This is a genomic window from Streptomyces sp. NPDC059851 (assembly GCF_042732005.1).
In the GTDB taxonomy this organism is placed as follows: Bacteria; Actinomycetota; Actinomycetes; order Streptomycetales; family Streptomycetaceae; genus Streptomyces.
In genome coordinates this window covers 1-55,871 of record NZ_JBHWJJ010000036.1, presented here as the reverse complement: position 1 = coordinate 55,871, position 55,871 = coordinate 1, and the positions used below count along the sequence as shown (strand labels likewise).

Below are 55,871 nucleotides of genomic sequence, written 5' to 3'. Positions count from 1 at the left end.
CTGCTCGCGAAAGGTCGCAACATCACCGACGGGCCTTCGCAACACCGCTTCATCGAGGATGACCCACAGCACGGGAGGATCGTGCCTGGTCAGCACATCCTGCCGCCTCATTCGCGCTTCGAGCATGCGCCCCAGTTGCAACCCCACACTGGGCCTGGCAACGCTCAGGAGTGCTCGCGCGTAAGCTTCCGTCTGGAGCAAGCCGGGCACCGTGTGTGCCATGTACTTCTCCACCTTGCGCGCCTGCTGCTCCAGCGCCATGTACGTCCGGGCCCAGTCTGGATACGGCGTGCGCTTGATATGGCCCCACAGGTCGGCCAAGTCGCCTTCCGCACCGAGTAGAACGTCCAGCTTGGCGTTGACGTCCTCGGGCGGGACCTCCTTGCCCAGCTCGAACTGGGCGATGCGGCTGTGTGCGATGGGGATCTTGTCGCCCAACTGGCGCTGGGTGAGCCCGGCCCGCATCCGCAGCTTGCGCAGTTTGACGCCGTATAGAGCAGGAAGCGAAGCCGACGCGTCGAGTTCCTTCGGTGCGGGCACTGGGCGACTCCGTTTACGTTTCGGCACTCCGAAAACCGTTACCCCTGGTGAGCGTAGCGCTACGCATCCATGCTCGTCGGTGAACGCAGCGAACGACGAGGAGGAGCGCGGACATGGCAACGGGCAAGCACGGGAGCGTGGTCGAGAAGACCAGGGCGGCGGAGGCGGCACGCGACGAGTTGCGCGGGGCGCTGGCGGCAGTGGACGTCGTCCTGCCGTCACTCGGGATCGATCCGGTGTCGATGACGAGCGACTACCTCGCGCCGCTGGTGGAGTTGGGCTGCTGCCGGGCGGACGTGGCGCGGAAGTTGGCGGCTGCGCTGCGGAACGGCGTCCGGTGACCGGGGGTTCGCCGGATCCGGAGCAGCGGGCCGCCGCCCGGCGCGAGGTGTTGCTGGCCAGGCTCCGCGAGCACAACCAGCGGAGCGCTGCCGGGCCGGCCGCGACTTGGCGGTCCGCGCAACGCCTGGAGGTCACGGCCGATGGTGTTCGACGCGGTGACCTGATCGCGGTCGGCGGCACCCCGCACCGGGTGGCGGACGTGCGGGAGCCGCGAAGGGGCCGGATGCGGCTGGAGTTCGAGAACGGCAGTGTCTACGTCCTCCAGCCGTGGGCGTACCTCACGGTCGTCCGGGAGCAGGGCGGCGGCGAACCCGTGCGTCGTGGCCGAACCTGAACGGCTCGACCGGCCCCCGCCTCAGACCGGGAGCGGCACCTCAGGACCGCATGCTGCGCACGACGTACGTCATGTGCTGGGCGTTTCCGACCCACAGCCAGGTCGTGGAGTTGCCGGTACCTCCCGAGCCGTGTGCGCAGTCACGGAGCCAGGCTTCGGCACTGCCGGCACCCGGCCCGCGAAAGGCGTCGTGCTGGACGAGTTGACGTGCGGAGGCCCGGTTGCGGGCTACGTGATCGTCTCCACGGGACAGGACCCGCGCGAGTACGAAGGACTGTTCCGCGGTGTAGCGCAGCACACCCCACGCCGGTCCCCCGGGACCGTTGTGCGGGGGCCGGGCGAGGGACGACGGGGGCGTGGTCCCGTAGTCGCCGTAGGCGAGGAGCTTCAGGTAGGAGCGGCCCGTGGCGCACGCGGCCTGCCACAGGCGCCAGTCCGTGCGCGGTACTTCCCGTAGGTCATGTTCCACCATGTCGGCGGTTACTTCGGGGAAGCCGCCGCTCAGCAGGGCGACTGTCCGCCACGCCGCCAGGGGTATGAGGGCGTCGAGGGCACGGACGGCCTCCTTCCCCGCCTCGGGGCGGTCCGCGGGGACCGCCTCCAGGTCGACGAGCAGGTCGACCGGGGCCGTCGGGTCGGCTCGTCGGAGCAGCTCACGGACCCGGTCTGCGGTGAGGTCATCCCACTCCCCCGGGACCGGAACCCGTATCCCGAACCCGTCCTGCGCCCGCCGTGCGACATCGAGCACCAGGTGCTGGAGTGCCGCGGGCCGACCGGGGCCGGTCACCGGCCGGAACGGCCCCCACACGGTGGCGGCCTCCAGGAGCTCGGCCAGCACGGAGCCCTCCGCCCCGCGCACACCCGGTGCGTCCAGCCAGGCCGTCCGGTACCGCTGGGCCTTCACCACACCGGCCAGATCCCTGCGGAACTCGGTCGCCAGAGTCTCGGGCGGCAGTCCCGGCCGGGTCGGTAGGTTCCAGACGGGTGCCACGGCGCTCTGCACGTCGGGACGCAGCCGGCGGTACGCCTCCGCCGCGTGCGGCCGGGCCGGAAGTACGGGAACGTAAAGCGGTCCGGACATCGGCGGCTCCCCCTGGCACTGCCTGCGGCCCTTCGCTTCCTGCCAGGGTCGGCAACATCAGGCACGGCGGAAAGAGCGCCGTTTCGGCCAGACCGGCCAGACCGGCCAGCCGGCGAGCTGCGGCAGTACGTCGGCGTTGCCGTGATCCGGCCGCCCTGGCCGTCAGGCACCGAGCGCGGTGAAGCCTCCCACGATGGCTCCGTAGCCGACGTGCGCGAGGACGGTGACCACGGGAGTGCTCGGTCCGTAGTTGAGCATCAGGAAGCCGGGTGGTTCCAGAAGGGCCACCTCGGGGGCGCTGGTGAGCGGGCTGCCCATCCGGGGGTGGACGAGTGGCAGGAGAACGCTGACCAGCGCGGTGCCGGCGAACAGGCCGTGCAGGAGACCGAAGAGGGCGCCCAGCCACCAGCCGGCCGTGCCGATCGCGAGGAATACGGCGTAGTACATGAAGGCGAAGACCTCGCCGTTGAGGAAGTGCATCAGGTAGCCGACCGCCTTCGCACGCGTGCGGTTGACGGTCACCGCCGTGCCGAGCAGGAAGGGCAAGTCCATGCGTGTCAGGCGCATCTCGCTGGCGGCACGCAATGCGGTGGTCAGCGCCAGTGTGCCGACGAACGCCCCGGCAGCCGTCCCCCACGCGCTCACTCGATCGCCTCCTCGTGTGCGGCATCGATGGCACGGGCGGCGCTGATCAGCGCCAGGTGGCTCAGCCCCTGGGGCAGGTTTCCCAGGAAGTCACCGGTGGCCGGGTCGATCTCCTCGCTGTAGAGGCCCACGTCGTTGGCCAGACCGACCAGCTCGTCCATCAGAGCGACGGCCCGGGCGAGCTGTCCGGTGTGGGCGAGGGATTCGGCGAGCCAGAAGGAGCAGGCGAGGAAGGCGCCCTCGGGTCCGCTCAGGCCGTCTTCGCCGGAGTAGCGGTCGACGAACGGCCCGTGCCGAAGTTCCTGCCCCACGGCCTTGATCGTCGCGTCCATGCGCTGGGCGTCGCCGTCGTAGCCGTGCAGGTGGCCGAGGAGGACGGCGGCGTCCAGGTCCTCGCTGCCCGCGGAACGCACGTAGCAGTTGCGGCGCGGCGAGACGCAGCGGGTCTCGATGAACGTGGCGATCTCTTGGCGGGCGGACTGCCAGCGGGCCAGGTGCCGGTCCGGAATCGAGCGGCGCCCGGCGAGGTGTACTGCGCGGTCGAGCGCCACCCAGCACATCATCTTCGACTGGGTGAAGTGGCGGGGCGCGCTGCGTACTTCCCAGATGCCCGAGTCGGGATCTCGCCACGTGCCACAGACCAGGTCGGCGAGTTCCGACAGGCGGCGGGCCACGTCCGCGTCCAGCCGTCCCGCGGCCTGCGCGTACAGCCAGGCGGTCTGCATCAGCTCGCCGTAGGTGTCGAGCTGGATCTGATCGGCGGCCGCGTTGCCGATGCGCACCGGCGACGAGCCGCGGTAGCCCTCCCACGGGAGGGTGTCTTCCGTGGTGTGTGCGCCGCCGTCCAGCCGGTAGAGGACCTGCAGGCGGGGGTGGGTGAGCTGGGAGGCGTGCATCAGCCACCAGAAATAGGCGTGTGCTTCCGCGGGGCAGCCGAGCTGGAGGAAGGCGGCCAGGGTGAAGGCGGAGTCGCGGACCCACGAGAAGCGGTAGTCCCAGTTGCGCTCACCGCCGACGTGTTCCGGCAGCGAGGTCGTCACCGCGGCCGCGACCGCGCCCGACGGAGCGAAGACCAGCAGTTTCAAGGCCAGCAGGCTGCGCATCACCGCCTGGTGCCACCTGCCGGTGTAGATCCGGTCGTCCGCCCAACGGCGCCAGGCCGCGCACGTACGCTCCAGGCGGGCGTCGCATTCGGCGCGGGCCGGCAGGACCAGCGGTTCCTGATGGGCGAACGGCATGGCGATCAGGGCACTCCCGCCCGGCGCCGTGAGGAAGCTGCCGCTGATCGAATCCCCCTCGCACCGGGGTTCGCCGGCCTCCCAGGCACATATGGCGAGCGCGTCCGCACCGGCTGTCGCCATGGGGACTCCCGCGCGTCGGACCAGGCGTGTGGTGCGGGTGCCGTAGCCGAATCGGGGCTGCACCCTCCACCGCATCGGCACGGCCCCGGTTACGCCCTCTACACGCCGCTGGAGCTCGCGCATCGGGTCGAGCGCGACCTCGTCGCGCAGGGTCAGCGCGTCGGTGACCCGGGCAGTGCCCTGCGGGGTGACGAAAGTCGTCTCCAGGACGTTCGTGTCGGGCAGATAGCGGCGTTCACTGCGGTAGGGCACCGCCGGTTCCAGGAGGAACCGGCCGCCGCGGTCGCCGTCGAGCACGGCTCCGAACACCGCAGGCGAGTCCAGGTCCGGCAGTCCGAGCCAGTCCACCGATCCGTCGCGGGCGACCAGTGCCGCAGCCCGGCCGTCGCCGATCACTGCGTAGTCGCGCAGCGGAACGTATCCACCGGTCCGCGGGACCACCGGGCTGTGACGACCGGTGTCGGGAGAAGTTCCCACGACTTCACCATCTCACCGCGCCCGCGCCGTCGCTCCGGCACGACGGGGCTGATCGCTGATCACTGTGCGAGGCGGTCCGAGGGGGCGCGGCACGGGCGGGTGGCGCCGTGAGGCTCCACCCGCCGGACGGATCCGGGGCCCGCCCGTCCACCGCTACCGGTCGGCGTGGTAACGCTGGGCGAGGCGTGCGAGCGCGACGGCGCCGAGGAGCAGTCCGAAGTCGCGCAGCGCGACGTCGTAGTGGCCCGGGATGGTCAGCAGGTTGACGATGATGCCAGCCAGCCAGCCGGCCACCAGCCAGCCCCCGAAGCGGGGAGCCAGCGCCACGGTGACACCAGCCACGATCTCGATCACACCCACCGCGTACATGGCCGCCTGGGCGCTGCCGGGAACGATGCCGTCGATCCACGGCGCGAGGTAGGTGGGCCAGTCCACGAGCAGGTTGGCGAACTTGTCCAGCCCGAAGAGGATCGGCGCCACCGTGAATCCGGTACGCAGGATCACGAACGCCTGGTAGCCGGGGTCAGTGAGCACCGCCCGCCGCGAGGCGGCGGAGGTGGTGGTGGTTTCGGAGGTCATGACCCCTCCTTCTATCGGCAAGTCTCATAGACAATAGAAACGCGATGTCGCTCTAAAGTCAATGGCCGTGGGTTTTACACTGGTGCTCGTGGACACCCCGAAGGAAGTGCACGACGCCGCCGTCTCCGCCGTCTCCGCCATCGCCGCTCTCGACGAGCCGACCCGCAGGCGGCTGTACGACCACGTGGTGCGCCAGCCGGGCCCGGTCAGCAGGGACGAGGCGGCGGCCGCCCTCGGGCTGCCACGGAAGACCGCCGCGTTCCACCTGGACCGGCTGGCCGACGAATCCCTGCTCGACGTCGTCTACGAGCGCCGCAGCGGGCGCTCCGGACCGGGCGCGGGCAGGCCGGCCAAGCTCTACCGCCGCTCGGCGAAGGAGATCGCCGTCAGCCTGCCGGACCGCCGCTACGAGCTGGCCGGACGGCTCCTGGCCCAAGCCGTGGAGGAATCCGACGCGACCGGCGAGCCGGTGCGGACCGTGCTGCACCGCAAGGCCGAGGAACTCGGCACGCACCTCGGCGAGCAGAACAGGACGGGCGTCTTCGACCTGCTGGAGCGGTACGGCTTCGAGCCGCACCGTGAGGGCGAGGACATCGTGCTGGCCAATTGCCCCTTCGACGCGCTGGCCCGGGAGCACACCCGGACGGTGTGCGGCATGAACCTCCACCTGCTGCGCGGTGTCCTCAGCGGACTGGGCGAGGCCGGAATCGAGGCACGCCTGGCCCCCAGCCCCGGACGATGCTGCGTCCGACTACAGCCGGCCACCTGATCGGACCGCGAGATCGGACGGACCACCGCACCGGGGCGCCCCTGCGCCGCACCCAGCCGAGCCAGCGCCCGAGACGCACACCCCGCACGATCGCCAAAATCGCAGGTCAGCAGCCCTTGTCGAGCGACTCAAGGTCCGCCAACAGCGTGTCGAGCACCGCCTCCTCCTCCAAGCGCATCCCGTGTTCGGCGAGGGCGAGCGCCAGATCCGGGTCCCACGGCGATGGGGCCGGCTTGCCGGAGAGTGGCTGAGCATCGATCCCCGTCGCTGCCACCCCCTCCCGGTAGTCGTCTGCCGTGTAGCGCCAGGGCCGCCATGGCACGTGCTGCATCAGCGTCGCGGCGATGCGCAGACCACCCCAGTCGAAGTCGCCGTGGTAGCGGAACGCAGCCCCCATCGTGTGCAGGTGGCGCAGCAGTGTGAGAGCGGCGGCCGAGGGCTGCCCCTGGAGGCAGACCAGCGGTCGGGCGTCCGGGCCGTGAGTGTCCGCCGCAGCCGAAAGGACAACGGGGTTCTCGCAGATGTGGACCACGGGGGGCGCCGTCCGCGGCGGACGGTGGGCGAGCTGCCGGAGGGTCAGTACGCACGGTTCGCCCACGTCCGCCATCCAGTCCAGGGCCGGAGTCCCGCCGACATTGAGTGCGAGGACCGTTGAGGAGACGTCGTCGCGTAGGAGGCCTGCGGAGGACCACGCCGCCCTTCGCCAGGCGGCCCCCTGCCCCTCGGGATGGCCGGTCAGAGCTCGTACGCCGGACAGGACAAGGGTGGCGACCGGCGTGCCGTGGTCAAGTGCGTGCGCACTTCCGAGAGTGTCCGCTGCGAACACCGACAGTGAACGCGCCGGTGTGGCAGGCAGTTCCCTCAGTACGCGGACGACCTGGTCGAGCAGCAGGCGACCGGAGGCGGGCGTGCCGGCGAGTCGCCGGGCGATGCCGCCGTCCCGGACGCGAGCGGCCCACTCGGCGAGACGCGGCCGGTCCTCTGCGAGCAGCGCGAGCGGCTCGTAGGCCTGCTCCCAGGCCCGTCCCTCGATCCGACGGGCTTCGTCGAGGAGCACGACGGGACCGGTGAGGGAAGCGACGGCCGCTTCCAAGCCTCCGGGGCTGATTCCGGATCTGCGCAGTACGGCGTCGACCGCATCGAGCCGCACGGTCAGCGACGCACCACCTCCGGGAGCCCGTCCCAGCAGCCGTTCGGCCGCGGCGCGTTGGGCGGGGGCGGGAGCGGCGAGGGAGACCGGTCCGGAGAGTGGCTGACCGCGCTCCATCCGGCGGCGTACGCGCTCCACCAGCCAGGCCAGATCGGTGCCGCCGAGGAGCCGGTGCAAGCGGTCCTCGTCGACGGACGCCCCCTTCACGTCCACAGTAGGTCCGCTTCCTGATCCGCCCGCCGCACGGGATCTGCCCCTCGAGTTCGAGCCGTGCCGTCCCACTCCCAGCGGGTGACGAGGACGGCGGCCACTTCGTCGACGCGGGAGAGCTGGGCGATCGCGATGCCCGGTACCTGCGGATAGCAGGCCCACTCCCGCTCACTGGTCATGACCACGTCCAGGTCGAAGGCGTGGAGCAGGCCGAGGCACTTGGCCCGCGAGTCGTCGTCGACCCCGGCGAACGCTTCGTCCAGGGTGACGAGCCGCGGCGCGTACGGGTTGCTCGCGCTCGCGTAGTGCGAGGAGGCCGCGGCGAACAGAGGTACGGAGACGGCGAGGACGCGTTCGCCGCCCGAGGCCGGTCCGGTGGCCGGTACCCAGCGGCCGTGCTGCTGCCGCTCGACGGCGAACTCGTGCCAGGAACGGTAGTCGAGGGCCGCGGTGAGGTGCTCCAGCCAGCTGCCCGCCACGTCCTCGGTCTGCTGGCGGGCGATCTGCGTCTGCAGGAACTCCCCGACCGCCGTCCGGTCCTCGGGGGTCCAGGCGTCGGCGGTCTGGAGCAGCCTGCCACGGGCCTGGGCCAGTCCCGCGGGAGCCTTGCGCGAGGCCCGCCACACCAGGCGGAGGGTCATCCCCGTGGAGGTCGGGCGTTCCTCCAGCTCGGCGTTCATGGCCAGCACCTTGCGCTCGGCGGCCCCGATGAGCTCCTGAAGTGTGCCCGCGACCTCGGTGATGAGGTGGGTTTCGAGGATCTCGCGTTCGTGTGCGGACAGGATGCGGGTGAGTTCCCCCACTTCGACCGCGAGGGCGTCGACGAGTTCGGGTACGGGGCGCTCGCGCCCCTGGTAGACGACGTCGACGACCATTCCCTCCTCCACCATGCGCGCCGAGGCCGTGTGACCGTGCCGGGAGAGCGCGTCCTGGAGGGTCTTCAGCTCTTCGCTCAGCCGCCGCTGTACGCGCTCCCACGCGCCGTCCGAGTCATCGGTCGCGGCCAGCTCCGCTTCCAGGGAGCGGGCGAGGGCGATGGCCGGCGTGGCAGCCCACGGTTCCCCTCCCGCAGCCGGCACGGCGAGGTCGGGAAGCGCCACGGCGATCAGGCCGGTGGCGGTGAAGCGCTGGAGCGCGGCGATGGCCTCGGCACGTGCGGCGGCAGCGGCAGTGACGTCCTTCTCCAGCTGTTCGATGCGGCCTTCGGCCCGGCTGGCCCGCCGGTCCGCCTCCGTCCGGCGGTCCTCGGACAGGCGCTGGTCCGTCACGCAGCGGCGCAGGGCCTCGGCGGTCTCGGCGAGGCGCCGCTCCAGCTCGGCCACGGCCGCGCCCACCGTCGAGCGCAGCGTCGTGAGCCGCTCGCCGTCGGCTGCCGCCTGTCGGGCTGCCTCCTCCGCCCGCAGGTCGAGTTCGGCAGTCCGTTCGGCGGCCCTGCCGGTCTCCTCGCGCTCCTCGGCAACCTGCCGGAAGGCTTCCGTCCGCTCGCGCAGTGCGGGCCAGAGCGCTGCCAGGAGCGCGGCGAGCTCCACGAGGGCCTGACGTACGGCGGCCAGCTCCGACACCTCCGGGGGAAGCCCCACAGCCGCCGCCGTCTCGTGAACGTCGGCCCGTGCCCGCTCGGCCCGCTCGGCTGCGGCCAGCACGTCGGCGGCCCGCTCCTCACGGCGGATCCGGGCCCGGCGCACAGCGTCGGCTGCGGCGGTGACACGGGCGTGCGCCCGGGTCAGGGGCGCGTCGTCGGGTACGTCCGCCAGCTCGGTGTCGAGCGCCGAGCGGCGCCCCGCCAGGGCCTGGACCTGCTCGGCACTGGCATCCCATAGCTCCTGGAGGGAGGAGAGTTCCGCCTTCAAGGCGGTGATACGGGCGCGCCGCGCGGCTTCCCGGGCGCCCTCTCCGATGTATTCGGCACCGGGCTTGGTCCACCGACCGGTGAGCGCACCCACCCGGTACCGTCCGTCCGGCGCGACCCGCGTGTCGGCCGCCGCGTCCCCCGGGGTGGCGCCGAGTCCGATCGCCCCCAGGAGCCGGACCACCGCTTCCTCGCCCACCGCGGCCGCCCGGGCGTCGCCGCGGTCGACGGCCGGGCGGAGCACGTCGGCGAGCGACGGGCCACCGACCGGACCGGTGCGCGGGGCGAGGAGCACGTCGTGGCCGTCCGCGGCCAGAGCCACGCCGTCAGGGCACACCCAGGCGTCCAACAACCCGCCCGCCTCCAGGGCTGCTTCCAGGCCGGCACGGTCGCTTTCCCCGACGTGCTCCCGGAAGTCGACCAGCCGCCACAGCGGAGCACCGGGTGCCCGATCGCGCAAGCCCGGCGTTCGGGTGTACGGAGCGGTCGGCGCCCGCCGGCCGCCTGCCTCCAGCTCCGCGAGTTCTTCCTCCACCTCCCCGAGACGGGCCGCCAGGCCCGCCCGGGCGTGCGCCGCTTCCGCCGCCCGGTCCGCGAGCACCGCTGCCGCGGCGCTGTGCACCTGTACCGCGTACCGGCGTGCCGGGTAGGGGCCGTTCTGGTGCACGGCCCACTCCTGGAGCTCGTCCAGCAGTCCTTCCGGGTCGGGGTACACCAGCTCCCCGCACCGGCCCGCATGTTCGCGTACGGCATCGACCAGAGTCCGGCCGGCAGCCGTCACCGCCTCTCCGGCTGCCTCCTCTGCCTCCGCGGCCTGGCCCAGGTCGGCTTCCGCCTCGTCGAGCCGCAGTGCGGCGGCCCGGTGCTCGGCCGCCGCCTTCCCGGCCTGCTCGGCGAGGTCTTCCACGTGTCCGAGGGTGCGCTGGCGGCGATCGGTCGCCTCGGCCACGGCGGCACGCAGCTCGGCCACCGTCATGCCCTCGGCCTCCGGCAGGTCCAGCCGGGCCTTGCGGGCGACCTCCCCGACCTCGCGGAGCGTGCCTTCGGCCTGTTCCCGGGCGGTTCTGAGCCGGTTCTCCGCGGTGCCGAGGCGACCCAGCGCCCGGGTGTGCAGGAGCGCGGCCTGTTCCCGGTCGGCGAGGGCGCGGGCGCTGTCGCCCCGCGACCGTTCCGCGGTCTTGGCGGCACGCTCCAGTTCGTGGGCGCTGCGCATCTCCGGACCCTCGCGCAGAGCTGCGTCGGTGGCCTCCAGCCGCGCCTGCGTCTCGGCGAGCGCGGCGATCCGCTCGGCGGCCTCCGCCCGCTCCTCCTCGGCGACCGCCTTCTCGTCCTGTGCTCCGGCGAGGTCGCGCAGCAGGTGCTCGTACCGGGAGTGCTCGGTACGCGGGAGGCGCGCCCGTCGGCGCGAGGCGATGCGGGCATAGCGCCGGTAGTGGTCGAGGAACGCGGATGCCGCGCGTTCGGCCGCCCCGGCGGCCCGCAGTTCCTCCTTCTCCTCGTCCAGGGACCGGAAGGCCTCGGCCACGTCCGCGATGACGGCCTGGTCCATGGGCGGGAGCGCCTCGGTGAGGGCGCGGGAGAGGGCCGCTTCGTTGGGACGCTTGGACAGCTGGGGCTGGCGCAGCTGGATGAGCAGGTCGACGAGGGCGCCGTAGCGCTGCTCACCGAGTCCGAACAGCGCCTCGTCGACGGCCCGGCGGTAGGCCTTGGCCTGGTCGTGGACCATCCCGTGTCCCGACACCGCTTCGATGAGCCGGTCGCGCGACAGCACGGTACCCGTGGCGTCGAGCAGGCTGAGCGAGCCTTCGACACGTGATCCGGCGGGCGAGTGGTCGATCCGCTGCCCGGTCACCGCCCACCAGTGGCGGGCGATCCCCCGCCCGCTGACCGCCTTGAGCCCGCAGACGAGCGTGCGGAAGTGTTCCTCGCCGCTCGTCCCGTCGCGGCGGCCGAACTCCACCCAGGTGTAGCCGAGTCGTTCGGAGTGCGGGTGCTCGCCGCCGAGCAGGAGGTTCCACTCCATTCTCTTGCCCGTGTCCCCGTCCGGCTCCACGCGGCGGGCGCTGAGGTCCCCGTCGAGGAGGAAGGGCAGGGTCAGGGCGAGCACCTTCGACTTGCCGGTGCCGTTGTTCCCTCGGAGCAGCAGCCTGCCGTCGCGGAAACGGAACTCCTCCACGTCGTAGTGGAAGAGGTCGACCAGCCCCATCCGCAGGGGCTGCCAGCGGGAGCGCGCGGGGGCCGGGAGCGCGGTACGGGAGATCAACGCGGTGACGCCTTTCGCTGCACGGGCACCCCGGTGGTGCCTGTCGCACGGGGTGTGAGTACGACGGTCTCGCCGACCGCATACCGGGCGAGCGCCGGCCGGGGCACGACCCCGTCTGCGGTGCGGGAGACCAGACCGAGGGCGGCGAGCCGGGCGACCGCCTGCTCCACCAGCTCCGCTTCGGCTCCCGCCTCGCGCGCCGACTTCGACCAGAAGCCGCCGTGCTCGGAGGCGAGTTCGGTGACCCGGCCCATCAGGTCGGCCCTGCTGACGGGGCCGTCGGCCGCCGTGAGGTGTTCGGCGAGCAGGAGGGTGACGTGGCCGTGGGTGCCCGATTCCGGCATGCGGAGGTCGGTGAGGTCGTCGTCGGGATCGACCATGGCGATCCCCTCTGCCCTGACCTCCGCGACGAGTCCGGTGAGCTCGGTGATGCGTGCGGTGAGGAAGCCGCGCTGACGGGTGAGGTAGGCCAGTTCGGCGTCGGTCAGCTCGTCGTAGTAGAGCACGGGGTCGTCCAGCAGTCGCCGGGTCAGCGACCTCCGCACGGCACGGAAGCGCAGCTCATCACTGTCGAGGGCGGTCTCGGCGGTGAGCTCCGCGAGCCGCTCCTCCCAGGCCGCGGCCCGGACCGTGGAAGGGCCGCGGCGGGTGGCGAGCAGCCCGGCCAGCACGCGCCGCTCGACGTCGTACAGCGCGTCGCCGGCTCCGCTGACGTAGGCGTCCTCGTCTCCGGCGACGCGCCGCAGCACTCCGAGGCCCAGCAGGAGCCGCACCACGGCGGCCAGGTCGAGCCGCTCGTCGCGGCGGTCCAGGGTGAACTGGATCCCCGTGGCGGCGAGCTGGGGGTCTGCGGCGTCCAGCACGACCTGGTCGGCGAGCCTGCCGAGGGCGACCTGTGCCTCGCCGCGTTCGAGGGCGGCCAGGGCGAGGCAGAGCAGGACGTACCGGCGGCGGGTGAAGGGGGCGGCGCTGCGGGTGGCCTCGCGGGCGGGGTGGGTGGCGTCGGCGAGGTGGGCGGGGATCTTGCCCAGCCGGGCTGTTTCGGAGTCGACCTGGAGGGACCAGCCCGTGTTGCGGTCGAACCATTCGCGCAGCTCGGAGGCGTGCCGCCGAACGAGTCGGTACGCATCGGCGGAGGATCCGTGCGCCAGCAGCAGCGGCTGCTTCAACAGGGCGCGGGCGGCCTTGCGCAGTTCGGCGGCGTGCTGCCCGTCCAGCACTTCGGCGAGCGGGGTGGTCATGGTCCGTCGCCCCCTTCCGTTCCGGCGGTGAGATCGACGATCTCGATGGTGTGATCGGGGCCCCGGAAGGTCCCGACCGGCGTGCGGATCTCGGTCGTGGATCCGTCCGGCAAGGCCGTGAGCCGGATCTCCATGGATCCGTCGTTGCTCGTGGCCGAAGTGTGCGACATGCCGGGCCGCCAGGTGGCCAGTGCGTCGCCGAGGAGCTGGAGGAAGAGCCGGAAACTGACCGGATCGAGTTCGCCGAGCCCGGACAACGTGGTGATGCCGTCGGTGGCGAGCCGGGCCCGCGCGGCAGCGGTTTCCGCGGCCTGCTTGGCGGCGGTCTCCGCGAGCAGCCGACGCGCCTCCTGCCGGTCCTCGACCTTTCGGGGCTTGCCGCGCCGCTCGTAACTGCCCGTGCGTCGCAGCTGCGGGCTGATGCGCAGCGGTTCGGCGTCGGCCCACGGCGTGGACGCGGGGTCGGGGCGGGCGAGCCGTGCGGCCAGCGTCTCGGCGTCGACGGTGAGGTGCCGCGCGGGATAGAGCCCGAAGGCCGCACGCCACAGCTGGTGCCGGGCGTCGTCGTCGGGGGCCTCGGCGAACCAGCGGGCGAGCGTACGGAAATCCGCCGAACGGTCCGAACGGCCGGCCCGGCGCTCGTTCAACGCCCGCACGACCGCCAGCAGCTGCGGAATCGCACCCAGCGCGCGCCCGCGCAGCAGCCGGGACTGCGACTCCCGGCCGCCCCGACTGAGGAACCAGGCCGCCAGCCCCTCCCACCGGTGGACCCACCGTTCGTACCCGGCCTGCTCGGCTTCCGCGGCTTCCTGCGGGGTCGCATCGGCCGCCTCGCGAGCGGCGGCCGCCCGCAGCAAGGGCTCGATGCGCCGGCCGTCCTCCAACTCCAGGATCAGCCGGGCGATGCGCGCGCCGAGGGTGATCAGGTCCTGGATGAACCGCTCCAGGTACTGGATGAGTTGGTCCTTGTAGGCGAGGAAAACCTCCTCCCCCACATCATGGAGATCGATCGTCCGCTGCAGCGACCCCATGAAGGCGCGCGCGTTGTCGGCGAGCGCGGCGAACCGGCTGGCGAGCCCGTCGAGCGCGAGATGCGTCTTGGCCGGATCCGGCTCCTCTTCGGCCGCCAGCACCAACAGCACCCGCAACTGCGTGACGATGTCGTGCAGCGCAACGGCCTGCAGCGCACCCCGCCGCCCGAGCGCCTCGTCGTAGGCGGACAGCGCCTGCTCGGCGGCCTCCCCTTCCCGCGTGAGCTGATAGATGAAGCGCTTCCGATAGAAGTCCTCGACGGCGGTGACCCGCCCCGTGTCCGGATCGGCCCGCAGGTTCCCCCAAGCCACCAGACTGTCAAGTGCCTTCACCACGGAATCGAGCTCTCCGGGCCGAACCCCGACGGGCAGCGCGGCCTGCACGTCCTCGGGCCTCAGATGCACGGCGAACCGCTCCTTGGCAGCCAGGAAGGCCCGCATCACGGAGCGGTAGACCAGCACGTTCGGGGCGGTGAGGTGGGAAAACGTCCCGTACTCGCCGGTCTGGCCCGTGGGCTGCGGAGGAGTCGTGTCCATCACCACCCATTCTCCCGAACCCACGCCCTTGATCCGCAAGAGCGGCAGGAGTTGACCGAATCACATCGATCTTGACCGCGCCTCCCCACCCCCGCCCGAAGCCGAACGAGCGCAACAAGCCGAGCATCCGACACCACCGCGAACAACGGCTCAGCGCCCCTTCTCAACGGCCTCCAGACGGCGACGTACCCGACGTGGTGGGATCGACTCTGCGCAAGCCACTTCCGCCGTCCCACTGCCGGTGGTCGAACCACCGGCAAAAGTTTCCCGGCTCGGTGCAGTGCCTCGCGGAGCGGCGGGCATACCACAGCGACGCTCGCCAAGCCTCCGGCCGCGAGTCCGCGGCATGACGAGCAGAGTGGCAGACGGCACTGACTCAGCCAGCACCAGACTCGTGATCCACGTTCTGTTCTAGAATGACGAACACCATCTCAGCGGCCCGCCGGGCTTCCGCTCCACTTTGTGGAACTCGAAGGACACGCCCCCACCCGCACGAGCGACTTCGTGCTGCCTGGGGGCATTTTCTTGCTGTTCCGTGAGTCCGCGGCGTCACTGGCCAACCGCACCCACCTCGAAGGACGGCTGGCGGAGCTCCTGGCCGAGAACTTTCTGCACAAGCACCGACACCAGCCCCAGCCGTCGGAGGTGCGCTCCTGGCAACGCAGCATCCCTGCGCTCACCAACGCACTCGTCGAAGCCGGGCTCGGCGAGGTCGAGATGCTGCTGGAGTACGGGCTACCCCTGACCAGCAAGCGCGCGGACGTGATACTCGCCGGCGTGCATCCCTCTACCGGGGAGCCGTCGTACGTCGTGGTGGAACTCAAGCAATGGAGCAACGCCTTCCCCGAGGACGGGGATCCGCTGCGCTGCCGTGTCGACGCGTACCCCGCCCCGGTACTCAACCCGATCGAGCAAGTGCGGGGCTACTGCGACTACCTGGCGTCCTTCAACGGGGCTCTGGAGCGGCGCCCTGAGTCGCTCGCCGGGGTGGCGTACCTGCACAATGCCACCGAATTCGGCGTCGCAGGGCTGCGCGCCGTACCGGAGGACGAGCGCGGTCGTATGTTCACCGGCGAGCAGCGGGGCGCTTTCCTGGCCTACCTGCGTTCGAGACTGGCGCCGAAGCCCGGCGCCGATGCAGCCGACGTCCTGCTGCAGGGGAAGGTTCGGCCGTCCAAGCAGTTGATGGCCGTTGCTGCCGAAGAGGTTCGCAATCGGGAGCAGTTCGTCCTACTGGACGAGCAGCGCCTCGCCTACGAGACGGTGATGTCCGCCGTCAGGAAGGCTCGGCGGTCCAACCACAAGCAGGTGATCGTGGTGGCCGGCGGGCCTGGTTCCGGCAAGAGCGTGATCGCCCTGTCCCTGTTGGGCGACCTCTACCGACGCGGGGTACCCGCGCTGCACGCCACCGGATCGCAGTCGTTCACGAAGACAATGCGCAAGGTCGCGGGCGCCCGAAAGCCCGAGGTGCAACGGCTCTTCCGCTACTTCAACAGCTTCATGGAGGCCGAGCCCAACGATCTGGACGTGCTCGTCTGCGACGAGGCACACCGGCTGCGCAAGACCTCCGCCAACCGGTACACCAAGGCGTCCCTCCGCACCGGTCGACCGCAGGTTACGGAACTGATGGACGCCGCCCGGGTTCCCGTTTTCCTACTCGACCAGCACCAGGTCGTACGCCCGGGGGAGATGGGCACGGTGCAGGAGATCCGGGAGGCCGCGGCCGAGCAGGGACTGGACTGCACGGTGGTGGAGCTGGACAGCCAGTTCCGCTGCGGCGGCAGCGACGCGTACCTGCGCTGGGTGACGGGCCTGCTGGGTCTGGAAGGCGACGGTCCCACCACCTGGGAGCCGGACGGCAAAGTGGAGCTACTGACGGCGGACAGCCCGCAGGAGCTCGAGGACTTCCTGGCCGCACGGCGCGCCGAGAACTACGGCGCTCGCATGTCCGCGGGCTACTGCTGGAAGTGGACGACGAAGATCACGCCGGACATGACGGCGCTGCCGACGGACGTCACCATCGGCGATTGGGCGCGGCCGTGGAACCTGTACGGTGACCGTTCCTTCCTTGGTGCACCGCCCGCGCCGCTCTGGGCCACCGATCCCGCGGGCTTCGGCCAGGTCGGGTGCGTCTACACCGCGCAGGGCTTCGAATACGACTGGTCGGGCGTGATCATTGGCCCGGACCTCGTCTGGCGGACCGACCGCTGGATCGTTGACCGGACGGCGTCCAAAGATCCCTCCTTCACCAAAGCGACCCCGGACGACGACGTCGACCGCCTGGTCCGCAACACCTACAAGGTGCTGCTGACCCGGGGCATGATCGGCACCGTCGTCCACTCGACGGACCCCGAGACCCGCGAGAAGCTCCGCTCCCTCGTTCCCACACCACACTGATCCCTCCCACGGGTTAAGATCGGTGCGCTGCGCACCTTCCCGGAGGGTACGAGGCGTTGGTTCATGTGCTGGCCCCAACGGGCAGCGGGTGAGGGATGGTTGTGCCCGTCGTGTGGAGACACTCGACGTGAGCGTGGATACCCGGTAGGGCGTCGCCCTGCCATTCCACAACTCACTGCTCTGGAGTGGCCATGACCTCGGTCGAGTACAAGTCTGCGCGTCGTGAGCGGATCCGCGAGATCCTGATCGACATCGCTGCGGGAGTCGTCTCCAATCTTCTGGTGGCGGCACTGGCAACGACGGCACGTCTGCTCTTCTGACGCAGGCAGGTGGCGGGCCCGGTGAGCCCGCCGCCCCACCTCCTCGGCGTTCTCCGTCAGAACAGCCGCAGATCCAGCCCCTTCACCTCACTCGGCTTCCGCTTCCGCTTCCTTCGGCCGCCCGCTCCCCTGCGGGGCCGGGGCAGATGCGGCTTGCGGGCCTCCGGGGGCAGGTTCGCCCACGTGGGGCGCAAGTCGTGGAGCTCGACCGCCCCGACGAGTTCCTTCAGGTACGCCCGCGTTTCGGTATCCGTGGAGTACAGCACCGTCGCACGGCTGGCCCTAGTCATCAGTATGTGGTATGCGTGGCGGACGAGCCGGGCGAATTCTGCGTCGTCGACGCTGCCGGGCTTCACCTTCGGGTCAAAAGAACCGGGCTGGTCGACCCTCTTGATCCCCGAGCCTTCCTCCTTGTGCTCCTTGCCCCGGCGGAAGACCCACTTGTCTCCGCGACGCACCATGTCTTCACCCATGATCACGCCGCACCAGTCCCACTCGAGGCCCTGCGCGGTGTACACACAGCCGATCTGGCCGAGGCCGTTCGCTTCGACGGACCAGGTCTTCGCCGGCGGCACCTGGCCGCCCTCGCAGTAGCTGTCGCTGTCCGCGTTCCACGGCCGGTGCCAGTCGCCGATGCGGACATCGGGCTCCAGTCGTCTCTCTTTCCCGAGCGGCTTCGTCCAGGGCCAGCAGTAGCCCGCGACCATGCGCGCGGAGGCGCCGGCCAGCGCTTCGGTACGGATGATCCGTTCGAGCTCCTCCGGCGTGTCCGCCACCTCGATGTGCATCAACCCGTCCGGCCTCCACTGCTCGACAGGCTCCCCCGACACGCCGAGCACGGCCTGTACCCAGCGGATGTAGGCGTCGCTGCCACCGCAGCGGAACTGCTCCCGAAGGCTGCTCGAGACCAGTCGGGCGTCGTGCCTCCTGGCCGCGTCCTCGATGAGGGCAACGGTGCCGACCTCGTTCGGCCGGACCGACTGGCCTTCGTCCAGGAAGAAGACGGTGAGGCGCGAGGCCGCGAGGAGCTCGTCCACCTGCGGGCCCGTGCCCCAGTCCTCCGGCTTCCAGAACCGGTTGGTGGACCGGTCGCGAAGGCGGTGCGCCTCGTCGCAGATCAGCACGTCCAGTGGCGGGTCCGGCGGGGTGACGAAGTTGCTGAAGTAGGTGAAGGACTCCCTGAACTCCCGGTCTCCGTAGCCGACGTGCTGCTGGAGTGCTCCGTTGAAGGCCCGGCTACCGCTGGCGTACTTGACCGTCCGCCCTTGCGCCTCCAGTTCCGCCTTGATCTGGAGGCCGATCGCACTCTTCCCCGTGCCGGCTCCACCCGTGACCAGGAAGATCACTCGCCGTTCGTCCGGGACGAGTGCAGGACGCTCAAGGTCCGGGAGCACTTTGGCAGCGGTCTCCAGGACTTGATCAGCAACCGTCTTCTGATCTCCCCGCAGGGTGAAGACGGTGTCCTCCCCCCGCGACCGGATCATCGCATCCAGCAGGGGCGTGTTGCGCAGTCCCATGCGCTGCAACATCGTCTCGGCTGCGGATGCAGCTCCGTCCTCCGCAAAGTTCTTCCGGAGGTCGGACAGCAACTGATCGCGCCGGTCACCCGTGTACACGCGCGCGTAGGCACCCGTCGGCGCGTCCACGTCAATCAGGGGGCGCACCGAGTCGTCCGTGGCATTGTGCAGGTAGGCGAACCCACCGCACGCGAAGCCGACGCTGCCGAACGGGCCCCGATCGCTCGTGAACGCCTGGTAGTACTCGCGCAACTGTAGGGCCGGGTGCTTCTTCTCCCCCATGCCCGGCACGTGCACCAGCCCCTCGGCGGCCCGCTCCACCCTGGTCACCATCGACCAGCGTTTCAACTCGACCAGCTGCACGGACGGCCCGCTCCCCTCCGGATGCCGGCCCACCAGGACGACGTCGATGAGCCGGGGATCACCGGGCCGGTCGCTCTCGTCAACCGTCGCGGCGCACTCCACGATCATCTCGACGTTCCCGCGCCCCGCGGCAACCAGATCGTTCGCGAGACTGACCAGGCTCTCCGCCCAGGCCGACCGCTCCGACAACGAAGCATCGGCCCCCCGGAAGTGCCGCCACCGAGCGGCGAGGTGCGGCACCATACGGCGACGGGCGTTCAGGGTGAGCAGATCTTGCGCCGACAACTTCAGCAGGAGCATGGACACGAGGTGGTTCCCCCAGGGCACGAGTGACTCGTGCGGGTGGGGGCATGTCCTGGTCGGAAGCCCGTCGGGCCGCAATCGGTTCCGGTGATCTTAAGGAATGACCCACCGCCGAAGAACGCCGCCGCGGCTGTCGGCCGGAACTGCAGCCATCCTGGCCGGATCACGCCACGAGATCGCAGTGCCGGCTTCGCGAACCGGCTGGTCGTGTGCTCGCTCCGCGCGCCCGTCTCCGGCAGACATCCACAGACGTCGAACGCAAGTCCGCCTGATGGGGTGCGCTGCCCCGCAATCCAGACGACCGGTGGCCCGTACGCAGCACTCCGGCCCGTGGCGGAGTGGTCGGACTTCGCCTTCGCGGAAGCGCGCCTTCGTCATCGTCCCGTGCGATGCGCGAGGTTCTGCCGGGGACCGGCCCCTCGGTCTCAGTCACCCGCCGCGCAGAGGTGTGCTGGCCCCCCGGCATGAGGGGAGCGCGCACCGCACGTCGCCCATCCAGGTCGAACGCTGGTGTCCCGCGTGGACGAAAGCGTGCGCTGGTGGACCTGGGGCGGGCTACCGCGCCAACGCGACGCTTGGGGCGACACTGCCTTCGATCACCGACCCCGGCCAGCGTCCGACCGACTGCCACGGTCGCGGCGCGTCTCACCCACTTCGATGGGGCACGAGCAGCACTCGAAGAACCAGTCCGCTTCAACGTTGCGAGCCCGTGACACCGCCCGGTTTCGTCCGCGGTGTGGCGGTTGCGGGGAGCCCACAGTCGTCGGTCACTGGGACCGGACGTGGGCAAGCTGCAGGGCCAGGTTCGGCGCAGCGATCTGGGACGCCTCAGACGGTTCTCGCGGGCTGGCGCCCAGCTCGTGGACCCAGCGGACACTCCGTGTCCATCTGCCGGACGGTATTTGCGGCCGACCGCCAATGGCACGGGCGTTGCCCAGCCGCAGCAACAGCGAAGGCTTCGTGGAGCCGACCGCAGAGCACCTCCCCGACCTGCAGGTCAGACCCCCTTTGTGATCGGCTCCGGGATCGCCACGCACTCCGCGTGGTGGGTCATCGGAAAGATGTCGCAGAGAGCGGGGACTGGAGCAGGCACAGGTCAGAAGTCCCACAAGCAGGTCCGCGCCCGCATCGAGCACGTCTTCGCCCGCATGAAGACCTGGAAGATCCTCCGCGACTGCCGCCTCAAAGGCGCGGGCGTCCACCACGCCGTGCTCGGCATCGCCCGCATGCACAACCTCACCCTCGCCGGATAGGCCAGAGGGCCGCACGGCGGCCGGCCACGCCCGAGGCCACCCGAAGATCATTTACGGGGCAACCCTTAGCGCCGGGCTGGGCCGGCACCCGCTCGACCTTCCAACGGCATCGAGCGCCGAGGCACCCGTCCACCAGTGGTACTACCCGCAGTACGCCTTCGCTCAGCAGTCGTAGCTCTTGAGCGTCTTCGACGCACCGGTGGCCGACTTCAGGTAGTCGTTCTCCGACTTCAGGCTCTCGTTCTCCGCCGTCGACTCCGCCAACTGCACGACCAGTCCGGCAGCCATAGACAAGAGCCCCTCGTGCTTCGTCTGGAGCTCCTTGTGCTCTTCCTGAAGCCCCTTGTACTTCCAAGCGAGGACCCCGATGGTGGTGGCGGCCAGAACGCTGGCGCCGGCCTTGACCACCACCCTGGCTCTGCCGAACTTACCTCCGGCTGGCCCGGCACCGTCCTTGCCGATGCAAACGTGGCCCGTCTGGTGCGAGTGCTGCTGAGCCTCGCCGAGATGGTCGCTCCGATACGAGCACGATCCGCATTGGTAATGGATCATCAGCCGTTCCTCTCCCCCAGGGAGATGAGCTTGCCACAGGTCACGTGCCTCCGACGACCACTTGGTCATCCTCCGTACGCCCACGACGCTGAGGGAAGGACGCGCACCTACACGGGCGTGCGCGCCCGCTGATTGCGGGCTATGCCGTCAACGCTCCCAAGAGGGCCCATGGCGCTCCACGGGTAGCTCGTTCAGCTCCCTGGTCAGCGGGGATGCGTCGGTTCCAGGCCGAGGAGGTCGAGGAGATGGAGCTCGACGCCGCAGCTGATGACGATAATCGGCGGGTCGGTGGCGCCTACGACGCGTAGCCGCAGGCCGGAGAGATGGCAGAGGATCATCCGGCCGGCGGGCCGGACGTGCTGGGTCGCTGGATAGAGTCCGGGCATCTTCTGGTCGCTCCCGAGGGCCCAGCGGACCTGGTGCTCGATCAGGCAGAACACGAGCAGGGCCAGGCAGATCACCGCACCGATCCGGTCATGCGGCAACCCGGTCGGGCTCGCCTGGGGCGAGAGCTATACCCACTCCTTCCCTGGTGAACCACGACCTGTCGCAGGCCCCTCTCTGTTCACAGCCACGTGAGCGGGCAAACACCTCCGTCCTGTCCACGTGGTGCAGGGCGGGGAGTCGATCACGAGGCACCGATCAAGGGAGTGTCCAGGCGCTCCCAAGCACCGAGGACCGCCTTGTGCGCGTCCGGTTGCAGGTGTGCGTAGCGCTGTGCGGTCTGGAAGCTCTCGTGACCGAGGAGGTGTTGGACCTCGTAGAGTGAGACTCCCTTCTGGACGAGCCACGAGGCGCAGGTGTGGCGCATGGAGTGGGGCGGATAGTGCGGGACGGGGAGCTGTTCCCCGTCGGCGCCGAAGTAGTAAGCGTTCTCGATGGCCGGCCACCAGGTCTGGCGGCGCCAGTTGCCGTCGTCGAGGCGACGGCCGGCGCGCCCCTTGGTGACAGTGGTGAAGACCAGGGCGTCACGGTCGAGCGGGTGGACGTGCCGTTCGAGAGCGTCCAGGACGTGTGGCGGGAGCGGGACCGGCGGCTCCTCGAACTCCTGGGGTACTCCTTGATGCCGCTCTTGGTGTTGACCTCCACCACGAACACGCGGGAACGGCGCTGGTCGATCCGATGGCGATGCAGGCCGGCGAGTTCGCCCAGCTCAGCCGCGTGTAGAAGGCGAGCAGGCACGTGGTGCGCCATGGGGCCGGGAGCTCGTCGACGATGCTCTGCGCCTGGGGTGAACCATTGCGGGGGCTTGACCGCGATCTGCGGCAGGTCGATGTTCCGGCAAGGGCTGACCGCGATGACATCGTCATCGACGGCCGCACGCATGATGGACGACGACAGGTTGTACGCCCTCTTGATCGCCGAGGCGCCGACCCCCTTCTCGACCAGTCCGCGGATCCAGCTCTGGACGTCCATGCGGGTGACGGCCCGCATCTCCCAGTCGGCCCAGTGGGGCAGCACGTGGTTCTTGATGCTGGAGGCGTCGCCGCGCAGCGTGTGGGGCTCGACCACGCGGCCTGCCACCAGCGGTCGTGCCACTCACAGAACGCCATCTCGCCCGCCCGGGGATCCCGAATGCGTCCACGGGCGAACTGGGTCTCCATCTCGGTACCCCAAACGCGGGCCTGCGCCTTGAGGGGAAACGACTCGCTGAACCGGTCTCCAGTCCGGTTGCGGACGGTCGCCTGCCATTTGCTGGACTTCAACTTCCGGAGGTACGTGGTTCCGTTCCTTCCTGTTTCGCGTACGGAGGGACTCGGTCCTGGTCAGCGGCGGCGCGCAGGTGGGCGACCGCCCGGCTGTTGATGAAGTCGTCCAGGCTCGCGGCAAGGACGCGGACGCGAGAGCGAGCCGGTCCCGTGCGCAGGTCGACGACGGGCAGCTCGCCGGCGGCGATGAAGCGGTAGACCGTTCGGCGGTCAACGTCCAGGGCGGCGGCGGGTATGGACAGCAGGCGCGGGGCCATAGGCGGTTCCTTTGAGCTCGTAACACGATCTTGCTGGGAAGCCCTGGTCGGACGTTACCGGTGTGATGATTCGGCCGTTCGTGATGGCGTGAGCACTCGGCCTTGGATCGTGGATGACGCGTTGTGGGTACTGATCGAACCGCTGCTGCCGCCCTGGCCGGAACGGTCGTCGGGCCGCGGCCGGTGCCTGATCGGTTGTGTCTGCAGGGCATTTTGTACGTCCTGCACAACGACATCGCGCGACACCACCTGGACTGGGCCGCCACCCTCCGCTGGCTCCGCGCCCACTTCGCCACGGCCGGGCCACGGAGATCTTCTTGCGCGACCACAACGTCGACATCGCCGCCTACCGCCAGCAGTCCACCGCGATTTACAACTTCGGCGTCATGAACGGCGGCACCATGGCCGGCCCGTCCGGGCAGCGCCCCTCTCGGCCAATCCGTCCATGAGCAACTGACCCTTCGAACAAGCCAGGCGCCCAGCATGCCCCTCCGAGGCCAGCCCGACCCCGTCCCGACCGGCGTGAACTTCGGCATCATCAACACCGGCCGCATGACCGGACCCGCCGAAGCCGCTCCCTTTTCCCAGAACGCCGCTCAGACCAACAACCTCACCGACGAGGCCGTGGACAGGGCCCGCGAGAGCATCGATGAACTGCGCCAACGCCTGGAAGAGCTACGCGACCAGCACCCCGGAGTGGACGGCGCCCTGCACGACCTCGACATGATTACCCCACGGTTGGACGAGCCCGACCGAGACCCCGGAGCCCTCCGCTACATGATCGAGAGCCTGGTCGAACGGTGCGGAGGCATCCCCGGCGTCCTCGCGGCGGCCCAACTTTCAATCCACGGTCACGGCGCTGCTGCCCGGCTCCTAATGCCTCCCCGTCGCACAGCCACGTCCGACCGCTGCTACAAAACCCCTCGCTGAGACCGGGAAACAACGCGATGCCGGGTTCAGTCGCAGTATGAGCAGCGGTCCTGAACGGCCCGGGCATATCACCGGTACGACGCCCGTAACGGTGAGGCAACCCGATGGTTGATCAGGCGTGAGAATCCAGGACCGCCGCAGAGGGACGCCGGCGCCGCGCGATGCCAACGCGCGAAAGGTCATGGTCGCGCAGCGAAGCCGGGACACGGCTCCGGAGCTTGCGCTTCGCCGGGCTCTGCACTCATTGGGCTTCCGCTACCGCGTGGACCTGCCGATCGTCGGCATGCCACGTCGTCGCGCCGACGTCACGTTCACGAAGTGGCGCACCGCCGTGTTCGTACAGGGCTGCTTCTGGCACGCCTGCCCAAGTCACCTGCACGCACCCCGGCACAACTCGGAGTGGTGGCGGCAGAAGCTTCGGGGAAATGCCCGCCGCGACGAGGAGACCGATGCCCACCTCACGCTGATCGGTTGGCTGCCCCTCCGCATCTGGGAACACGAGACCGTGGACGGCGCGGTCAAGCGGGTGGCGGCGGCGCTCGCCACCCGGGGGCATCCCCGCGCCTTGGCCATCAGCACCTGGACGCCCATGTCGGAACGGGCGACCGAGGGCTCGTAGAGGAGCGCGTGCGGCATCCAAACACACGCGGGACGGGGCTCTCAGCCGTAGGGAAGCCGCCACGACGCCCAGCGCCACCCAGTGGAGGCAGAAGACGCCTTGCCTAGGCAGCAGGACAGGGAGGGGAACGACCTGAGCGACCCGGCCCTGACCTGAGCGTCACGAGCGTCATCTCAGCGTCAAGACACCGCCCGTAACGCCCACACCGCACATACTGCGCACGCACAAAACCTCAGGCCAGACGCCCTACTTAACCGGCTCCAGGATCGCCACGCACTCCACGTGGTGCGTCATCGGGAAGAGGTCGAAGACGCGGAGGGTGCGGGGCTTGTAGCCCGCCTCCGCGAAGTACGACAGGTCGCGGGCCAGGGCTGCCGGGTCGCAGGCCACGTACGCGATGCGGCGGGCCGAGAGGGACGCCACGTGGCGGACCGTCTGCTTGCCGGCGCCGGCGCGGGGCGGGTCCAGGACGACGAGGTCGCACTCCGTGATGCCGGTCCGGGGGAGGACGGATTCGACCTTGCCCTGTTCGATGCGGACCCGGGAGAAGTCGGCCAGGTTGTGCCGGGCGTCCTCCACCGCGCGCTTGCCGGACTCGATGCCGAGGACGGCGCCCGTCTCGCCGAGGCGTTCGGCGAGGGCTCCGGCGAAGATGCCGACGCCGCAGTAGAGGTCGAGGGCCATCTCGCCCTTGCGCGGCATCAGGCCCTGCATGACGGCGCGGACGAGGGTGTCGGCGGCCTGCGGGTGGACCTGCCAGAAGCCGCCCATGCCGACGCGGTAGGTGCGGCCGTCGGCGCGCTCGCGGACGAAGGGGCGGCCATGGACGCGGTGCGTCGAGCCGTCCTTCTCCTCCACGCGCAGGACCGAGACCGGCTTGTCGAGCTCGACCAGGGGGAGGCGGCCGCCGGGGCGGGGGGTCAGGACGACCTGGCGGTCGTTCGAGCCGGTCGCGGCGATGGCCTCGACCGTCGCCATCTGCGGCCACTCGCGCTTTTCGATGCCGAGTTCCGTCACGCCGGGGGCCGCGATCATGCAGTGGTCGACCGGCTCGACCTCGTGCGAGCGGTGCTTGCGCAGGCCGGCGCGGCCGTGCTCGTCGACGGCGTACTGGACGCGAGTGCGCCACTGGGGTACCTGGCCGGCCGGCAGCTTGTCGCCCTCGGCCGGGGCCACCGTGCCGTCCCAGCCGGCCTCCTCCGGGGTGAGCCCGGCGAGCCGGCGCAGCTGCTCGGCGACGACCTCGCCCTTGAGCCGGCGCTGGGCGCCCGGCTTGGCGTGCTGCCAGTCGCAGCCGCCGCACTTGCCGGGGCCGGCGTACGGGCAGGGGGCTTCCACCCTGTCCTTGGACGCCTCCAGCACCCGTACCGCGTCGGCGCGCAGGAAGCGGGAGTCCGTCTCGCCCTCGGTGACCTTGGCGACGACCTTCTCGCCGGGCAGGGTGTGGCGGACGAACAGGACGCGGCCGTCGTCGGTCCGGGCGATGCAGTGCCCGCCGTGCGCGACGGGGCCGACCTCGACCTCGTACTCCTCCCCGACCAGTGACTGCTTCTCGTTCTGCTGGGTCATGGCGGGGATTGCTCCAGGGTTCGGGTGCTGAGGGGGTCGGTCATGCGAACGGCCGGACGGCCGACCCACCAGTCTACGTGGATCCCGTCCGGCCGTTCGCCGGGGACTGCTCGTACGTACGTCTACTGTTTCCGTACGTCTACTGCTTCGCCGCGGTTTTGGTCGTGCGCGGCGTGTCCACCGGGCCGCGGCGCACCGCGCCCGGGGCGTTCCACTCCTGCCGCTTCTTCGCCCGCTGCTTCGCGAGCTCCGAAGACTGCAGCTGGTAGGGGACGGACGTGACCATGACGCCCGGGGTGAACAGCAGGCGGCCCTTGAGCCTGAGCGCGCTCTGGTTGTGCAGCAGGTGCTCGTACCAGCGGCCGACGACGTACTCCGGGATGTACACGCTGACGGCGTCGCGCGGGTTCTCGCTGCGCAGGCCCTTCACGTACTCCACGACCGGGCGGGTGATCTCGCGGTACGGGGAGTCGAGGATCTTGAGCGGGACGTTGATCCCGCGCCGCTCCCACTCGTCCCGCAGGGCCTTGGTCTCGGTGGGGTCGACGCTGATGCTGAGCGCCTCCAGGGTGTCGGAGCGGGTCAGCTTGGCGAAGGCCAGGGCGCGCAGCGTGGGCTTGTGCACCTTGGAGACCAGGACGATCGAGTGGACGCGGGACGGGCGGACGCTGTCGTCGCTCGGCCCCTCGGCGGCGGCGATCTCCTCGGAGACCCGGTCGTAGTGCTTCCGGATCGCGGTCATGGTGCCGTAGAAGATCAGCATGCCGAGCAGGGCGACCCATGCGCCGTGCGTGAACTTGGTGGCGAGGACGACGACCAGGACCAGGCCGGTGAAGATCGCGCCGAAGGTGTTGATCGCGCGGGAGCGGATCATCCGGTTGCGCGCGGACCTGTCGCGCTCGGTCTTCAGGTGCCGGTTCCAGTGCCGGACCATGCCGATCTGGCTCAGCGTGAAGGAGACGAACACGCCGACGATGTAGAGCTGGATCAGCTTGGTGGAGTCGGCGTCGTAGATCCACACGAGCAGCATGGCGGCGCCGGCCAGCAGCACGATGCCGTTGGAGAAGGCGAGCCGGTCGCCGCGGGTGTGCAGCTGGCGCGGCAGGTAGCGGTCCTGGGCGAGGATCGAGCCGAGCAGCGGGAAGCCGTTGTACGCGGTGTTGGCGGCCAGGAACAGCACGAGCGCGGTGGCGGTCGCCAGGATGATGAAGGCGATGCTGCCGCTGCCGAAGACGGCCTCGGCCACCTGGGAGATCACCGGGTTCTGCACGAAGTCGGGGCCGACGGGGACGCCGTTGTCGAGCAGGTTGGTGGCGGGCGCCTCGGCCATCCGCACGTCGGTGGCCATGGCCAGGCCGATGATCCCGCAGAACATGGTGACCGCGAGCAGGCCCATCAGGGCCAGCGTGCTGGCGGCGTTCTTGCTCTTGGGCTTGCGGAAGGCGGGGACGCCGTTGCTGATCGCCTCGACACCGGTCAGGGCGGCACAGCCGGAGGAGAAGGCCCGCAGGAGCAGGAAGACGAGGGCGAAGCCTGCCAGTCCCTGGTGCTCGGGTTTGATTTCGAGGTGTGCGGTGGGCGCCTGCATGGTGTCCCCGGCGACGAGGGCGCGCCAGGCACCCCAGATGATCATCGCGAAGACCGCGCCGACGAACACGTAGGTCGGGATGGCGAACAGCTTCCCGGATTCCTTCACACCGCGGAGATTCATCAGTGTGAGCAGGAGAATCATGACGATCGCCGAGAGCACCTTGTGCTCGATGACGAAATCCACGGCGGAGCCCAGGTTCTCCACTCCGGAGGAGATCGACACGGCCACGGTCAGGACGTAGTCGACGAGCAGGGCGCTCGCGACGGTGAGTCCGGCCTTGGGGCCGAGGTTGGTGTTGGCGACCTCGTAGTCGCCGCCGCCGCTGGGGTAGGCGTGGACGTTCTGGCGGTACGAGGCGACCACGGTGAACATCAGCACGACGACCGCGGCGGCGATCCAAGGGCTGAAGTGGTACGCCGACACGCCCGCGATGGACAGAACGAGCAGGACCTCACCGGGGGCGTACGCCACCGAGGAGAGCGGGTCGGACGCGAAGACGGGGAGGGCGATCCGCTTCGGGAGGAGTGTTTCCCCGAGGCGGTCGCGGTGCAGCGCCCGGCCGATCAGGATCCGTTTGGGCAGGTCGGTCAGTTTGGACACGGAGAGGATCGTAAGCGTTCGAAATCGGGCTGACGAACCCCCCGCCGGTATTCCGGCGCATTGGACCCCGGATGCGCCGGTGGTGCGCCCTGGAAGCGCCGGTGATGCGCTGCGGTCGTCGACCACCCGTGTGTAGCTTGGGCGGTGGTCTGAGACCCTGTTAAGCCAGAGCATGTATTGAGGCTGCGAACCAGCGAGCGCTGACAGCCGGAAGGACGGCCGTGCACATCGTCATTATGGGATGCGGAAGGGTGGGCTCCGCCCTCGCGCAGACCTTGGAACAGCAGGGGCATACGGTCGCGGTGATCGACCAGGACCCCACCGCATTCCGCCGGCTGGGAGCCGGGTTCGGCGGCCGCCGGGTCACCGGCGTCGGCTTCGACCAGGACACGCTGCGCGAGGCCGGGATCGAGGACGCGGGCGCCTTCGCCGCCGTCAGCAGTGGTGACAATTCCAACATCATCGCCGCCCGGGTGGCCCGCGAGATGTTCGGCGTCGAGAACGTCGCCGCCCGCATCTACGACCCCAAGCGCGCCGAGGTCTACCAGCGCCTCGGCATCCCCACCGTCGCCACCGTACGGTGGACGGCCGACCAGATGCTGCGCCGGCTGCTGCCGTCCGGGGCGGAGCCGCTGTGGCGCGACCCGAGCGGCGGCGTGCAGCTCGCCGAGGTGCACACGGCCCCGGCCTGGATCGGGCACAAGGTCAGCAGGCTGCAGGACGAGACCGGCGTGCGCGTGGCCTTCCTCACCCGCCTGGGCGAGGCCATGTTGCCGACGTCGCAGACGGTCCTGCAGGAGGGCGACCTCGTCCACGTGATGATGCGCACGGACGAGATCGACAAGGTCGAGGCGGCCTTCGCCGAGGGCCCCGAGGAGGCACACGCATGAGGGTCGCGATCGCCGGAGCCGGCGCGGTGGGCCGTTCCATCGCGGGCGAGCTGCTGGAGAACGGGCACGAGGTGCTCCTCGTCGACAAGGCCCCGACCGCCATCTCGGTGGAGCGGGTGCCGCAGGCCGAGTGGCTGCTGGCCGACGCCTGCGAGATCACCTCGCTGGACGAGGCGGCGCTGCAGCGCTGCAACGTGGTCATCGCGGCGACCGGCGACGACAAGGTCAACCTGGTCGTCTCCCTGCTGGCCAAGACCGAGTACGGGGTTCCGCGTGTCGTGGCGCGCGTCAACAACCCCAAGAACGAGTGGCTGTTCAACGAGGCGTGGGGCGTCGACGTGGCGGTGTCCACGCCGCGTCTGATGTCGGCCCTGGTCGAGGAGGCCGTCAGCGTCGGCGATCTCGTGCGGCTGCTCCGCTTCAGCCACGGCGACGCCAACCTGGTCGAGCTGACCCTGCCCGCGGAGTCCCCGGTCGCCGGGACCCAGATCAGCGAGATCAGCTGGCCCGAGGACACCTCGCTGGTCACGATCATCCGCGGCAACCGGGTCCTGACCCCGCACGCGGAGGAGACCCTGGAGCCGGGCGACGAGCTGCTGTTCGTGGCCGCCCAGGCCCGCGAGGGCCAGCTGGAGGACCTGCTCCAGGCCCCGCGGCAGTAGCGGGCCGACCGCCGTGGGAACCGCCGACCGGGCCCGACGGCGGTTCCCACGGCACACGCGAAGGGGCGGACGGCCGGTTGCCCGGCTGTCCGCCCCTTCGCGTGTCCGTAGTACGTACGGCCTGACGGCGCCGGGCCGTCAGACGCCGTGCCGTCAGGCGCCGGGTCGTCAGACGCCGTCAGGCTCCCGGCTCGCGTGCGGCCGCGGCCTTGGCCGCCTTCCGCGCCGCCTCCTCGGCCTCGTACTCCGCGATCACGTCGATCGGCGGCGGCGCCTTCGCCAGGAACACCCAGGTGAAGTACACCGCGAGCACCATCGGCGGCAGCTTCAGGGCGATCAGCAGCCAGCCCAGCTGGGTCGCGTCACCCCACCAGTACAGCGGGAAGAGGATCGCGTACTTGGCCAGGAAGATGATGCCCCAGGCCAAGCTGGCCTTGGTGTACGCCTTCTTCCGGCCGGGGTTGCGGGTCCGCCAGGACATGTTCTCCCGGAACACCGGCCCCAGTACCACCCCCAGCAGCGGGAACCCCACCAGCGCGGACAGCGTGAAGGCGACGCCCAGCCCGGCGCCGTAGATCATGCCGGGCAGGTAGAAGCCCTTGGCGCTCCCGGTGAACAGGGCGAAGGCCACGCCCACGCCCACGCCGAAGACCCCGCTGAAAGCGTGCTTGACGGTGTCCTTGCGCAGCAGCCGCACGATCACCAGCAGGACCGCGACCGCGCCCGCCGCGATCGCGGACGTCTTCACGTCCTTGTTGATCGTGTAGATCATCACGAAGAGCAGGCCGGGGAGCATCGTCTCCAAGGTGCCCCGGATGCCTCCGAAGGCGTCGAAGAGCGCCGCTTGGGTCACCGCGCCCTGGTCGGCGGCGGCTCCGGATTCCGGACCCTGTCCCTGGGATCTCCCCGGCCCGTGGGCGGGGGACTGCCCGGGGGTCGTCGGGGGCTTGTCGAGTGAGGTCACCGGTTACTGCTCCTGTCCGAGCGGTCGGAGTTCGTACTTCGGATTGAAGAGGACCCGGCGGCCGCGGCTCATGGCGATCCGCCCCGAGGCGATCATGCGACGCCCCGGTTCGATTCCCACGATCGAGCGACGCCCCAGCCAGACCACGTCCAGCGCGGCGGACCCGTCGAAGAGCTCCGCCTCCAGCGCGGGGACGCCCGCGCGGGGCCGGAGGGTGACGGTACGCAGGGTCCCGGTGACCTTCACTATCTCGCGGTCGTGGGAATCGCAGATCCGCGTGCAACCCGCGGCTTCTGCGTCCTCCTGCAGCTCCGCCGAATGCAGCTCTTCCTGGGAGGAGGACAGCCGCTCGATCATCCGGCGGAACCGGCCCGCCGGCCTGACCGGTTTGGCGGACTTATCGGGACGCGGTTCAGCACTCATACCAGGAAGCGTACCGGCGCCCGCGCTACCTCTCGAAGCGGTATCCCATGCCCGGTTCCGTAATGAAGTGCCGCGGATGCGAGGGGTCCGCCTCTAGTTTGCGCCGCAATTGCGCCATGTAGACGCGCAGGTAGTTGGTCTCCGTGCCGTACGAGGGCCCCCACACCTCCTGGAGCAGCTGCTTCTGGCCGACCAGCTTGCCGGCGTTGCGGACGAGGACCTCCAGCAGGTGCCACTCGGTGGGCGTGAGCCGTACGTCGCGCCCCTCGCGCACCGCCTTCTTCGCGGCCAGGTCCACCGTGAAGCCGTCGGTCTCCACGACGACCTCCTCCCCGCCGGCTCCGGCCACGGGCTCGGCCCGGCGCACGGCGGCGCGCAGCCGCGCGAGCAGCTCGTCCATGCCGAAGGGCTTGGTGACGTAGTCGTCGGCGCCCGCGTCCAGGGCCTCGACCTTCTCGTCGGAGCTGTGCCGGGCGGACAGCACCAGGATCGGGACGCGCGTCCAGCCGCGCAGCCCCTTGATCACGTCCACGCCGTCCATGTCGGGCAGGCCGAGGTCCAGGACCACGACGTCGGGGTGGCGGGCCGCCGCCAGCTCCAGGGCTTCGGCCCCGTCGGCGGCGGCGTCGACCTCGTACTTGCGCGCCTTGAGGTTGATCACGAGGGCTCGGACGATCTGCGGCTCGTCGTCCACCACGAGCACCCGGGTCATGGAGGTCCTGCTTTCTCTCGTACGGGGGGTATCGGGTCGGTCGGATCGGCGGGATCGGGCGCGGCGGCCGGGCCGGGCGCGGCGGCCGGGCCGGGCGCGGCGGCCGGGCCGGGGTCGGGGATGCGGTCGGGATCGGGGATGCGGTCGGGCGCCGGCGCACGCCCGCGCGGAGCGGCGCGCAGGGTGAGCACCATGGTCAGCCCTCCCCCGGGAGTGTCCTCGGCGGTCAGGGTGCCGTCCATGGCCTCGGCGAAGCCGCGGGCAACGGCGAGCCCGAGGCCGACGCCGGTCCCCCGGGGGGCGTCGCCGTGGCGCTGGAAGGGTTCGAAGATCCGGTCCTTGGCCCCGTCGGGGACTCCGGGGCCGCGGTCGACGACGCGTACCTCGACCTGGTCGCCGAGGTGGCTGGCGGCGACGAGCACCGGCACGTGCAACGGGCTGTACTTGACGGCGTTCTCCACGACGTTGGCCACGGCCCGCTCCAGCAGCCCCGGGTCGACCGCGACCATCGGCAGGGTCTCGGGGACGTCCAGGAGGACGCTGTCCTCGGGTACGCCGCCCAGGGCCACCGGGACCACCTCGTCGAGGTCGATCTCCCGGATCAGCGGGGTGACCGTGCCGGTCTGCAGCCGCGACATGTCGAGGAGGTTGCCCACCAGGTGGTCGAGCCGGTCGGCGCCCTGCTCGATGCCCTCCAACAGCTCGGCCCGGTCCTCCTCCGACCAGTCCACGTCATCGGAGCGCAGGGAGGAGACCGAGGCCTTGATCCCCGCGAGCGGTGTCCGCAGGTCGTGGCTGACGGCGGCGAGCAGGGCGGTCCGGATCCGGTTGCCCTCGGCGAGGCGGCGGGCGTCCTCGGCCTCGCCGAGCAGGCGCTGCCGGTCAAGGACGACGGCCGCCTGGGCGGCGAAGGCGCCCAGCACCCGGCGGTCCTCGGCGGGCAGCACCCTCCCCGACAGGGCCAGCGCCATCCGGTCCCCGATCGGCATGTCCACGTCGGCGTCCTCGGGCCGGGCGGCGGGGTGCGGGCCGACGCTGCCCGCCGGCTTCCAGGGCTCCCGGTCGCCGCCGCGCTCCAGCAGGGCCACGGACTCCATGGCGAAGGTCTCGCGGACCCGCTCCAGCAGCGCGTCCAGCGTGGTCTCGCCGCGCAGCACGCTGCCCGCGAGGAAGGACAGGACCTCGGACTCGGCGCGCAGCCGGGCCGCCTGGTGGGTGCGGCGGGCGGCGAGGTCGACCACCGAGGCGACGGAGACCGCGACGCCGAAGAAGACCGCGATGGACACGATGTTCTTGGGGTCGGAGATCGTCAGGCGGTGCAGGGGCGGCGCGAAGAAGTAGTTCAGCAGCAGGGAGCCGAAGGCGGCCGAGGCCAGCGCCGGGTAGAGCCCGCCGAGCAGGGCGGCGGCCACGGTGAGCGCCAGGAACAGCAGCATCTCGTTGGCCAGGCCCGGGTCGGCGTCGACGTGCGTGAGCAGGATCGCCAGCAGGGCGGGGCAGACGACGCCGACCACCCAGCCGGCGATGACCCGGGTCCGGCCGAGCAGGGCGGCCGAGCGGGCCGGCGGCAGGCCGCGGCGGCGCCCCTTGGCGGCCTCCTCGTGGGTGACGATGTGCACGTCGAGGTCGGGTCCGGACTCCCGGGCAACGGTGACGCCGACCCCCGGCCCGAAGGCGTACTGCCAGGGTTTGCGGCGGCTGGAGCCGAGCACGACCTGGGTGGCGTTGACCCCGCGGGCGAAGTCCAGCAGGCCGGCGGCGATGTCGTCGCCGATCACATGGTGAAACGTTCCGCCCAGGTCCTCGACCAGGGTGCGCTGGACGGCGAGCTCCTTCGGGGATGCCGCGGTGAGGCCGTCGCTGCGGGCGACGTACACGGCCATGACCTCGCCGCCCGCCCCCTTCTCCGCCAGCCGCGCCGCCCGCCGGATCAGCGTGCGCCCCTCCGGGCCGCCGGTCAGCCCGACGACGATCCGCTCACGGGCCTGCCAGGTGGCGCGGATGCCGTGCTCGTCCCGGTACTCCTGGAGGTACTCGTCCACCCGGTCCGCGACCCACAGCAGCGCCAGCTCGCGCAGCGCCGTCAGGTTCCCCGGCCGGAAGTAGTTCGACAGGGCCGCGTCGACCTTGTCCGACGCGTAGACGTTGCCGTGCGCCATGCGCCGCCTGAGCGCCTGCGGCGACATGTCGACCAGCTCGATCTGGTCGGCCCGCCGCACCACCTCGTCCGGCACCGTCTCCCGCTGCCGCACCCCGGTGATCGTCTCCACGACGTCGCCCAGCGACTCCAGGTGCTGGATGTTCACCGTCGAGACCACGTCGATGCCCGCCCCGAGCAGTTCCTCGACGTCCTGCCAACGCTTGGCGTTCCGCGAGCCCGGCACGTTCGTGTGCGCGAGCTCGTCCACCAGCGCCACCGCCGGCCGCCGCGCCAGCACCGCGTCCACGTCCATCTCGGGGAACACGGCGCCCCGGTACGCGGCCTCCCGGCGCGGCACGACCTCCAGGCCGTGCAGCATCACCTCCGTGCGCGTCCGCCCGTGGTGTTCGACGAACCCCACGACGCAGTCCGTACCGCGCTCCACCCGGCGGTGCGCCTCGGAGAGCATGGCGTACGTCTTGCCCACTCCGGGGGCCGCGCCCAGGTAGATCCGAAGCTTGCCGCGTGCCATGCGCCCATTCTCAAGGACGTTTGTGCTGTTCACGCACTTTTGGCCGGTCGTCCGCCCATCTCTGACGCATCCCTGACGCCCGGCCGGCCGCCGGACACGGTTGCGGGCCGCACCCCCGAAGGGGTACGGCCCGTGTCGCACACGACGGCGCCGGCCGGAACCTGCCGGCCCAGCGGCAGGAGCGGCCGCAGGGTCAGCGGACCTCGGTGATCTCCGGGCCGCGCTCCAGCTGGCCCATGCCGCCGGAAAAGCGGGAGCCCTCCTGGTCCTCGGTCTGCACGCCGTCCGGCACCATCTGGGCGTCGTTCGGCAGCTTCAGCACGATCGGGTCGCGCGGAGCCATCGGGCCGTCACCACGGACGATGACGGTGTCCCGGAAGATGGCCTCCAGCACGCCCGCCGACTCGGGGCGCACCGCGCCCTGGCCGGAGATGACACCGCGCAGGAACCAGCGCGGACCGTCGACGCCGACGAAGCGGACCAGCTGGGCGCCGGTCTGGCCGTCGGGCATCGGCACGGGCACCTGGGCGCGCAGTTCCCAACCGAGCGGGCCCTCGACCTCGTCGATCCGACCGCCCTGCTGGATGATGCCGGCCGCGATCTCCTCGCGGACCTCGCCCCAGATGCCTTCCTTCTTGGGTGCGGCGAAGGCCTGCAGCTGCACGGCGCTGTCGCCCAGCACGACCGTCGCGGCGACGATCGCGTCACCGGCGACCTCGACGCGCAGTTCCATGCCTTCGACACCCGGTACGAGGATGCCGCCGAGGTCGACCCGGCCCTCCGCCGGGGAACCGGGCACCTCGGTGACGTCCCACGGGCCGTCGGGTCGCGGAGCCGGCGGCAGGTTCACCCTGCGGGGGGCGGCGTCGGTCTCCGCGCCGTCCCGGCCGTCGGCAGCCACGCCGTCCACGACCTGCTCGGCCGCGCCGCCGTCCTTGGCGGAGTCGTTCTTCTTGCGACGTCCGAACACGTCACTGTCCTTCCCGGTCGGATACGACCGAAGCGTAGCCATTCCCACCCTGCTGACCAGCGCCGTTTCCGGCCACGGCCGCATGGCCTCCCGTGGAGCCGAACCCCCCGTCGGCCCGCGCCGAGCCGGGAAGCTCCGCCACCTCGTGGAAGCGCACCTTCTCGACCCGCTGGACAACCAGCTGGGCAATGCGGTCGAAGCGCTCGAACCGGACGCTCTCGCGCGGATCGAGATTGACCACGATCACCTTGATCTCCCCACGGTACCCGGCATCCACCGTCCCCGGGGCATTCACGAGCGCGAGCCCGCAGCGGGCGGCCAGTCCCGAACGCGGGTGCACGAACGCCGCGTACCCGTCGGGCAGGGCGATCGAGACCCCCGTGGGCAGCACCGTGCGCTCGCCGGGGGCGAGCTCGGCGGCCTCGGTGGTCACCAGGTCACATCCGGCGTCGCCGGGGTGGCCGTACGCGGGGATCGGCACCTCGGGGTCGACGCGCTTGATCAGCACGTCGACCTGGTGACCGGGGTCGTGATTGTTCAGAGCCATCAGGGGTTCACCTCGAAGGCGCGTGCGCGCCTGACCTGGTCCGGGTCGGCCATGACCGCCCGGATCTCCTCGGGCCGACCGTTGTCGATGAAGTGGTCGACCTTCACCTCTATGAAGAGTGCGTCCGCGCGCACGGCGACGGGGCCCTCGGGCCCGCCCATCCGGCCGACCGCGGTGGAGTAGATCTTGCGGCCGGCGACGGCGGTCACCTCGGCCTGCAAGTGCAGCACGGTGCCCACGGGCACCGGCCGTACGTAGTCGGTCTCCAGCCGGCCGGTCACCGCGATGACCCGCAGCAGCCAGTTCAGGGAGCCCAGCGTCTCGTCGAGTGCGGTGGCGAGGACGCCGCCGTGCGCGAGGCCGGGAGCGCCCTGGTGGGCGGGCCTGACGGTGAACTCGGCGGTGACGCTCACCCCGTCGCCCGCCCGCGCCTCCAGGTGGAGGCCGTGCGACTGGTTGCCGCCGCAGCCGAAGCAGTGCTCGTAGTGCGAACCGAGCGACTCGCCGGGAGCCGGGGCCTCCGGGTGCCGGACCGGTGCGACGGCATCGTCCGGGGGCGTCAACGCAGTGTTTCGTCCACTCACAGGCGCAGACCTTACCCGCGCCACTACCCGCCGGTCGCCTCGTGGCAGGCTTGATGTCATGCAGCTCTCCCCCGCACACCACGACGAACGTCTGACCGCCCCCCGCTCCTGGTGGGGCATCACCGTCCTCACGGGGCTCGCCGGCGCCCTGATGCTGCTGCCGCTGGGCACCCTGCCGCTGCTGGCCGGGCTCATCGGCGGCGCGGCGCTGGCGGGGCTGCTGGTGAGCTCGTACGGGTCGGCGCGGGTACGCGTGGTGAACGGATCACTGGCCGCCGGCGATGCGCGGATCCCGGCGTCGGCCCTGGGCGAGCCCGAGGTGCTGGACGCGGAGGAGGCGCGCGCCTGGCGGACGTACAAGGCCGATACGCGTGCGTTCATGCTGATGCGCAGCTACGTCCCGACGGCGGTGCGGATCCCGGTGACGGACCCGGCCGACCCGACGCCGTACGTGTACCTGTCCACCCGGGAGCCCGAGGCGCTGGCCGCGGCGGTCCGGGCGGCCAGGGCCGCTGCCCCGGCCGGCGGCTGACCGGCGGCTGACCGGCGGCTACCGGGGCGGCCGGGCCCGTCGTCGGTCCGCCCGGCCGGCGCTGCGGTCAGCCGCCGGCGCTGCGGTCAGCCCTGGGGCTCGGTGCGCGGTCCTTCGAGGGCGCGCCCGGGATCGCCGGGGCCCTCGGGGAGGCGCTGGACGGGCATCTGCAGGGGCGGGAGCGGCGGCAGGGCGTCCCAGGGCACGGCCCGGCTCCGCAGGTCCCCACGGACCTTTTCGGCGAGTCTGCGGGTGTCACGGCGGTTCATGACCGCACCGACGGCCGCGCCCACCATGAACGGCATGAGGTTCGGCAGACTGCGGATCATCCGCTTCATGACCTGCTGGCGCAGTTCGCGCTTCATCTGGCCACCGAGGACGGAGTTCAGCGTCGAGGGCCTCGTCAGGTCGACGCCGCGCTCCTCGGTCCAGGCGGTCAGGTACGCGAGGCTGCGGTCCTTGACGTTGCCGGGCGGCCGCAGGCCGTAGACCTCGTGCAGCTCGGCGATGAGCTTGAGCTCTATGGCGGCGACGCCGGTGATCTCCGTGGCCAGCTCCACGGGCATGGCGGGCGGCACGGGCAGCATGGCCGCCGCACCGATGCCCGCGCCCACCGTCGAGGTGCCGTTCGCGGCGCCGGCGATCAGTTTGTCGGCCAGCTGGTCCGGGCCGAGGCCCGGGAACTGGGCCCGCAGGGTCGCGAGGTCCCGGACCGGGATGCGCGGGGCGTTCTCGATGATGCGGTCCGCGACGTACAGGGCGGCGGCCCTGGCGCCCTCACCGCCCTTGCGCACCCCGCTCTTGACGGCCCGCAGCCCCCGGGCGCCGGCACGCTGCCGGCCCCCTTCGCCGGACTCCCCTGCCGCCGGGACCACCACCGCGGCGGCGTCGGAGGGAACGGCGGGCACGCCGGGAGCTCCTTGGCCCGTTTCCGGGCCGGTGGCTCCCGTCGGTGTCTCCACCGGTTCAGCGGACTTCCGGAGGCGAAGCCTGCGGAAGGGTGTCGAGCCGGTCACGGCCGACGCCTCAGTCGCAGTCGCGGCAGATCGGCTGACCGTTCTTCTCCCGCGCCAGCTGGCTGCGGTGGTGCACCAGGAAGCAGCTCATGCAGGTGAACTCGTCGGCCTGCTTGGGCAGCACCCGGACGGCCAGCTCCTCGTTGGAGAGGTCCGCTCCCGGGAGCTCCATGCCCTCCACGGCGTCGAAGTCGTCGATGTCGACGCTCGAGGCCGACTTGTCGTTCCGCCGGGCCTTGAGCTCTTCGATGCTGTCGTTGTCGACGTCCTCGTCGGTCTTGCGTGGGGTGTCGTAGTCCGTTGCCATGTTTCGCTCTCCCCCTCTGGGATTTAGCGGTGTCTCAGCGCACGTAACGCGCGAGAGGCCGGACTTGTGCCCGACCTGAGGCGGAGATTTTGCCTCACATCAAGGTCTGTTACTCAATCGACACCCAGCCGCGCGCCTGAAGGGGCGACCGGCTGGGATGACGACCGGGACCGTACACGGTCCGCAGACCGACTTGCACAAAGGCCACCCGGTGTATTTTCCGCCAGGCGGGGGTCCGGAAACCCGGACTTGCCGGACTTTCCGGGCCTTCTGCGCCTTCTTTGGGCCACTGAACGCACATGACCTCACACGCGACCATGTGACCGATCACACAGAATTCAACTTGTTCAAGGAACAGCTATTCAGCTTTTGGCGAACAAGGATTCGGGGTCTCAGAGGGGCAACGTGACACGCATCACGAGACCTCCACCCTCCCTGGGCGTCGCCGTGATCCGCCCGCCGTGTGCGCGCGCCACGGAGCGCGCGATGGACAGGCCCAGCCCGACGCCCTTGTCGCTGCCCGTGCGCTCCGTACGCAGCCGCCTGAAGGGCTCGAAGAGGTTGTCCACCTCGTACGCGGGGACCACCGGACCGGTGTTCGACACCACGAGGACCGCCTGGCCGTGCTGGGCCTCGGTGGTGACCTCCACCCAGCCGCCCTCCGACACGTTGTACCGGACGGCGTTCTGCACCAGGTTGAGCGCGATCCGCTCCAGCAGCACGCCGTTGCCCTGCACCACGGCCGCGGCGCGCTCCCCGCGGATCTCCACGCCCTTCGCCGCCGCCTCCGCCCGGGCCTGGTCGAGGGCACGTGAGGCGACCTCGGCCAGGTCCACGGGCTTGCGCTCGACGATCTGGTTCTCGCTGCGGGCGAGCAGCAGCAGGCCCTCGACCAGCTGCTCGCTGCGCTCGTTGGTCGCGAGCAGGGTCTTGCCCAGCTGTTGCAGCTCCACGGGCGCACCCGGATCGGACAGGTGCACTTCAAGCAACGTCCGGTTGATCGCCAGCGGCGTGCGCAGCTCGTGCGAGGCGTTGGCGACGAACCGCTGCTGGGCGGTGAAGGCCCGCTCCAGGCGGTCGAGCATCTCGTCGAAGGTGTCGGCGAGCTCCTTGAGCTCGTCGTCCGGCCCGTCCAGCTCGATGCGCCGGGTCAGGTCGGAGCCCACGACGCGGCGGGCGGTACGGGTGATCTTGCCCAGCGGGGAGAGCACCCGGCCCGCCATGGCGTAGCCGAAGGCGAAGGCGATGATGCTCAGGCCCAGCAGGGCCATCAGCGACCGGCTGAGCAGGTCGTCCAGCGCGTGCCGGCGCTGTTCGAGGATGCACGCCTGGATCGCCGTGTTGAACTGCTCGGCCGACTGGTCGGCCCCTACACCGGGGCAGGTGGGGCTGGAGACCACGATCTTCTGCCCGCTGACGCTGATGATCTTGAACGGCAGGGCGTTGCCCTCCCGCAGCGCCTGCGCCGCCAGCAGGTAGATGATCGACAGCAGCAGGATCCCGGCGATCAGGAACATGCCGCCGTACAGGAGTGTGAGGCGTATGCGGATGGTGGGGCGGAGCCAAGGGAAGGGACCCTCGGGCTGGCCGGGGTCCCAGGTCGGTTTCGGAGGCGCGGACGGCGGCGCCGGAGCCGGTGCCACCCGCGTCAGATCCGGTATCCGGAACCGGGCACGGTCACGATGACCGGCGGCTCCCCGAGTTTGCGGCGCAGGGTCATGACCGTGACCCGGACCACGTTGGTGAACGGGTCGGTGTTCTCGTCCCATGCCTTCTCCAGCAGCTGCTCGGCGGAGACGACGGTCCCCTCGCTCCGCATGAGGACCTCCAGCACCGCGAACTCCTTGGGGGCCAACTGCACCTCGCGGCCCTCACGGAACACCTCACGCCGGTTCGGGTCGAGTCTGATCCCGGCCCGCTCCAGCACGGGCGGCAGGGCGACGGTCGTACGCCGCCCGAGGGCGCGCACGCGGGCGGTCAGCTCGGTGAACGCGAAGGGCTTGGGCAGGTAGTCGTCAGCCCCGAGCTCCAGCCCCTCCACCCGGTCGCTCACGTCCCCCGAAGCGGTCAGCATCAGCACCCGCGTGGGCACGCCCAGCTCGACGATCTTCCGGCAGACGTCGTCGCCGTGCACGAGCGGGAGGTCCCGGTCCAGCACGACGACGTCGTAGTCGTTGACCTCGACGCGCTCCAGGGCCGCGGCGCCGTCGTACACGACGTCCACGGCCATGGCCTCGCGGCGCAGTCCGGTGGCCACCGCATCGGCGAGCAGCTGCTCGTCCTCGACGACGAGTACGCGCACGTCGTTTCCTTCCTCCGAGCCCTCAGGGCACACGTGTGTTGCGCCGACCATCCTGCCCGTTTCAGCCGTAAACCGGCTGTAAGGCGCCACACGGGGCCCGATCCGGGCCCGATCCGAGGTGGAAGTGTGGATTCCCTGGCCTTGCGAGGTTTCTGGGCCCAGGGTGCCGGGGAGGACGTCAGCACACCCCGACCACTCCCTGACGGCGGACTGCCGCGTGCCGCCGCCGACCCATGAAGAGGGGGCGAACCCACCATGGACGCATTCACCGCAGGTCTCATGCAGCGCATCAGGACCACGCAGTCCGACCTCCAGCACGCCCGTGAGACGGGCGACGACCACCTCGTGGAAGTGGAGCAGGCCGAACTGGAGGATCTCCAGCGCCTCGCCGCCGAACACGGAGTGCCCGTCTCCGCCTGTTGACCCTCCCCCGCCACCCACGGACCCCGGCCGCCCTCGGGCGGCCGGGGTCCCCGCACCTGCTCCGCGCCGTCCGGCCGTAGCGCCGCGCGCTAGTCGTGCCAGGCCCCTGCCGCCTCCAGCAGCGGCTGCAGCGCCTCGAACACGGCCGGCGTGCCCGCGAGCGCCAGCTCGCCGGAGGCGGGCTCCCCCGGCCGGCCGCCGGTCAGCGCCCCCGCCTCGCGGGCGATCAGCACCCCCGCCGCCAGGTCCCAGGGGTTGAGCCCCCGCTCGTAGTACGCGTCCAGCCGTCCCGCGGCCACGTCGCAGAGGTCGATGGCCGCCGACCCGCCCCGCCGGATGTCGCGCACCCGCGGGACCACCTGCTGCACGACGTCCGCCTGCTGCGCCCTGCGGGGCTGGAGGTAGGCGAAGCCGGTGGCCACCAGGGCCTGGTCCAGCGGTGCGGCGGCGCGGCACGCGAGCCGGGTCTCCCCGAGCCACGCCCCGCCGCCGAGCACGGCACGGAAGGTCTCCCGGCGCAGGGGGACCGCCACGACCCCGACCAAGGTCTCGCCCCGGTACTCGGCCGCGACGGACACGCTCCAGGCGGGCAGCCCGTACAGGTAGTTGACGGTGCCGTCCAGCGGGTCCACGATCCAGCGCACCCCGCTGGTGCCCGGCCGGTCCGCGCCCTCCTCGCCGAGCAGCCCGTCGTCCGGCCGCCTCCGCTCCAGGACACGGGTGATCAGCTTCTCGGCGGCGAGGTCCATCTCGGTCACCACGTCGATCGGGCTGCTCTTCGTCGCGGCCACCGCCAGATCGGCCGGCCTACCGTCCCGCAGCAGCTCTCCGGCGGCCCCGGCGGCCTCCAGCGCCACCTCCAGCAGCTCGGCCGCCAGCCCGTCCGGGGCCCCGGCCCCCTCGTGCGTCTCGGATGTCACGGTCCGCTCCCCCTCACGCGTACGGGCTGTCGGCACCCGCGGCCGCCGGCCGGGCGGTCCGCGCCGGGCAGCAGCCGGTCGGGCACAGGTCGTGGCTCGGCCCGAGCAGCCCCAGGGCGCACCGCTCCACCGGCTCGCCCCGCTCCGCCGCGGCCCGCTCCAGCACCAGCTCCCGGACCGCTGCCGCGAAGCGCGGGTCGGCCCCCACGGTCGCCGAGCGCACCGCCGGCAGCCCCAGCTCCGCGGCCTTGGCCATGGCCTCGGTGTCGAGGTCGTACATGACCTCCATGTGGTCCGAGACGAAGCCGATCGGCACCATCACCACCGCCGGCGCACCCGCACCGTGGAGCGCCTCCAGGTGGTCGCAGACGTCGGGCTCCAGCCACGGGACGTGCGGGGCGCCGCTGCGCGACTGGTAGACCAGCTCCCAGGGCCGCTCGGCACCCGTCTCGGCGCGCACCGCGTCCGCGATCACCTTCGCGACGTCCAGGTGCTGCCGGACGTACGCCCCGCCCTCACCGCCGGTCGTGTGCTCCCCGGCCGGGCCGGAGGCGTCCGCGGACGCGGTGGGGATCGAGTGCGTGGTGAAGGCCAGGTGTGCGCCGGCGCGCACCTCCTGCGGCAGCGACTCCAGCGCCGCCAGCACCCCGTCGATCATCGGCTGTACGAAGCCGGGGTGGTTGAAGTAGTGCCGCAGCTTGTCGACCCGCGGCAGCTCGGCCACGCCCTCCTGCTCCAGGGCGGCCAGTGCGTCCGCGAGGTTCTCGCGGTACTGGCGGCAGCCCGAGTACGAGGCGTAGGCGCTGGTCGCCAGCACCGCGATGCGCCGCCGTCCGTCGGCGGCCATCTCCCGCACGGCGTCGGTGAGGTAGGGCGCCCAGTTGCGGTTGCCCCAGTAGACGGGCAGGTCCAGTCCGTGTTCGGCGAAGTCCTTGCGCAGCGCGTCCAGCAGCTCGCGGTTCTGCGCGTTGATCGGGCTGACCCCGCCGAAGCCGAAGTAGTGCTGTCCGACCTCCTTGAGCCGCTCGCGCGGGATCCCGCGCCCGCGCGTGACGTTCTCCAGGAAGGGGACGACGTCGTCGGGTCCCTCGGGCCCTCCGAACGAGAGCAGCAGGAGGGCGTCGTAGGGGCCGGCAGGGCCTTGGGCCGGGGGCGAGGCGGCGGCGCGGAGCTGGTCTGACATGCCTCGAATCCTGCCACCCGGCCCCCTGGGCGGGGAACGGGGCCCGCCGCGACCCACCCCCGCAGGCCACAGGTAAGGTAAACCTAACTTCCTGTCTGGATCACCCCCGTGCGGGCGCCTGTCGGCACACGTAACCTGTATGGGCCAGCGACGTCCCTTACGGAGGGCACCTTGCCCAGTCCCTACCGCGCCATCTTCGCCGCCCCCGGCACCAAGGGGTTCAGCGCTGCCGGCTTCATAGGCCGGATGCCGCTGTCGATGGTCGGCGTCGGCATCCTCACCATGATCTCCGAGATCACCGGCCGATACGCACTGGCCGGCGCGCTCACCGCGACCCTGGCCCTGTCGGCCGCCGTCGTCGGCCCGCAGGTCTCCCGCCTGGTCGACCAGCACGGCCAGCGGCGGGTACTCCGCCCCGCCACCGTGATCGCGCTCGCCGCGGTCGCCGGACTCCTGCTGTCCGCGGCGAACGGGCTCCCGGACTGGACCCTGTTCGTCTTCTCGGCGCTGGCGGGCTGCGTACCGAGCGTCGGCTCGATGATCCGCGCCCGCTGGACCGCGCTCTACCGCGACCAGCCGCGCGAGCTGCACACCGCGTACTCCTTCGAGTCCGTCGTCGACGAGGTCTGCTTCATCTTCGGCCCGATCCTCGCCATCGGCCTGTCGACCACCTGGTTCCCCGAGGCCGGCCCGCTGGTCGCCGCGCTCTGCCTGCTGGTGGGCGTCTGGTGGCTGACGGCTCAGCGCGCCACCGAGCCGCCCCCGCACCCGCGCGACCCCGCCGCCGACCGCACCTCCGCGCTGGCCTCCCCCGGCCTGCAGGTGCTGATGGCCACCTTCGTCGCGACCGGCGCGATCTTCGGCTCCATCGACGTGGTCACCCTGGCCTTCGCCGAGGAGCAGGGCCACAAGTCCGCGGCCAGCTTCATCCTCGCGATCTGGGCGGCCGGCTCCTGCATCGCGGGCATCGTCTTCGGACTCCTCCACCTGAAGGGGAAGGCCGAACGCCGTTGGGTACTGGGCGTATGCGCGATGGCCGTGAGTATGATCCCCCTCCTACTGGCCGGGAACCTGCCGTTCTTGGCCGTGGCGCTCTTCGTCTCGGGCCTCGCGATCGCTCCCACGATGATCACCACGATGGCCCTGATAGAGGCGCACGTACCACGCGCGAAGTTGACCGAGGGCATGACCTGGATCAGCACCGGCCTCGCGGTCGGCGTCGCGCTCGGGTCCTCCGTGGCCGGCTGGGTCATCGACGCGGCCGGCGCGAAGACCGGGTACGTCGTTTCCATCTCGGCGGGGACCGCCGCGGCTGCGGTCGCGTTCGCGGGTTACCGCCGGCTGACGAGGTCGGCGCAAGGGGAGGAGCCAGCTGACGATGGGGACGGTCACAGCAGGACGGAAGCAGCCGGGGGCACCGGGCACGCCGCGGAATCCGGCAGCATGGCGTAACTGGGCGGGCAACGTCACCGCCGCACCGGCACGGGTGGTGACCCCGACCTCGGTCGGGGAGGTCCAGGAGGCCGTCCGGCGGGCCACCGAGGACGGGCTGCGGGTGAAGGCGGTCGGTTCCGGCCACTCCTTCACCGCGGCCGCCGCCACCGACGGGGTGCTCCTGCGCCCCCAGGCGCTCGCCGGGATCCTCGGCATCGACCGGTCCGCCGGCACCGTGACGGTCGCGGCGGGCACGGCACTGAAGGACCTCAACCGGGCCCTCGCCGCCGAGGGGCTGTCGCTCACGAACATGGGCGACATCATGGAGCAGACCGTCTCGGGTGCGACCAGCACCGGCACCCACGGCACCGGCCGCGACTCCGCCTCCATCGCCGCCCAGATACGCGGCCTGGAGCTGGTCACCGCCGACGGGCGACTGCTCGCCTGCTCGGAGAAGGAGAACCCCGAGGTCTTCTCGGCCGCCCGGATCGGCCTCGGCGCGCTCGGCATCGTCACCGCGATCACCTTCGCCGTCGAGCCGCTGTTCTTCCTGACCGCCCGTGAGGAGCCCATGCGCTTCGACCGGGTGACCGCGGAGTTCGAGGAGCACTTCGCGGAGAACGAGCACTTCGAGTTCTATTGGTTCCCGCACACCGGCAACTGCAACACCAAGCGCAACAACCGCAGCCAGGGCCCCGCCGCCCCGCCCGGGCCGGTGAGCGCCTGGATCGAGGACGAGCTCCTGTCCAACGGCGTCTTCCAGGCCGTCAACTCCCTGGGCCGGGCCGTCCCGGCGGCGATACCCGGCATCGCCCGGATCGCCAGCCGCGCCCTGTCCGCGCGCACCTACACCGACATCCCGTACAAGGTGTACACCAGCCCGCGCCGGGTGCGGTTCGTGGAGATGGAGTACGCCCTTCCGCGCGAGCACGCCGTCGAGGCGCTGCGGGAGCTCAAGGCGATGGTCGACCGCTCCCGACTGCGCATCAGCTTCCCCGTGGAGGTGCGCACGGCCCCGGCGGACGACATCGCCCTGTCCACGGCCTCGGGGCGGGACACGGCGTACATCGCCGTGCACATGTACAGGGGCACCCCGTACCAGGCCTACTTCACCGCCGCCGAGCGCATCTTCACCGCGTACGGCGGGCGGCCCCACTGGGGCAAGGTGCACACGCGGGACGCGCAGTACTTGGCCGAGGCCTATCCGCGGTTCGGGGAGTTCACCGCCCTGCGGGACCGACTGGACCCGGACCGGCTGTTCGGCAACGACTACCTCAGGCGGGTGCTGGGCGACTGAACCCGCGCGGGCCTCCGCCCGGGTGACACCCGCCCCGGACCGGGCAGGACCCGGGGCGGGGCGGGGCCGGACCCGGGTCCCGGGTCCCGGGTCGCCACGGGTCCCGGGCGTCCGGTCCTGTCCCGCCGTCACCTGGAGTGTGTCGCACCACTCTTGCACTCACCCGGCCCCATCGCTCCCGGGAGTCACTCCACCCCCGAGCGAAACGAACGCCTCCGTTTTTGCGGATCCTCTACACCAAGACACCAGAAAACGGGCACGGTCGCAGGCCCGACACGATCCTGGGCAGCCCAACGGCCGCCGACACGGCCAAGTTCGGCGGCGCGGCGGTCCACCGCGGTGGCCCGAATGGAGTACTGTGGCGAGGCCTGGGGCCGTCCTTCCTTTCGGCTGTCCGGACCCAGGAGATGGGGGCCGGTTGACGGAGAAGCGGCACTCGGACCGGTGATGCCGCGGCATTGCACGGGCGCCTGCTGCGCACAGTAACCACTCGGTCACTGTGCGTACCCAACAGGTAACCGTGCCATAACGGCGATCAAGGGCGCATGCCCGACACGCCGGTTTAACTCGGCAAGGTTGTGGCAGGCTGCACCCGGGCAGGCCACACTCGACTAGCGGAAGCAGCGACGCACGTGACGTCGGCAGGCACCACCCGGGAGGTCCCCATGCCCGAACTGCGTGTCGTGGCCGTCTCCAATGACGGCACACGACTGGTGCTCAAGGCTGCGGACAGCACGGAGTACACCCTTCCGATCGACGAGCGGCTTCGGGCTGCCGTGCGCAACGACCGCGCGCGCCTGAACCAGATCGAGATCGAGGTGGAGAGCCACCTCCGCCCCCGCGACATCCAGGCGCGCATACGGGCCGGAGCCTCCGCGGAGGAGGTCGCTCAGCTCGCCGGCATCCCCGTCGACCGCGTACGCCGCTTCGAGGGGCCGGTGCTCGCCGAGCGCGCCTTCATGGCGGAGCGGGCCCGCAAGACCCCCGTACGCCGCCCCGGCGAGAACACCGGGCCCCAGCTCGGTGAGGCCGTGCAGGAGCGGCTGCTGATCCGGGGCGTCGACAAGGACTCCGTCCAGTGGGACTCCTGGCGCCGCGACGACGGCACCTGGGAGGTCCTGCTGGTCTACCGCGTCGCGGGCGAGACCCACTCGGCCAGCTGGACGTACGACCCGCCGCGCCGCCTGGTCGTGGCCGTGGACGACGAGGCCCGCGCGCTGATCGGCGAGGCCGACGACCTGCCGACCACCCCGGAGCCCAGCTACCCGTTCGTGCCGAGGATCGCCCGGCTGCCCCGGGACCGGCCGCTCGACCGCACCCTCGACCGGCCGGAGCGCCCCGTGGCGCCCGCGCCGGAGCCGGAGGAGGAGCGGGACACGCTGACCAGCCTGCTGGAGGCGGTGCCGAGCTTCCGCGGCGACCTCGTGGTCCCCGAGCGCGACGACCCCCCGGCGGAGGAGGTCGAGGCCGAGGAGCCCCCGGCGGCCTCGGCGGGTGCGGGCGCCGCGTACGCGGACGTCCTCATGCCGCGGACGGTGGCCGGTCACCGCGAGCGCCTGACCGGCACCACGGACCGCCAGGCCGAGGCCGACGGCGTCCGCCCGGGCCGCCGCGCGGCGGTCCCCAGCTGGGACGAGATCGTCTTCGGCACCCGACGCAAGAAACAGGAGTAGCGGCCGACGGGCCACCCGCCGGGCCCGGGCGCGACCGCCGTTGCGCCCCGGCCCGGCGGACTTCTGGGCCCCTCCGGGCTTCCGCCTACTGGGGCTCGGGACCCGTGGCCACCGGCCGGTCCGGGTCCGAGGACCACTCCGACCAACTGCCGGCGTACAGCGCGGCCGGGATCCCTGCCACCTCCAGGGCCAGCACCTCGTGCGCCCCGGACACACCCGAACCGCAGTACACCCCCACCGGGACGTCACCACCCGCGCCCAGCGCGTCGAAGCGCGCCCGCAGCTCCTCCACCGGCCGGAACAGCCCGTCCGGTCCCACGTTCTCCGTCGTCGGCGCCGACACCGCCCCGGGGACGTGCCCGCCGACCGGGTCGATCGGCTCCACCTCGCCCCGGTAACGCTCCGCCGCCCGCGCGTCCAGCAGGAGACCGCTGCGCGCGAGGGCCGCCGCCGCGTCCGCGTCCAGCAGACCGACGGCTCCCGGACTTGGCTTGAAATCGCCCTGGACAGGGGTCGGCGACTCGGACGACAGCACACCACCCGCCGCGGTCCACGCGGCCAGGCCGCCGTCCAGCACCCGGACCCGCGTGTGCCCCGTCCAGCGCAGCAGCCACCACGCGCGGGCCGCGGCCCAGCCCAGGCCCCCGTCGTACACGACCACGTCCGTGTCCGCGCCGACCCCGGCCCGGCGCATCACCGCACCGAACTCGTCCGGGTCCGGCAGCGGATGGCGCCCGCCCGGCCCCGGCGGACCAGCCAGTTCGCGGTCCAGGTCGACGTACACGGCACCCGGCAGGTGCCCGGCCTCGTACGCGGACCGCTGATCGGGTCCGCCCAGCTGCCAGCGGACGTCCAGCAGCACCGGCGGCCGCGGACCGGCCAGCACGCCCGCCAGCTCGGCGGCGGAGAGAATCGCAGTGTTCGCAGTCATGCAGCCATCTTCCTCCCCGCCCCGCGGCCCGCGTAACAAGCCCGATACGGGCGGGCCGCACCGATTCGGTCATGTACCCCCGCTCCGGCGAACTCCGGCCGGTCGGGGCGCGCCGGACCCGCCGGAGTGCAACCATCTGCTCCGGCACAGACCCACGAGGGAGGAAACGGCTGACATGAGCGAGGCAGCACACGCGACGCGGCGCCCGCCCGGCACCCCGTGCTGGTCGAGTCTGATGGTGCACGGCCTCGGGACCACCGAGGCCTTCTACACCGACCTCTTCGGCTGGGAGTACGAGCCCGGCCCCGAATCCTTCGGCCCGTACGTCCGCGCCCTCCTCGGCGGCCAGGAGGTGGCCGGGATCGGCGAGATGCCGCCGGACCGGAACCTTCCGGTGACCTGGACGACGTACTTCGCCACCGACGACGCCGACGCGGCGGCCGAGGCGGTCCGCTCCTGCGGCGGCACGGTCGCCGTGGGCCCGCTCGACGCGGCGGGCGCGGCCCGTACTGCGATCTGCTCCGACCCCCTGGGGGCGGTGTTCGGGCTGTGGCAGGCCGAGGAGAGCGCCGGGACCCGCTTGTCCGGCGTCCACGGCACCCCCGTCTGGGCCGAGCTGGTCACCCAGGACACCACGACCGTGGGCAAGTTCTACGAGCACGTCTTCGGCCACGAGGCCGTGCAGCGCACCACAGCTCCCGCCTCGGCCGCCGCGCCCCCCGACTTCGACTACCTGACCCTGCTGCTCGACGGCCGGCCGGTCGCCGCCGTGCACGGTGTCGGACGCTCCCTCCCGCACGACCGCGGCCCGCACTGGATGACGTACTTCGCCGTCGACGACGCCGACGCGGCCGCGGCCCTGGTGCACCGGCTGGGCGGGCGCGTGGTCCAGCCGCCCCGTGAGGGCCTCACCGGCCGGGTCACCACGGTCACGGACCCCGAGGGTGCCCTGCTCGCCCTCGTCGAACTCCGCCCCGGCAACGGCCTCTGAACGCCCGGGGCGCTCCGGTGCAGATGCGGCTGGACCGGCTCCCGGCCGACCAGGGCGGCTCGGCGGCGGCCGTGCCGCGGAGCCCGGCCGGGTCAGCCGGCGTGGACCGGGTCAGGCGGGGTTGACCGGGTCAGGCGGGGTTGACCGGCAGGACGTCCGGGGAGATCGCCCCCGCCCGGGCCGCGGCGCTCGTCATGCGGCGCCGGTGGTGGCGGCGGCACAGGACCTCGTAACCGACCTCCTCCGGCGACCGGTTGACGTCGCCGACGACGACCTGCTCACCCTCCACGACCATCTCGCCGCCGACCGTGCGGGCGTTGTGCGTGGCGCGTGCCCCGCACCAGCACATGGCTTCCACCTGGAGGGTCTCGATCCGGTCCGCCAGCTCGATCAGCCGCTGCGAGCCCGGGAAGAGCTTGGTGCGGAAGTCCGTGGTGATGCCGAACGCGAAGACGTCCAGCCCCAGGTCGTCCACGACCCGGGCGAGCTGGTCGATCTGCTCGGGGGCGAGGAACTGCGCCTCGTCCACGATCACGTAGTCGACCTTGCCGCCCTGCGACATCTGGCCCACCAGGTAGGCGTACAGGTCCATGGCCGGGGCGGCCTCGACCGCCTCCGTCACCAGGCCGAGACGGGAGGAGAGCTTGCCCTGCCCGGCGCGGTCGTCGCGCGTGAAGATCACGCCCTGCAGCCCCCGTGCCGAGCGGTTGTGCCCGATCTGGAGCGCGAGGGTACTCTTCCCGCAATCCATCGTGCCGGAGAAAAACACCAGTTCAGGCATGGAGGAAACGGGACCTTCCGGGTCGTGGTGAGGAATGGGGGCCGGGGGAACCGGGGGCCGGGCAGGCCCGGTCCGGGCCGGGATCGGGTCGGTACGGGCGGGGCGTCGGGTCGGTCAGGTGCGCACTTCGAGCAGCGGGACGAGCTGCTCGGCCGCAGTCATCGAGCCGTGCATTCCGGTGAGTGCCGACTCGTTCGGCTCGTTCACGGACGCGGTGATCGCGACATCGGCGTGCGCGGCCGCGACCACATCGCCGATCCGCCCGAGGACGCGCTCGTCGCACTCCCCCGGCGGCCCGAACCAGCCCCTTTCCAGGGCCTCTTCGCGGCTCGCGATCCAGAACCGGTCGCCGAGCACCTCGCGCCACACCGTCAGCACGTCGGCCTCGGCGCCCGGTACCGCGTACACGTGCCGGGCCCGGCCCTCGCCGCCGAGCAGGGCCACGCCCGCGCCCAGCTCCCAGTCCTCGTCGAAGTCGATGCGGGAGTCCTCGTCGAAGGGGACGTCCACCATGCCGTGGTCGGCGGTCACGTACAGCGCGGTGCGCGGCGGCAGCTGTTCGGCGAGCCGCTGCACGAGCCGGTCGACGTACATCAGCTGGCCGCGCCAGGCGTCGGAGTCCACGCCGTGCCGGTGGCCGGCTCCGTCGAGCTCGCTGAAGTACGTGTAGACCAGCGAGCGGTCCCCGGCGGCGAGGCGCTCGGCCGCCAGGTCCATGCGCTCCTCGCCGGTCATACGGCCGAGGAAGGTGCCGCCGCTCAGCGCGATCTTGGTGAGCGGGGTGGTCTCGAAGGCGGGCGAGGACACCTGCGCGGTGGCCACTCCGGCCTCGGCCGCCAGCTGGAAGACGGTCGGGTACGGCTGCCAGGGCTTCGGCGGGGACCAGGGCTGCCAGCGGAGCTGGTTCATCAGCCCGCCGGTGGCGGGGTTGCGGACCGCGTAGCCGGGCAGCCCGTGCCGGGCCGGCGGCAGGCCGGTGCCGACGGAGGCCAGCGAGGTGGCGGTGGTCGCCGGGAAGCCCGCGGTGATCGGGCGGCCGGTGCCGCCGCGCGAGCTGCCGAGCAGGGAGGTCAGGAACGGGGCCTCGTCCGGGTGGGCCTTGATCTGCTCCCAGCCCATGCCGTCGACCAGGAACACGCAGTTGCGGTCGGCCGGCGTCAGCTCGGTGATGGCGGCGGTGAACCCGGGGACCCCGAGGCCGGCGACGAGGGTCGGCAGCAGGTCGGCGAGCGAGCCGGTCCCGTACTGCGGGACGGGGGCGCCTGCCAGGTCCAGCAGCTCCGGCTCGTCCCAGTTCGCGGGTACGGAGTAGGACATCAGCGGGCGGAGGAGGCGGTCGCCGCGGTCGCCTCCGACAGCGCCTGGGCGAAGAGGAGGGTCTGGCGGACCGCCTCGGGGCCGTCGCCGGCCTCACTGACGCGCAGGCTGAGGTCGTCGGCGGTGGAGTTGCCGGTGTAGCCGTGGTCGGAGTCGCAATTCGGGTCGCCGCAGGCGGCGGGCTCCAGGTCGATGCGGGAGACCGCGCCCCAGCCGATGGTCAGGACGACCTCGCGGGGCAGGGTGCCCGGCGTGTAGGACTCGGGGTTGGCGACGACACGGCTGAGCACCACCGAGGAGATCCCGGACAGCTTCACCGACTCGGTGGAGGTGGTCGCGTACGGGGACGGGGACCCGGAGTCGGCGGCCTGCTCGTCGGTGTGGCTCACGATGAAGCGGTTGCCGGTCAGGACCAGCACGGTGACGTGCCGGCGCACCTCGTTGGAGTCGAACGTCGTCTCCTGGTGGACCAGGTACGACGAGATCGGCTCGCCGCCCACAGCGGCCTCCACGGCCTCTGCCACGAGGGCCGGGTAGTAGCCGCTGCGCTCGATCGCCGCGCGCAGCCCCTGGGTCGTCGTACCGGATTTCGCCATGGGGTCCATCCTAAGGCCCGCAGGGGGCGCCCCGGCCGCCCCCGGACGCGCTCAGTAGCTGGGGAGTGTCCGGGGACCGAGATCGGTGCGGGCCGGAGGACGGGCGATGCGGACCGTGGCGCTCAGCACCGAGAGCCCCTCGGTGGCGACGACGACGGGTTCCAGGGTGACGCCGACCACTTCAGGGTGGCCGTCCACGAGGCGGGAGAGGCGCAGGAGCAGCTCCTCCAGGGCCGGGGTGTCGACGGGGTCGCTGCCGCGCCAACCGAAGAGGAGGGGCGCGGCCCGGATGGACCGGATCAGTCCGGCGACGTCCCGGTCGGTGGCCGGCACGATCCGGTGGGCGGTGTCGCCGAGCAGCTCGGAGGCGACGCCGGCGAGCCCGAACGACAGGACGGCGCCGGCGGCGGGGTCGATGACGGACCGCACGACCGTGTCCACGCCCCGCGGGACCATGGGCTGGACCACGGGCAGCAGCTCGACCGGCGAGCCGAGCAGGCCCGTGAGCTCGCCGTACGCACGGCGCAGCGCGGCCTCGTTGGCCAGGTCGAGGCGTACGCCGCCCAGGTCGGCCCGGTGGCGCAGGTGCGGGGCGGTGGTCTTGAGCGCGACCGGGTAGCCGAGGGCCTCGGCGGCCTTGACCGCGGCGTCGGCGCTGGGCGCCGGCAGGGTGGGCAGCACCCGGATCCCGTACCTGGCGAGCAGCGCCGCGGCGTCGGAGTCGGCGAGGGTGAGCACCCCGTCGCTGCCACCGACCTCGGCCAGGAGCCCGGCGAGCTGGGCCGCGGCCCCGGCCTCGTCGATGTCCTCGTACTCGGGGACGTGCCCGGACTCCGCGTTGGCCCGCCGCCACTGCCCGTAGCGGACGGACTCGGCGACGGCCCGTACGGCCCGCTCGGCGGCCGGGTAGGCGGGGATGCGCACGTCGGCGCGGGAGAGGGACTCCGCGAACCCGGCCAGCTCGACGTGGACGACCGCCACCGGCTTGCCGGGGTGCGCGGCGACGGCGTCGCGCAGGGCGTCGGCCAGGTCGTCGGCGCCCGCTCCCCCGTTCACCCACGGGATCGCGGTGACCACCACCGCGTCGTGGGCGTCGGAGGCCAGGGCGGCGGCCACGGCCCGCCCGAAGTCCGCCGGCGAGGCCGCCGTGGTCAGGTCGAGCGGGGCTCCGGGGCGCAGCCCCTGGGCCAGGCAGGCGTCGTAGGTGAGGAAGCCGAGGGATTCGGAATTGCCGAGGATCGCCACGCGCGGCCCGGCCGGCACCGGCTGCGAGACGAGCAGCAGCCCCACGTCCACCAGCTCGGTCACCGTGTCGACCCGGATCACGCCGGCCTGCCGCAGCAGCGCCGAGACGGTGCTCTCCGGCAGCCTGGTTCCGGGGACCACGTGGCCGGCCGGGGTGTGCCGGCCACCCTTGGCGACGACGACCGGTTTGACGGCGGCGGTACGGCGCGCGAGCCGGGTGAACTTCCTCGGGTTGCCGAGGGTTTCGAGGTACATCAGGGCCACGTCGGTGGCCTCGTCCTCGTACCAGTACTGGAGGATGTCGTTGCCGGAGACGTCGGCCCGGTTGCCCGCGGAGACGAAGGACGACAGGCCTTCGCCGCGCCGGAGCAGCGCGGACAGCAGCGCCATGCCGATCGCGCCGGACTGCGTGAACAACCCGATCCGGCCGGGGACGGGGGCCGGCACCGGGGCGAGCGAGGCGTTGAGGACCACCTCCGGGGCGGTGTTGATCACGCCGAACGCGTTCGGCCCGATCAGCCGCATCCCGTACGAGCGCACCTGCCGCACCAGTTCGCGCTGCCGGTCGAGCCCGGCCGGACCGCTCTCCCCGTACCCGGCGGACAGGACGACGAGCCCCTGGACGCCGTGCTCGCCGCAGTCGGCCACCACCTGCGGCACCCTCCCGGCGGGGACCGCGACGACCGCGAGGTCGACCGGGGCGTCGATCTCGCGGAGGGAGCGGTAGGCCCGTACGCCCTCCAGCAGGTCCCCTTCGACGCCGGCGGCCCGCGCCTCGTTCACGGCGTAGAGGTGGCCGCGGAATCCGCTGTCGCGCAGGTTCCGCAGGGCCGCCGCGCCGACGCCGACGCCGGAGCGGCTGACCCCTACCACCGCGACCGAGCCGGGGGCCAGCAACCGCTGCACGGAGCGGGCCTCGGCGCGCTGTTCGCGGGCACGCTGGACGGCCAGGGACTCGGCGGTGGGTTCGAGGTCGAGGGTGAGGTGGACGGAGCCGTCCTCGAAGCTGCGCTTCTGCTGGTACCCGGCGTCCGTGAACACCTTGATCATCTTGGTGTTGGCGGGCAGCACCTCCGCCGCGAACCGGCGGATGCCCCGCTCCCGGGCGACGGCCCCGATGTGTTCCAGCAGCGCGGAGGCGACGCCGCGGCCCTGGTGGGCGTCCTGGACGAGGAAGGCGACCTCGGCCTCGTCGGCGGGGGCGGAGGCGGGACGGCCGTCGGGGCCGATGCGGTCGTAGCGGACGGTGCCGATGAACTCCTCGCCGACGGTGGCCGCGAGGCCGACGCGGTCCACGTAGTCGTGATGCGTGAAGCGGTGGACGTCGCGGTCGGAGAGCCGGGGGTGGGGGGCGAAGAAGCGGTAGTACTTCGACTCGTCGGAGACCTGGTCGTAGAAGCTGACCAACCGCCCGGCGTCCTCGGTGGTGATGGGCCTGATCCGGGCGGTGCCGCCGTCCCGCAGGACGACGTCGGCTTCCCAGTGGGCCGGGTACGCGGGGTCCGACGCGGTGGTCATGCCGCGATCTTAAGGCCAGGACGGGCTGGAGGGCTCCTGCGCGGCGCATACGGCAATGCCGTGCGAACCGGTGCAAGCTGGGGTGCGTCGAGCGGCGGAAGGTCCGGGTCCGATGTCGGTCGGGAGTCGGTCGGGAGCCGGTCGCAGGCCGGGGCGTGGGCCGGGGCGGAGGCCGGGTCGTGGGCCGGTCCGAGCACTCGGGGCGTCGTGAGAGACTGGTCTAGACAACCGTGAGAACCTGAAGGGCATCACCATGGCAGAGCGCCGCGTCAACGTCGGCTGGACCGAGGGCCTGCACGCCCGTCCCGCCTCGATCTTCGTCCGGGCGACGACCGCTTCCGGCGTCCCGGTGACCATCGCGAAGGCCGACGGGAACCCCGTCAACGCCGCCTCCATGCTGGCGGTGCTGGGCCTGGGTGCCCAGGGCGGCGAGGAGATCATCCTGGCCTCCGAGGCCGAAGGTGCCGAGGTGGCACTGGACCGCCTCGCGAAGCTGGTCGCCGAGGGGCTGGAGGAGCTCCCCGAAACCGTCTGACCCTTCGGGTTCGATCCGCACGGACGGCGAAGCCGCGGTCTCCGGAATATCGGAGAC

At 71.6% G+C, this 55,871-nt stretch carries 51 protein-coding genes and 1 pseudogene (1 of these 52 running past the window's edge); 18 read left to right on the top strand and 34 right to left on the bottom strand.

All coding sequences use genetic code 11. From position 1 onward, the window contains the following. On the bottom strand, positions 1–540 hold the 5' portion of the coding sequence (locus tag ACFV7Q_RS15505) for a Scr1 family TA system antitoxin-like transcriptional regulator (RefSeq protein ID WP_385428593.1). Its footprint begins 378 nt before the window's first position; the window shows 540 of its 918 coding nt (coding positions 1–540); it begins with the start codon at positions 538–540; its stop codon lies off the left edge, out of view. A 113-nt stretch (positions 541–653) separates the two neighbouring features. Between ACFV7Q_RS15505 and ACFV7Q_RS15500 the strand changes: the two genes are divergently transcribed. Then, on the top strand, positions 654–881 hold the full coding sequence (locus ACFV7Q_RS15500; protein WP_385428592.1) for a hypothetical protein: 228 nt from the start codon (positions 654–656) through the stop codon (positions 879–881). Further along, complete coding sequence (locus ACFV7Q_RS15495) at positions 878–1,216, top strand: hypothetical protein (protein WP_385428591.1); 339 nt, start codon at positions 878–880, stop codon at positions 1,214–1,216. Before ACFV7Q_RS15500 ends, ACFV7Q_RS15495 begins: the two co-directional genes overlap by 4 nt. 40 nt (positions 1,217–1,256) lie before the next feature. Here ACFV7Q_RS15495 and ACFV7Q_RS15490 read toward each other — a convergent pair whose 3' ends face one another. The 4 genes from ACFV7Q_RS15490 to ACFV7Q_RS15475 form a co-directional block, all read right to left on the bottom strand. Next, entirely contained in the window at positions 1,257–2,297 is a 1,041-nt protein-coding gene (locus ACFV7Q_RS15490) for a beta family protein (RefSeq protein WP_385428589.1), read from the bottom strand. 162 nt (positions 2,298–2,459) lie between these two features. Continuing rightward, on the bottom strand, positions 2,460–2,942 hold the full coding sequence (locus ACFV7Q_RS15485) for a hypothetical protein (RefSeq protein ID WP_385428587.1): 483 nt from the start codon (positions 2,940–2,942) through the stop codon (positions 2,460–2,462). After that, positions 2,939–4,780 (bottom strand): glycoside hydrolase family 15 protein, encoded by a 1,842-nt coding sequence (locus tag ACFV7Q_RS15480; protein WP_385428585.1) that lies wholly within the window; start codon positions 4,778–4,780, stop codon positions 2,939–2,941. The genes ACFV7Q_RS15485 and ACFV7Q_RS15480 overlap by 4 nt, the downstream gene beginning before the upstream one ends. A 153-nt stretch (positions 4,781–4,933) precedes the next feature. Continuing rightward, a complete protein-coding gene (locus ACFV7Q_RS15475; protein ID WP_385428584.1) occupies positions 4,934–5,359 on the bottom strand; it encodes a hypothetical protein in 426 nt (141 codons plus the stop codon). Positions 5,360–5,441: 82 nt separating this feature from the next. Between ACFV7Q_RS15475 and ACFV7Q_RS15470 the strand changes: the two genes are divergently transcribed. After that, positions 5,442–6,128, top strand: a complete 687-nt coding sequence (locus ACFV7Q_RS15470) for a helix-turn-helix transcriptional regulator (protein ID WP_385428612.1) — start codon at positions 5,442–5,444, stop codon at positions 6,126–6,128. Positions 6,129–6,234: 106 nt separating this feature from the next. Here ACFV7Q_RS15470 and ACFV7Q_RS15465 read toward each other — a convergent pair whose 3' ends face one another. From ACFV7Q_RS15465 to ACFV7Q_RS15450, 4 genes are read right to left on the bottom strand one after another with little or no spacing between them, the layout of a single operon-like run. Further along, entirely contained in the window at positions 6,235–7,491 is a 1,257-nt protein-coding gene (locus ACFV7Q_RS15465; protein ID WP_385428583.1) for a TIGR02679 family protein, read from the bottom strand. Then, on the bottom strand, positions 7,482–11,600 hold the full coding sequence (locus tag ACFV7Q_RS15460) for a TIGR02680 family protein (RefSeq protein WP_385428581.1): 4,119 nt from the start codon (positions 11,598–11,600) through the stop codon (positions 7,482–7,484). Before ACFV7Q_RS15460 ends, ACFV7Q_RS15465 begins: the two co-directional genes overlap by 10 nt. After that, the gene (locus ACFV7Q_RS15455; protein WP_385428580.1) at positions 11,597–12,841 is read right to left on the bottom strand and encodes a TIGR02678 family protein; all 1,245 of its coding nucleotides are present in this window, start codon (positions 12,839–12,841) and stop codon (positions 11,597–11,599) included. Before ACFV7Q_RS15455 ends, ACFV7Q_RS15460 begins: the two co-directional genes overlap by 4 nt. Continuing rightward, a complete protein-coding gene (locus ACFV7Q_RS15450) occupies positions 12,838–14,409 on the bottom strand; it encodes a TIGR02677 family protein (RefSeq protein WP_385428579.1) in 1,572 nt (523 codons plus the stop codon). Before ACFV7Q_RS15450 ends, ACFV7Q_RS15455 begins: the two co-directional genes overlap by 4 nt. A gap of 525 nt (positions 14,410–14,934) precedes the next feature. On the opposite strand from ACFV7Q_RS15450, the gene ACFV7Q_RS15445 reads away from it, so the two are divergent. Together ACFV7Q_RS15445 and ACFV7Q_RS15440 are read left to right on the top strand one after the other, a co-directional pair. Then, complete coding sequence (locus ACFV7Q_RS15445; RefSeq protein ID WP_385428577.1) at positions 14,935–16,806, top strand: DNA/RNA helicase domain-containing protein; 1,872 nt, start codon at positions 14,935–14,937, stop codon at positions 16,804–16,806. A gap of 191 nt (positions 16,807–16,997) precedes the next feature. Next, entirely contained in the window at positions 16,998–17,126 is a 129-nt protein-coding gene (locus ACFV7Q_RS15440; RefSeq protein ID WP_385428575.1) for a DUF6408 family protein, read from the top strand. Between the two features lie 56 nt (positions 17,127–17,182). Here ACFV7Q_RS15440 and ACFV7Q_RS15435 read toward each other — a convergent pair whose 3' ends face one another. Beyond that, entirely contained in the window at positions 17,183–19,306 is a 2,124-nt protein-coding gene (locus ACFV7Q_RS15435) for a DNA/RNA helicase domain-containing protein (protein WP_385428610.1), read from the bottom strand. A gap of 1,103 nt (positions 19,307–20,409) precedes the next feature. Here ACFV7Q_RS15435 and ACFV7Q_RS15430 point away from each other — a divergent pair. Beyond that, positions 20,410–20,562 (top strand): annotated as a pseudogene (locus ACFV7Q_RS15430) (transposase); the annotation flags it as partial. A 162-nt stretch (positions 20,563–20,724) separates the two neighbouring features. Here ACFV7Q_RS15430 and ACFV7Q_RS15425 read toward each other — a convergent pair. From ACFV7Q_RS15425 to ACFV7Q_RS15410, 4 genes are all read right to left on the bottom strand, one after another. After that, the gene (locus ACFV7Q_RS15425; protein ID WP_385428573.1) at positions 20,725–21,114 is read right to left on the bottom strand and encodes a hypothetical protein; all 390 of its coding nucleotides are present in this window, start codon (positions 21,112–21,114) and stop codon (positions 20,725–20,727) included. Positions 21,115–21,317: 203 nt separating this feature from the next. Next, positions 21,318–21,599 carry a hypothetical protein gene (locus ACFV7Q_RS15420; RefSeq protein WP_385428571.1) on the bottom strand — a complete coding sequence of 94 codons (282 nt, stop codon included), beginning with the start codon at positions 21,597–21,599 and terminating at the stop codon, positions 21,318–21,320. 143 nt (positions 21,600–21,742) lie between these two features. Next, positions 21,743–21,994: a tyrosine-type recombinase/integrase gene (locus tag ACFV7Q_RS15415; protein ID WP_385428608.1), complete on the bottom strand. Its 252-nt coding sequence runs from the start codon at positions 21,992–21,994 to the stop codon at positions 21,743–21,745. An 822-nt stretch (positions 21,995–22,816) separates the two neighbouring features. Beyond that, the gene (locus tag ACFV7Q_RS15410) at positions 22,817–23,080 is read right to left on the bottom strand and encodes a helix-turn-helix domain-containing protein (protein ID WP_385428569.1); all 264 of its coding nucleotides are present in this window, start codon (positions 23,078–23,080) and stop codon (positions 22,817–22,819) included. 317 nt (positions 23,081–23,397) lie between these two features. Here ACFV7Q_RS15410 and ACFV7Q_RS15405 point away from each other — a divergent pair, with 317 nt between their 5' ends. The 3 genes from ACFV7Q_RS15405 to ACFV7Q_RS15395 all read left to right on the top strand — a co-directional run bounded on the left by ACFV7Q_RS15405 (position 23,398) and on the right by ACFV7Q_RS15395 (position 24,629). Beyond that, complete coding sequence (locus ACFV7Q_RS15405) at positions 23,398–23,529, top strand: hypothetical protein (RefSeq protein WP_385428567.1); 132 nt, start codon at positions 23,398–23,400, stop codon at positions 23,527–23,529. Between the two features lie 34 nt (positions 23,530–23,563). Continuing rightward, the gene (locus ACFV7Q_RS15400) at positions 23,564–24,010 is read left to right on the top strand and encodes a hypothetical protein (RefSeq protein WP_385428566.1); all 447 of its coding nucleotides are present in this window, start codon (positions 23,564–23,566) and stop codon (positions 24,008–24,010) included. Positions 24,011–24,128: 118 nt separating this feature from the next. Further along, the gene (locus tag ACFV7Q_RS15395) at positions 24,129–24,629 is read left to right on the top strand and encodes a very short patch repair endonuclease (RefSeq protein WP_385428564.1); all 501 of its coding nucleotides are present in this window, start codon (positions 24,129–24,131) and stop codon (positions 24,627–24,629) included. A gap of 246 nt (positions 24,630–24,875) precedes the next feature. Here the strand turns inward: ACFV7Q_RS15395 and ACFV7Q_RS15390 are convergent, their stop codons facing one another. Next, positions 24,876–26,198, bottom strand: a complete 1,323-nt coding sequence (locus tag ACFV7Q_RS15390) for a class I SAM-dependent RNA methyltransferase (RefSeq protein ID WP_385428563.1) — start codon at positions 26,196–26,198, stop codon at positions 24,876–24,878. Between the two features lie 139 nt (positions 26,199–26,337). Further along, positions 26,338–28,389 (bottom strand): APC family permease, encoded by a 2,052-nt coding sequence (locus ACFV7Q_RS15385; RefSeq protein ID WP_385428561.1) that lies wholly within the window; start codon positions 28,387–28,389, stop codon positions 26,338–26,340. Positions 28,390–28,610: 221 nt separating this feature from the next. On the opposite strand from ACFV7Q_RS15385, the gene ACFV7Q_RS15380 reads away from it, so the two are divergent. Further along, positions 28,611–29,279 (top strand): potassium channel family protein, encoded by a 669-nt coding sequence (locus ACFV7Q_RS15380; protein ID WP_385428559.1) that lies wholly within the window; start codon positions 28,611–28,613, stop codon positions 29,277–29,279. Further along, positions 29,276–29,941 (top strand): potassium channel family protein, encoded by a 666-nt coding sequence (locus tag ACFV7Q_RS15375; protein ID WP_385428557.1) that lies wholly within the window; start codon positions 29,276–29,278, stop codon positions 29,939–29,941. The genes ACFV7Q_RS15380 and ACFV7Q_RS15375 overlap by 4 nt, the downstream gene beginning before the upstream one ends. A gap of 178 nt (positions 29,942–30,119) precedes the next feature. Here ACFV7Q_RS15375 and ACFV7Q_RS15370 read toward each other — a convergent pair whose 3' ends face one another. From ACFV7Q_RS15370 to ACFV7Q_RS15340, 7 genes are all read right to left on the bottom strand, one after another. Further along, entirely contained in the window at positions 30,120–30,905 is a 786-nt protein-coding gene (locus tag ACFV7Q_RS15370; RefSeq protein WP_385428555.1) for a DUF3159 domain-containing protein, read from the bottom strand. 3 nt (positions 30,906–30,908) lie between these two features. Next, positions 30,909–31,328 (bottom strand): OB-fold nucleic acid binding domain-containing protein, encoded by a 420-nt coding sequence (locus ACFV7Q_RS15365; protein ID WP_385428553.1) that lies wholly within the window; start codon positions 31,326–31,328, stop codon positions 30,909–30,911. Positions 31,329–31,353: 25 nt separating this feature from the next. Next, positions 31,354–32,040 (bottom strand): response regulator, encoded by a 687-nt coding sequence (locus tag ACFV7Q_RS15360; RefSeq protein ID WP_385428551.1) that lies wholly within the window; start codon positions 32,038–32,040, stop codon positions 31,354–31,356. Further along, the gene (locus tag ACFV7Q_RS15355) at positions 32,037–34,712 is read right to left on the bottom strand and encodes a DUF4118 domain-containing protein (protein ID WP_385428549.1); all 2,676 of its coding nucleotides are present in this window, start codon (positions 34,710–34,712) and stop codon (positions 32,037–32,039) included. Before ACFV7Q_RS15355 ends, ACFV7Q_RS15360 begins: the two co-directional genes overlap by 4 nt. A gap of 193 nt (positions 34,713–34,905) precedes the next feature. Continuing rightward, positions 34,906–35,682 carry a DUF3710 domain-containing protein gene (locus ACFV7Q_RS15350; RefSeq protein WP_385428547.1) on the bottom strand — a complete coding sequence of 259 codons (777 nt, stop codon included), beginning with the start codon at positions 35,680–35,682 and terminating at the stop codon, positions 34,906–34,908. Between the two features lies 1 nt (position 35,683). Then, entirely contained in the window at positions 35,684–36,229 is a 546-nt protein-coding gene (dut, locus tag ACFV7Q_RS15345; RefSeq protein WP_385428545.1) for a dUTP diphosphatase, read from the bottom strand. Beyond that, positions 36,229–36,813 carry a PaaI family thioesterase gene (locus tag ACFV7Q_RS15340; RefSeq protein WP_385428543.1) on the bottom strand — a complete coding sequence of 195 codons (585 nt, stop codon included), beginning with the start codon at positions 36,811–36,813 and terminating at the stop codon, positions 36,229–36,231. Before ACFV7Q_RS15340 ends, dut begins: the two co-directional genes overlap by 1 nt. A gap of 58 nt (positions 36,814–36,871) precedes the next feature. On the opposite strand from ACFV7Q_RS15340, the gene ACFV7Q_RS15335 reads away from it, so the two are divergent. After that, positions 36,872–37,345, top strand: a complete 474-nt coding sequence (locus tag ACFV7Q_RS15335; protein WP_385428541.1) for a DUF3093 domain-containing protein — start codon at positions 36,872–36,874, stop codon at positions 37,343–37,345. An 86-nt stretch (positions 37,346–37,431) separates the two neighbouring features. Here the strand turns inward: ACFV7Q_RS15335 and ACFV7Q_RS15330 are convergent, their stop codons facing one another. The 4 genes from ACFV7Q_RS15330 to ACFV7Q_RS15315 form a co-directional block, all read right to left on the bottom strand. Next, complete coding sequence (locus ACFV7Q_RS15330) at positions 37,432–38,361, bottom strand: hypothetical protein (RefSeq protein ID WP_385428540.1); 930 nt, start codon at positions 38,359–38,361, stop codon at positions 37,432–37,434. A gap of 10 nt (positions 38,362–38,371) precedes the next feature. Further along, positions 38,372–38,668, bottom strand: a complete 297-nt coding sequence (locus tag ACFV7Q_RS15325; protein ID WP_179178219.1) for a DUF4193 domain-containing protein — start codon at positions 38,666–38,668, stop codon at positions 38,372–38,374. 392 nt (positions 38,669–39,060) lie between these two features. After that, positions 39,061–40,311 carry a sensor histidine kinase gene (locus tag ACFV7Q_RS15320; RefSeq protein ID WP_385428538.1) on the bottom strand — a complete coding sequence of 417 codons (1,251 nt, stop codon included), beginning with the start codon at positions 40,309–40,311 and terminating at the stop codon, positions 39,061–39,063. Between the two features lie 5 nt (positions 40,312–40,316). Continuing rightward, positions 40,317–40,970: a response regulator transcription factor gene (locus ACFV7Q_RS15315; protein WP_179178221.1), complete on the bottom strand. Its 654-nt coding sequence runs from the start codon at positions 40,968–40,970 to the stop codon at positions 40,317–40,319. A 255-nt stretch (positions 40,971–41,225) separates the two neighbouring features. On the opposite strand from ACFV7Q_RS15315, the gene ACFV7Q_RS15310 reads away from it, so the two are divergent. Next, positions 41,226–41,393: a hypothetical protein gene (locus tag ACFV7Q_RS15310; protein ID WP_385428537.1), complete on the top strand. Its 168-nt coding sequence runs from the start codon at positions 41,226–41,228 to the stop codon at positions 41,391–41,393. A gap of 89 nt (positions 41,394–41,482) precedes the next feature. Here the strand turns inward: ACFV7Q_RS15310 and ACFV7Q_RS15305 are convergent, their stop codons facing one another. Together ACFV7Q_RS15305 and ACFV7Q_RS15300 are read right to left on the bottom strand one after the other, a co-directional pair. Further along, positions 41,483–42,313 (bottom strand): inositol monophosphatase family protein, encoded by an 831-nt coding sequence (locus ACFV7Q_RS15305; RefSeq protein WP_385428535.1) that lies wholly within the window; start codon positions 42,311–42,313, stop codon positions 41,483–41,485. A 13-nt stretch (positions 42,314–42,326) separates the two neighbouring features. Then, positions 42,327–43,496 carry a ferrochelatase gene (locus tag ACFV7Q_RS15300; RefSeq protein WP_385428533.1) on the bottom strand — a complete coding sequence of 390 codons (1,170 nt, stop codon included), beginning with the start codon at positions 43,494–43,496 and terminating at the stop codon, positions 42,327–42,329. A 171-nt stretch (positions 43,497–43,667) separates the two neighbouring features. Between ACFV7Q_RS15300 and ACFV7Q_RS15295 the strand changes: the two genes are divergently transcribed. From ACFV7Q_RS15295 to sepH, 3 genes are all read left to right on the top strand, one after another. After that, the gene (locus ACFV7Q_RS15295; protein WP_385428532.1) at positions 43,668–44,948 is read left to right on the top strand and encodes an MFS transporter; all 1,281 of its coding nucleotides are present in this window, start codon (positions 43,668–43,670) and stop codon (positions 44,946–44,948) included. Further along, on the top strand, positions 44,875–46,227 hold the full coding sequence (locus ACFV7Q_RS15290; RefSeq protein ID WP_385428530.1) for a D-arabinono-1,4-lactone oxidase: 1,353 nt from the start codon (positions 44,875–44,877) through the stop codon (positions 46,225–46,227). The genes ACFV7Q_RS15295 and ACFV7Q_RS15290 overlap by 74 nt, the downstream gene beginning before the upstream one ends. A gap of 632 nt (positions 46,228–46,859) precedes the next feature. Then, positions 46,860–47,900, top strand: coding sequence for a septation protein SepH (gene sepH, locus ACFV7Q_RS15285; RefSeq protein WP_385428529.1), 1,041 nt, complete (start codon positions 46,860–46,862; stop codon positions 47,898–47,900). Positions 47,901–47,985: 85 nt separating this feature from the next. Here the strand turns inward: sepH and ACFV7Q_RS15280 are convergent, their stop codons facing one another. Beyond that, complete coding sequence (locus ACFV7Q_RS15280) at positions 47,986–48,831, bottom strand: sulfurtransferase (RefSeq protein WP_385428527.1); 846 nt, start codon at positions 48,829–48,831, stop codon at positions 47,986–47,988. A gap of 175 nt (positions 48,832–49,006) precedes the next feature. Between ACFV7Q_RS15280 and ACFV7Q_RS15275 the strand changes: the two genes are divergently transcribed. Then, a complete protein-coding gene (locus ACFV7Q_RS15275) occupies positions 49,007–49,822 on the top strand; it encodes a VOC family protein (RefSeq protein WP_385428525.1) in 816 nt (271 codons plus the stop codon). Between the two features lie 130 nt (positions 49,823–49,952). Here ACFV7Q_RS15275 and ACFV7Q_RS15270 read toward each other — a convergent pair whose 3' ends face one another. The 4 genes from ACFV7Q_RS15270 to ACFV7Q_RS15255 form a co-directional block, all read right to left on the bottom strand. Beyond that, positions 49,953–50,603: a thymidine kinase gene (locus tag ACFV7Q_RS15270; protein ID WP_385428523.1), complete on the bottom strand. Its 651-nt coding sequence runs from the start codon at positions 50,601–50,603 to the stop codon at positions 49,953–49,955. A gap of 114 nt (positions 50,604–50,717) precedes the next feature. Next, positions 50,718–51,920, bottom strand: coding sequence for an alkaline phosphatase family protein (locus ACFV7Q_RS15265; RefSeq protein ID WP_385428521.1), 1,203 nt, complete (start codon positions 51,918–51,920; stop codon positions 50,718–50,720). Next, on the bottom strand, positions 51,920–52,516 hold the full coding sequence (locus ACFV7Q_RS15260; RefSeq protein ID WP_179175222.1) for a DUF5998 family protein: 597 nt from the start codon (positions 52,514–52,516) through the stop codon (positions 51,920–51,922). The genes ACFV7Q_RS15265 and ACFV7Q_RS15260 overlap by 1 nt, the downstream gene beginning before the upstream one ends. 51 nt (positions 52,517–52,567) lie before the next feature. Beyond that, a complete protein-coding gene (locus tag ACFV7Q_RS15255) occupies positions 52,568–55,279 on the bottom strand; it encodes a GNAT family N-acetyltransferase (RefSeq protein ID WP_385428519.1) in 2,712 nt (903 codons plus the stop codon). A gap of 253 nt (positions 55,280–55,532) precedes the next feature. Between ACFV7Q_RS15255 and ACFV7Q_RS15250 the strand changes: the two genes are divergently transcribed. Continuing rightward, positions 55,533–55,814 carry an HPr family phosphocarrier protein gene (locus ACFV7Q_RS15250; protein ID WP_385428517.1) on the top strand — a complete coding sequence of 94 codons (282 nt, stop codon included), beginning with the start codon at positions 55,533–55,535 and terminating at the stop codon, positions 55,812–55,814. Positions 55,815–55,871 lie beyond the last annotated feature (57 nt).

Bases quoted from the DNA above. Each gene is read 5' to 3' on its own strand.
- ACFV7Q_RS15500 (WP_385428592.1), top strand. From the start codon at position 654: ATGGCAACGGGCAAGCACGGGAGCGTGGTCGAGAAGACCAGGGCGGCG.
- ACFV7Q_RS15490 (WP_385428589.1), bottom strand. From the start codon at position 2,297: ATGTCCGGACCGCTTTACGTTCCCGTACTTCCGGCCCGGCCGCACGCG.
- ACFV7Q_RS15475 (WP_385428584.1), bottom strand. From the start codon at position 5,359: ATGACCTCCGAAACCACCACCACCTCCGCCGCCTCGCGGCGGGCGGTG.
- ACFV7Q_RS15455 (WP_385428580.1), bottom strand. From the start codon at position 12,841: ATGACCACCCCGCTCGCCGAAGTGCTGGACGGGCAGCACGCCGCCGAA.
- ACFV7Q_RS15450 (WP_385428579.1), bottom strand. From the start codon at position 14,409: ATGGACACGACTCCTCCGCAGCCCACGGGCCAGACCGGCGAGTACGGG.
- ACFV7Q_RS15440 (WP_385428575.1), top strand. From the start codon at position 16,998: ATGACCTCGGTCGAGTACAAGTCTGCGCGTCGTGAGCGGATCCGCGAG.
- ACFV7Q_RS15435 (WP_385428610.1), bottom strand. From the start codon at position 19,306: ATGCTCCTGCTGAAGTTGTCGGCGCAAGATCTGCTCACCCTGAACGCC.
- ACFV7Q_RS15425 (WP_385428573.1), bottom strand. From the start codon at position 21,114: ATGATCCATTACCAATGCGGATCGTGCTCGTATCGGAGCGACCATCTC.
- ACFV7Q_RS15410 (WP_385428569.1), bottom strand. From the start codon at position 23,080: ATGGCCCCGCGCCTGCTGTCCATACCCGCCGCCGCCCTGGACGTTGAC.
- ACFV7Q_RS15400 (WP_385428566.1), top strand. From the start codon at position 23,564: ATGCCCCTCCGAGGCCAGCCCGACCCCGTCCCGACCGGCGTGAACTTC.
- ACFV7Q_RS15390 (WP_385428563.1), bottom strand. From the start codon at position 26,198: ATGACCCAGCAGAACGAGAAGCAGTCACTGGTCGGGGAGGAGTACGAG.
- ACFV7Q_RS15375 (WP_385428557.1), top strand. From the start codon at position 29,276: ATGAGGGTCGCGATCGCCGGAGCCGGCGCGGTGGGCCGTTCCATCGCG.
- ACFV7Q_RS15365 (WP_385428553.1), bottom strand. From the start codon at position 31,328: ATGAGTGCTGAACCGCGTCCCGATAAGTCCGCCAAACCGGTCAGGCCG.
- ACFV7Q_RS15360 (WP_385428551.1), bottom strand. From the start codon at position 32,040: ATGACCCGGGTGCTCGTGGTGGACGACGAGCCGCAGATCGTCCGAGCC.
- ACFV7Q_RS15355 (WP_385428549.1), bottom strand. From the start codon at position 34,712: ATGGCACGCGGCAAGCTTCGGATCTACCTGGGCGCGGCCCCCGGAGTG.
- dut (WP_385428545.1), bottom strand. From the start codon at position 36,229: ATGGCTCTGAACAATCACGACCCCGGTCACCAGGTCGACGTGCTGATC.
- ACFV7Q_RS15335 (WP_385428541.1), top strand. From the start codon at position 36,872: ATGCAGCTCTCCCCCGCACACCACGACGAACGTCTGACCGCCCCCCGC.
- ACFV7Q_RS15325 (WP_179178219.1), bottom strand. From the start codon at position 38,668: ATGGCAACGGACTACGACACCCCACGCAAGACCGACGAGGACGTCGAC.
- ACFV7Q_RS15310 (WP_385428537.1), top strand. From the start codon at position 41,226: ATGGACGCATTCACCGCAGGTCTCATGCAGCGCATCAGGACCACGCAG.
- ACFV7Q_RS15300 (WP_385428533.1), bottom strand. From the start codon at position 43,496: ATGTCAGACCAGCTCCGCGCCGCCGCCTCGCCCCCGGCCCAAGGCCCT.
- ACFV7Q_RS15290 (WP_385428530.1), top strand. From the start codon at position 44,875: ATGGGGACGGTCACAGCAGGACGGAAGCAGCCGGGGGCACCGGGCACG.
- ACFV7Q_RS15280 (WP_385428527.1), bottom strand. From the start codon at position 48,831: ATGACTGCGAACACTGCGATTCTCTCCGCCGCCGAGCTGGCGGGCGTG.
- ACFV7Q_RS15275 (WP_385428525.1), top strand. From the start codon at position 49,007: ATGAGCGAGGCAGCACACGCGACGCGGCGCCCGCCCGGCACCCCGTGC.
- ACFV7Q_RS15270 (WP_385428523.1), bottom strand. From the start codon at position 50,603: ATGCCTGAACTGGTGTTTTTCTCCGGCACGATGGATTGCGGGAAGAGT.
- ACFV7Q_RS15265 (WP_385428521.1), bottom strand. From the start codon at position 51,920: ATGTCCTACTCCGTACCCGCGAACTGGGACGAGCCGGAGCTGCTGGAC.
- ACFV7Q_RS15260 (WP_179175222.1), bottom strand. From the start codon at position 52,516: ATGGCGAAATCCGGTACGACGACCCAGGGGCTGCGCGCGGCGATCGAG.
- ACFV7Q_RS15255 (WP_385428519.1), bottom strand. From the start codon at position 55,279: ATGACCACCGCGTCGGACCCCGCGTACCCGGCCCACTGGGAAGCCGAC.
- ACFV7Q_RS15250 (WP_385428517.1), top strand. From the start codon at position 55,533: ATGGCAGAGCGCCGCGTCAACGTCGGCTGGACCGAGGGCCTGCACGCC.